Source organism: Frigoribacterium sp. Leaf44 (genome assembly GCF_001421865.1).
Taxonomy (GTDB): domain Bacteria; phylum Actinomycetota; class Actinomycetes; order Actinomycetales; family Microbacteriaceae; genus Frigoribacterium.
On record NZ_LMLG01000001.1, the window covers coordinates 441,993 to 499,384 of the forward strand.

At 71.6% G+C, this 57,392-nt stretch carries 52 protein-coding genes, 1 tRNA gene and 1 pseudogene (2 of these 54 cut by a window edge); 33 read left to right on the forward strand and 21 right to left on the reverse strand.

The window, feature by feature from the left end; translation table 11 throughout:
• From topA to ASE87_RS02125, 10 genes are all read left to right on the forward strand, one after another.
• Positions 1-1,892, forward strand: partial view of a type I DNA topoisomerase gene (gene topA, locus ASE87_RS02080; protein ID WP_056225563.1) — the 3' portion only. 1,060 nt of this gene lie to the left of the window's left edge; only the last 1,892 of its 2,952 coding nucleotides appear in the window; its start codon lies beyond the left edge, outside the window; it ends in the stop codon at positions 1,890-1,892.
• A gap of 40 nt (positions 1,893-1,932) precedes the next feature.
• The gene (locus ASE87_RS02085; RefSeq protein WP_056225566.1) at positions 1,933-3,081 is read left to right on the forward strand and encodes a DNA polymerase III subunit delta'; all 1,149 of its coding nucleotides are present in this window, start codon (positions 1,933-1,935) and stop codon (positions 3,079-3,081) included.
• A gap of 116 nt (positions 3,082-3,197) precedes the next feature.
• A complete protein-coding gene (locus ASE87_RS16445) occupies positions 3,198-3,860 on the forward strand; it encodes a TetR/AcrR family transcriptional regulator (protein WP_052505220.1) in 663 nt (220 codons plus the stop codon).
• 57 nt (positions 3,861-3,917) lie between these two features.
• Positions 3,918-3,993, forward strand: a tRNA-Thr gene (locus tag ASE87_RS02095).
• 209 nt (positions 3,994-4,202) lie between these two features.
• The gene (locus ASE87_RS02100; protein WP_157489644.1) at positions 4,203-4,931 is read left to right on the forward strand and encodes a hypothetical protein; all 729 of its coding nucleotides are present in this window, start codon (positions 4,203-4,205) and stop codon (positions 4,929-4,931) included.
• A 67-nt stretch (positions 4,932-4,998) separates the two neighbouring features.
• Positions 4,999-5,982, forward strand: a complete 984-nt coding sequence (locus tag ASE87_RS02105; protein ID WP_043594796.1) for a Gfo/Idh/MocA family protein — start codon at positions 4,999-5,001, stop codon at positions 5,980-5,982.
• 31 nt (positions 5,983-6,013) lie between these two features.
• Positions 6,014-7,549, forward strand: a complete 1,536-nt coding sequence (gene dacB, locus ASE87_RS02110) for a D-alanyl-D-alanine carboxypeptidase/D-alanyl-D-alanine-endopeptidase (RefSeq protein WP_235472165.1) — start codon at positions 6,014-6,016, stop codon at positions 7,547-7,549.
• Between the two features lie 38 nt (positions 7,550-7,587).
• A complete protein-coding gene (locus ASE87_RS02115) occupies positions 7,588-8,196 on the forward strand; it encodes an isochorismatase family protein (protein WP_043597501.1) in 609 nt (202 codons plus the stop codon).
• Entirely contained in the window at positions 8,193-9,686 is a 1,494-nt protein-coding gene (locus ASE87_RS02120) for an NAD-dependent succinate-semialdehyde dehydrogenase (protein WP_369813987.1), read from the forward strand. The genes ASE87_RS02115 and ASE87_RS02120 overlap by 4 nt, the downstream gene beginning before the upstream one ends.
• Positions 9,683-10,735, forward strand: coding sequence for a Gfo/Idh/MocA family oxidoreductase (locus ASE87_RS02125; RefSeq protein ID WP_056225571.1), 1,053 nt, complete (start codon positions 9,683-9,685; stop codon positions 10,733-10,735). The genes ASE87_RS02120 and ASE87_RS02125 overlap by 4 nt, the downstream gene beginning before the upstream one ends.
• Positions 10,736-10,782: 47 nt before the next feature.
• Here the strand turns inward: ASE87_RS02125 and ASE87_RS02130 are convergent, their stop codons facing one another.
• The 9 genes and pseudogenes from ASE87_RS02130 to ASE87_RS02170 all read right to left on the reverse strand — a co-directional run bounded on the left by ASE87_RS02130 (position 10,783) and on the right by ASE87_RS02170 (position 20,998).
• Positions 10,783-11,817 carry an enoyl-CoA hydratase/isomerase family protein gene (locus ASE87_RS02130; RefSeq protein ID WP_056225573.1) on the reverse strand — a complete coding sequence of 345 codons (1,035 nt, stop codon included), beginning with the start codon at positions 11,815-11,817 and terminating at the stop codon, positions 10,783-10,785.
• Between the two features lie 55 nt (positions 11,818-11,872).
• Positions 11,873-13,819, reverse strand: coding sequence for an ABC transporter ATP-binding protein (locus ASE87_RS02135; protein ID WP_056225576.1), 1,947 nt, complete (start codon positions 13,817-13,819; stop codon positions 11,873-11,875).
• A 174-nt stretch (positions 13,820-13,993) separates the two neighbouring features.
• Positions 13,994-15,340 carry an MFS transporter gene (locus ASE87_RS02140; protein ID WP_043596876.1) on the reverse strand — a complete coding sequence of 449 codons (1,347 nt, stop codon included), beginning with the start codon at positions 15,338-15,340 and terminating at the stop codon, positions 13,994-13,996.
• A 215-nt stretch (positions 15,341-15,555) separates the two neighbouring features.
• Positions 15,556-16,176, reverse strand: a pseudogene (gene ribA, locus ASE87_RS02145) (GTP cyclohydrolase II); the annotation flags it as partial.
• 17 nt (positions 16,177-16,193) lie between these two features.
• On the reverse strand, positions 16,194-17,195 hold the full coding sequence (gene ribD, locus ASE87_RS02150) for a bifunctional diaminohydroxyphosphoribosylaminopyrimidine deaminase/5-amino-6-(5-phosphoribosylamino)uracil reductase RibD (RefSeq protein ID WP_082452353.1): 1,002 nt from the start codon (positions 17,193-17,195) through the stop codon (positions 16,194-16,196).
• Between the two features lie 38 nt (positions 17,196-17,233).
• On the reverse strand, positions 17,234-17,938 hold the full coding sequence (locus ASE87_RS02155; RefSeq protein ID WP_056225583.1) for a GNAT family N-acetyltransferase: 705 nt from the start codon (positions 17,936-17,938) through the stop codon (positions 17,234-17,236).
• A 2-nt stretch (positions 17,939-17,940) separates the two neighbouring features.
• Entirely contained in the window at positions 17,941-18,945 is a 1,005-nt protein-coding gene (gene trpS / locus ASE87_RS02160) for a tryptophan--tRNA ligase (protein ID WP_082060174.1), read from the reverse strand.
• A 48-nt stretch (positions 18,946-18,993) separates the two neighbouring features.
• Positions 18,994-19,839 (reverse strand): exodeoxyribonuclease III, encoded by an 846-nt coding sequence (locus ASE87_RS02165; protein WP_056226780.1) that lies wholly within the window; start codon positions 19,837-19,839, stop codon positions 18,994-18,996.
• 10 nt (positions 19,840-19,849) lie between these two features.
• Positions 19,850-20,998, reverse strand: coding sequence for a YihY/virulence factor BrkB family protein (locus ASE87_RS02170; RefSeq protein WP_056225585.1), 1,149 nt, complete (start codon positions 20,996-20,998; stop codon positions 19,850-19,852).
• Positions 20,999-21,163: 165 nt separating this feature from the next.
• On the opposite strand from ASE87_RS02170, the gene ptsP reads away from it, so the two are divergent.
• Positions 21,164-22,813: a phosphoenolpyruvate--protein phosphotransferase gene (gene ptsP, locus ASE87_RS02175; protein WP_082452240.1), complete on the forward strand. Its 1,650-nt coding sequence runs from the start codon at positions 21,164-21,166 to the stop codon at positions 22,811-22,813.
• A gap of 42 nt (positions 22,814-22,855) precedes the next feature.
• Here ptsP and ASE87_RS02180 read toward each other — a convergent pair whose 3' ends face one another.
• Positions 22,856-23,599 (reverse strand): hypothetical protein, encoded by a 744-nt coding sequence (locus tag ASE87_RS02180; RefSeq protein WP_056225588.1) that lies wholly within the window; start codon positions 23,597-23,599, stop codon positions 22,856-22,858.
• Between the two features lie 189 nt (positions 23,600-23,788).
• Here ASE87_RS02180 and ASE87_RS02185 point away from each other — a divergent pair, with 189 nt between their 5' ends.
• Positions 23,789-24,922, forward strand: coding sequence for a DUF6177 family protein (locus ASE87_RS02185; RefSeq protein ID WP_157489645.1), 1,134 nt, complete (start codon positions 23,789-23,791; stop codon positions 24,920-24,922).
• Positions 24,922-25,269: a hypothetical protein gene (locus ASE87_RS02190; protein ID WP_056225594.1), complete on the forward strand. Its 348-nt coding sequence runs from the start codon at positions 24,922-24,924 to the stop codon at positions 25,267-25,269. Before ASE87_RS02185 ends, ASE87_RS02190 begins: the two co-directional genes overlap by 1 nt.
• A 97-nt stretch (positions 25,270-25,366) precedes the next feature.
• Here ASE87_RS02190 and ASE87_RS02195 read toward each other — a convergent pair whose 3' ends face one another.
• From ASE87_RS02195 to ASE87_RS02215, 5 genes are all read right to left on the reverse strand, one after another.
• Positions 25,367-26,122: a succinate dehydrogenase iron-sulfur subunit gene (locus ASE87_RS02195; protein ID WP_043594421.1), complete on the reverse strand. Its 756-nt coding sequence runs from the start codon at positions 26,120-26,122 to the stop codon at positions 25,367-25,369.
• Position 26,123: 1 nt separating this feature from the next.
• Entirely contained in the window at positions 26,124-27,932 is a 1,809-nt protein-coding gene (gene sdhA / locus ASE87_RS02200; RefSeq protein WP_043594419.1) for a succinate dehydrogenase flavoprotein subunit, read from the reverse strand.
• Between the two features lie 58 nt (positions 27,933-27,990).
• Positions 27,991-28,440 carry a succinate dehydrogenase, hydrophobic membrane anchor protein gene (gene sdhD / locus ASE87_RS02205; protein ID WP_055971558.1) on the reverse strand — a complete coding sequence of 150 codons (450 nt, stop codon included), beginning with the start codon at positions 28,438-28,440 and terminating at the stop codon, positions 27,991-27,993.
• Positions 28,441-28,444: 4 nt separating this feature from the next.
• The gene (gene sdhC / locus ASE87_RS02210) at positions 28,445-28,897 is read right to left on the reverse strand and encodes a succinate dehydrogenase, cytochrome b556 subunit (RefSeq protein WP_082059901.1); all 453 of its coding nucleotides are present in this window, start codon (positions 28,895-28,897) and stop codon (positions 28,445-28,447) included.
• Positions 28,898-29,082: 185 nt separating this feature from the next.
• Entirely contained in the window at positions 29,083-30,225 is a 1,143-nt protein-coding gene (locus ASE87_RS02215) for a glycosyltransferase family 1 protein (RefSeq protein ID WP_056225597.1), read from the reverse strand.
• A gap of 99 nt (positions 30,226-30,324) precedes the next feature.
• Between ASE87_RS02215 and ASE87_RS02220 the strand changes: the two genes are divergently transcribed.
• The 10 genes from ASE87_RS02220 (at position 30,325) to ASE87_RS02265 (ending at position 40,747) form a co-directional block, all read left to right on the forward strand.
• Positions 30,325-31,440: a mannose-1-phosphate guanylyltransferase gene (locus ASE87_RS02220; protein ID WP_157489706.1), complete on the forward strand. Its 1,116-nt coding sequence runs from the start codon at positions 30,325-30,327 to the stop codon at positions 31,438-31,440.
• Between the two features lie 167 nt (positions 31,441-31,607).
• Entirely contained in the window at positions 31,608-32,693 is a 1,086-nt protein-coding gene (locus ASE87_RS02225) for a BMP family protein (RefSeq protein WP_056226785.1), read from the forward strand.
• Positions 32,694-32,849: 156 nt separating this feature from the next.
• Positions 32,850-34,370 carry an ABC transporter ATP-binding protein gene (locus ASE87_RS02230; RefSeq protein WP_056225602.1) on the forward strand — a complete coding sequence of 507 codons (1,521 nt, stop codon included), beginning with the start codon at positions 32,850-32,852 and terminating at the stop codon, positions 34,368-34,370.
• Complete coding sequence (locus tag ASE87_RS02235) at positions 34,367-35,641, forward strand: ABC transporter permease (protein ID WP_043594409.1); 1,275 nt, start codon at positions 34,367-34,369, stop codon at positions 35,639-35,641. Before ASE87_RS02230 ends, ASE87_RS02235 begins: the two co-directional genes overlap by 4 nt.
• Complete coding sequence (locus tag ASE87_RS02240) at positions 35,638-36,927, forward strand: ABC transporter permease (protein WP_082452241.1); 1,290 nt, start codon at positions 35,638-35,640, stop codon at positions 36,925-36,927. Before ASE87_RS02235 ends, ASE87_RS02240 begins: the two co-directional genes overlap by 4 nt.
• The gene (locus tag ASE87_RS02245) at positions 36,924-37,361 is read left to right on the forward strand and encodes a cytidine deaminase (protein ID WP_082059899.1); all 438 of its coding nucleotides are present in this window, start codon (positions 36,924-36,926) and stop codon (positions 37,359-37,361) included. The genes ASE87_RS02240 and ASE87_RS02245 overlap by 4 nt, the downstream gene beginning before the upstream one ends.
• Before the next feature lie 83 nt (positions 37,362-37,444).
• On the forward strand, positions 37,445-38,740 hold the full coding sequence (locus ASE87_RS02250; RefSeq protein ID WP_056225604.1) for a thymidine phosphorylase: 1,296 nt from the start codon (positions 37,445-37,447) through the stop codon (positions 38,738-38,740).
• 135 nt (positions 38,741-38,875) lie between these two features.
• Positions 38,876-39,997, forward strand: coding sequence for an adenosine deaminase (locus tag ASE87_RS02255; protein ID WP_056225606.1), 1,122 nt, complete (start codon positions 38,876-38,878; stop codon positions 39,995-39,997).
• A 2-nt stretch (positions 39,998-39,999) separates the two neighbouring features.
• Positions 40,000-40,446: a PTS sugar transporter subunit IIA gene (locus ASE87_RS02260; protein WP_056225609.1), complete on the forward strand. Its 447-nt coding sequence runs from the start codon at positions 40,000-40,002 to the stop codon at positions 40,444-40,446.
• A gap of 28 nt (positions 40,447-40,474) precedes the next feature.
• A complete protein-coding gene (locus ASE87_RS02265) occupies positions 40,475-40,747 on the forward strand; it encodes a PTS sugar transporter subunit IIB (protein WP_043594402.1) in 273 nt (90 codons plus the stop codon).
• Positions 40,748-40,861: 114 nt separating this feature from the next.
• Here ASE87_RS02265 and ASE87_RS02270 read toward each other — a convergent pair whose 3' ends face one another.
• From ASE87_RS02270 to ASE87_RS02285, 4 genes are all read right to left on the reverse strand, one after another.
• Entirely contained in the window at positions 40,862-42,577 is a 1,716-nt protein-coding gene (locus ASE87_RS02270; RefSeq protein ID WP_235472166.1) for a phospho-sugar mutase, read from the reverse strand.
• Positions 42,574-43,407: a purine-nucleoside phosphorylase gene (locus tag ASE87_RS02275; RefSeq protein WP_056225611.1), complete on the reverse strand. Its 834-nt coding sequence runs from the start codon at positions 43,405-43,407 to the stop codon at positions 42,574-42,576. Before ASE87_RS02275 ends, ASE87_RS02270 begins: the two co-directional genes overlap by 4 nt.
• Before the next feature lie 60 nt (positions 43,408-43,467).
• Positions 43,468-45,225 carry a biotin carboxylase N-terminal domain-containing protein gene (locus ASE87_RS02280; RefSeq protein WP_056225614.1) on the reverse strand — a complete coding sequence of 586 codons (1,758 nt, stop codon included), beginning with the start codon at positions 45,223-45,225 and terminating at the stop codon, positions 43,468-43,470.
• A gap of 79 nt (positions 45,226-45,304) precedes the next feature.
• Positions 45,305-45,994: a nucleoside triphosphate pyrophosphatase gene (locus ASE87_RS02285; protein ID WP_043594398.1), complete on the reverse strand. Its 690-nt coding sequence runs from the start codon at positions 45,992-45,994 to the stop codon at positions 45,305-45,307.
• Between the two features lie 26 nt (positions 45,995-46,020).
• Between ASE87_RS02285 and ASE87_RS02290 the strand changes: the two genes are divergently transcribed.
• The 4 genes from ASE87_RS02290 to ASE87_RS02305 all read left to right on the forward strand — a co-directional run bounded on the left by ASE87_RS02290 (position 46,021) and on the right by ASE87_RS02305 (position 50,384).
• On the forward strand, positions 46,021-47,262 hold the full coding sequence (locus ASE87_RS02290; protein ID WP_056225617.1) for a class I SAM-dependent RNA methyltransferase: 1,242 nt from the start codon (positions 46,021-46,023) through the stop codon (positions 47,260-47,262).
• Between the two features lie 71 nt (positions 47,263-47,333).
• On the forward strand, positions 47,334-48,044 hold the full coding sequence (locus ASE87_RS02295; RefSeq protein ID WP_369700691.1) for a response regulator: 711 nt from the start codon (positions 47,334-47,336) through the stop codon (positions 48,042-48,044).
• On the forward strand, positions 48,034-49,341 hold the full coding sequence (locus ASE87_RS02300; RefSeq protein ID WP_056225620.1) for a sensor histidine kinase: 1,308 nt from the start codon (positions 48,034-48,036) through the stop codon (positions 49,339-49,341). Before ASE87_RS02295 ends, ASE87_RS02300 begins: the two co-directional genes overlap by 11 nt.
• An 8-nt stretch (positions 49,342-49,349) precedes the next feature.
• Positions 49,350-50,384 carry a hypothetical protein gene (locus tag ASE87_RS02305; protein ID WP_231567057.1) on the forward strand — a complete coding sequence of 345 codons (1,035 nt, stop codon included), beginning with the start codon at positions 49,350-49,352 and terminating at the stop codon, positions 50,382-50,384.
• Positions 50,385-50,661: 277 nt separating this feature from the next.
• On the opposite strand, the gene ASE87_RS02310 is transcribed toward ASE87_RS02305, so the two are convergent.
• Together ASE87_RS02310 and ASE87_RS02315 are read right to left on the reverse strand one after the other, a co-directional pair.
• On the reverse strand, positions 50,662-50,943 hold the full coding sequence (locus ASE87_RS02310) for an acyl-CoA carboxylase epsilon subunit (protein ID WP_082452242.1): 282 nt from the start codon (positions 50,941-50,943) through the stop codon (positions 50,662-50,664).
• Positions 50,940-52,553, reverse strand: coding sequence for an acyl-CoA carboxylase subunit beta (locus ASE87_RS02315; protein ID WP_043594391.1), 1,614 nt, complete (start codon positions 52,551-52,553; stop codon positions 50,940-50,942). The genes ASE87_RS02310 and ASE87_RS02315 overlap by 4 nt, the downstream gene beginning before the upstream one ends.
• Before the next feature lie 107 nt (positions 52,554-52,660).
• On the opposite strand from ASE87_RS02315, the gene ASE87_RS02320 reads away from it, so the two are divergent.
• The 6 genes from ASE87_RS02320 to purE form a co-directional block, all read left to right on the forward strand.
• Positions 52,661-53,440 (forward strand): biotin--[acetyl-CoA-carboxylase] ligase, encoded by a 780-nt coding sequence (locus ASE87_RS02320; protein WP_043594389.1) that lies wholly within the window; start codon positions 52,661-52,663, stop codon positions 53,438-53,440.
• A 4-nt stretch (positions 53,441-53,444) separates the two neighbouring features.
• Positions 53,445-53,993 (forward strand): PH domain-containing protein, encoded by a 549-nt coding sequence (locus ASE87_RS02325; protein WP_235472167.1) that lies wholly within the window; start codon positions 53,445-53,447, stop codon positions 53,991-53,993.
• Positions 53,994-54,021: 28 nt separating this feature from the next.
• Entirely contained in the window at positions 54,022-55,326 is a 1,305-nt protein-coding gene (locus ASE87_RS02330) for a UDP-glucose/GDP-mannose dehydrogenase family protein (RefSeq protein ID WP_043594386.1), read from the forward strand.
• Between the two features lie 98 nt (positions 55,327-55,424).
• A complete protein-coding gene (locus ASE87_RS02335; RefSeq protein WP_043594384.1) occupies positions 55,425-55,901 on the forward strand; it encodes a hypothetical protein in 477 nt (158 codons plus the stop codon).
• On the forward strand, positions 55,898-57,037 hold the full coding sequence (locus tag ASE87_RS02340; protein ID WP_056225626.1) for a 5-(carboxyamino)imidazole ribonucleotide synthase: 1,140 nt from the start codon (positions 55,898-55,900) through the stop codon (positions 57,035-57,037). The genes ASE87_RS02335 and ASE87_RS02340 overlap by 4 nt, the downstream gene beginning before the upstream one ends.
• Positions 57,038-57,054: 17 nt before the next feature.
• A protein-coding gene (gene purE, locus ASE87_RS02345; RefSeq protein ID WP_255350899.1) for a 5-(carboxyamino)imidazole ribonucleotide mutase crosses the window boundary here: on the forward strand, positions 57,055-57,392 show its 5' portion. Its footprint extends 199 nt past the window's final position; only the first 338 of its 537 coding nucleotides appear in the window; its start codon is at positions 57,055-57,057; the stop codon falls past the right edge of the window.

Sequence of the window (57,392 nt, forward strand, 5' to 3'; positions counted from 1 at the left end):
ACACGGTTCCCGACAAGCCGCGGCTGTACACGGGCAAGAGCAAGAACGCCCAAGAGGCCCACGAGGCCATCCGCCCGTCGGGTGACACCTTCAAGACCCCCTCCGAGATGCAGAACGTCCTGCGGGGCAACGACTGGAAGCTCTACGACCTCATCTGGAAGCGCACGGTCGCCTCGCAGATGGCGGACGCCAAGGGATCGACCGCCTCGGTCGTCGTGGCGGCGACCACCTCGGGGACGGTCGAGGGCATCGCCCCGCGTGCCGCCACCGGGACGCTCGCCGAGTTCGCCGCGTCCGGCACGGTGATCACGTTCCGCGGGTTCCTCAACGCCTACGAAGAGGGTCGCGACGAGGACCGCCACGGCGCGGCCGAACCCGCCGAGGCCAAGCTGCCCCCGCTGACCGCCGGTCAGGCACTCGGCCTCGACGAGGTCGAGGCGAAGGGGCACGACACGTCGGCCCCGCCGCGCTACACCGAGGCGAGCCTGGTCAAGACCCTCGAAGAGCTCGGCATCGGACGGCCCTCGACCTACGCCGCCATCATGTCGACCATCGTCGACCGCGGCTACGTGACGCCGCGCGGCACGGCCCTCGTCCCGAACTGGATCGCGTTCTCGGTGGTCCGTCTGCTCGAGGACTACTTCGCCGACCTGGTCGAATACGACTTCACGGCCAGCATGGAGGACGACCTCGACCTCATCGCCGGCGGCGACGCCGACCGCGTGGACTGGTTGAACGGTTTCTACTTCGGCAACGAGTCGCACCGTGGTCTCCGCAAGGTCATCGACAACCTGGGCGAGATCGACGCGCGCGACATCAACTCCATCGTGCTCGCCGACGGCGTGACCCTGCGCATCGGTCGCTACGGTCCCTACCTCGAGGCGCCGGGCGACGACCCCGAGACGCCCCGTCGGGTGAACGTGCCCGAAGACCTCGCTCCCGACGAGTTGACCGCCGAGAAGGCGCGCGAGCTGATCGACGCCCCCGTCGTCGGCGACCGTGTGCTGGGGCTCAACCCCGAGACGGGCAAGGAGGTCATCGCGAAGGACGGCCGCTTCGGCCCGTACGTCACCGAGCGGACCCCCGAGTCGCCGTCCGACGAGATCGTGGCCGACCCGGCGACGGGCGAGGTGACCGAGCCGGCGGCTACCACGACGACCACGACGGGGGCGAAGAAGGCTCCGGCGAAGAAGGCCCCCGCCAAGAAGGCCGCCGCTCCGAAAGAACGCACGGCGTCGCTCTTCAAGAGCATGGGGGTCGACACGGTCGACCTCGACACGGCGCTGCGACTGCTCGACCTGCCCCGCACCGTCGGCACCGACCCCGAGAGCGGCGACGAGATCCAGGCGCAGAACGGGCGCTACGGTCCCTATCTCAAGAAGGGGACCGACACCCGGTCGTTGACGAGCGAGGACCAGATCTTCGAGATCGACCTGCCCGGGGCGCTCGAGCTCTACGCCCAGCCGAAGTACGGCGCCCGCAAGGCCAGCAGTGCCCTGAAAGAGTTCGAGGCCGATCCGGTCAGCGGCAAGCCCATCAAGGTGAAGGACGGGCGGTTCGGCGCGTACGTCACCGACGGCGAGACGAACGCCACGATCCCGCGCGGTGAGACGGTGGAAGAGGTCGACTTCGATCGCGCCGTCCAGTTGCTCGCCGACAAGCGGGCCAAGGGGCCGGCCAAGCCCAAGACGGCTGCGAAGAAGGCACCGGCCAAGAAGGCGCCCGCCAAGAAGGCGAGCACCACCAAGGCGCCGGCCAAGAAGGCGACGACCGCGAAGGCGACCACCACGAAGGCGTCGACGACGGCTGTCAAGAAGACGCCGGCGAAGAAGGCTCCTGCCGCCAAGGCTCCTGCGGCGACGGCGACGGCGCCGGAGGCCACGGCCGAGTGAACGGCGCGGTCGGTCCCCGAGCCGAGGGTGCACGCTGACCATGCCCCTCTGGGAACACCTCACGGGTCAGCCCGATGCCATCGAGGCGTTGACCGCGGCGGCCTCCACGCAGCCCGGCAACGCCTCGATGACCCACTCGTGGCTCATCACCGGGCCGCCCGGCTCGGGCCGCTCGAACCTGGCCTACGCCTTCGCGGCCGCGCTGCTCTCACGAGAACCGGCCGACGAGGAGGCCACCCTCCGGCAGGTCGCCGCGAGGTCGCACCCCGACCTCGCGGTGCTCAGCACGGAACGCATCATCATCACGATCGACGAGGTCCGGTCGCTGGTCGCGGCGAGCCAGTTCTCGCCGTCGGTGGGTCGCTACCGGGTGGTCGTCATCGAGGACGCCGACCGCATGACCGAGCGCACCTCGAACCTCTTGCTGAAGGCGCTCGAAGAGCCGCCGCCCCGGACGGTCTGGCTGTTGTGCGCCCCGAGCGAGGCCGACCTCATCCCCACGATCCGCTCCCGCGTCCGCAGCGTGCGCCTCCGCATGCCCGCCGTGGGTGACGTCGCCGCGCTCCTCGAGAACCGCGACGGCGTCGACCCCGACATCGCGCTCGTGGCGGCCCGCGAGGCCCAGAGCCACATCGGCATGGCGCGGCGCCTGGCACTCGACGCCTCGGCGAGGTCGCGACGTCGTCAGACCCTCGAGACCGCCCTGGGCATCCGCAGCGTCTCGGACGCCGTCATCGCGGCGGCCACCCTGCTCGCGGTCGCGGGCGACGACGCGAAGGCGATCACGGAAGAGCGCGACGCCGAAGAACGGGCGAGTGCGTTGCGGTCGCTGGGCGTCGAGCCGGGCGGCACCGTGCCCCCGGCGCTGCGCAGCCAGCTGCGTGCCCTCGAGGACGACCAGAAGCGCCGGGCGACCCGGAGCCTCCGCGATGGGATCGACCGCATCATGGTCGACCTCCTCTCGCTGTACCGCGACGTCCTGTTGCTGCAGCTCGGGGTCGACGAGCAGCCCATCAACGAGGCCATCCGGGCGCAGCTCGACGCCGCGGCGGCCGCCTCCAGCCCGGCCGCTACCCTGGCCGTGCTCGACGCGATCGCCCTGGCCCGTCGCCGCATCGAGGCCAACGTGTCGCCGGCCATGGCTCTCGAGGCCATGCTGGTCGTCGTCAGTCGTCACGCCACCCGCTGACCGGCGCGCGCGGCACCGCCACGAGCACCCGTGGCGCGCGCGGCAGCCCCACGAGCACCGGGGCGGCGAGCGGGCCGTCCACCCCTTTCCCCGGGTGCATGCGCGATGATGGCCTGATGAGCGACCCGAACGCCGCCCCCGGCCTGCGCGAGCGCAAGCGTCTGGCCACCCGACGAGCGATCCAGGTCGCCGTCCTCGACCTCATCGTCGAACACGGGCTCGACGCGGTGACGGTCGACATGGTCAGCCGCCGGGCCGACGTCTCGCCGCGGACCTTCTTCAACTACTTCCCGTCCAAAGAAGAGGCCGTGGTCGGCGATCCGCCGGCGCTGCCCGACGGTCGCGACCTCGAGCGGTTCGTGGCCCAGCGCGACGAGCCCGTGTTGTCGAGCCTCATCCAGCTGTTGACGCACGCCGTCGAGTCGGCGACGGTCGATCGAGAACTGGTCGTGCTGCGCCGCCGGGTGCTCCGGGCGCACCCCGACCTGCTGGCCCGTCGCATCGCGTCGACGCGGGTCTTCGAGGAGCGCCTCACGACCGTCGTCGCTCAGCGCATGGCAGCCGACGCCGGGGTGGCGGACGACGCCGTCGACGCCTCGTTGCTCAGCCGCGCGCACCTGGTGTCGCTGGTCAGCATCGCCACCCTCCGCCACGCCTGGGCCGAGTGGATCGACGACGACGACGTGGACCACCTCAGCGACATGCGGTACAGCCTGCGCGCCCGCATGGAGGCCAGCTTCGTCGAGCTCGGTCGCCTCGTGACACGTGAGGTCCGCTGATCCTGTACAGTATCTAATCGTGCCGCGAGGCACGGGCAACCGGCCGAGGTCGGTCCCGCCGCTTTAGCTCAGTCGGTAGAGCGTCTCACTCGTAATGAGAAGGTCATCAGTTCGATTCTGATAAGCGGCTCCACCACAGCCCCGGGTCACGACGACCCGGGGCTGTTCGCATCCGTCGGCCGCGCCGAGGGCGTGCCGGCCTGAGGCCCCCGTCCCGCTCCCTGCGCCCCCAGTAGTGGTGAGCGCGTCGCCGGGTTGTACCCCGATCGGCCCACGGGCCTCGTCCCGTCGCCCTACGGTCGATCTGCGACGCCCACCGCTCGCCGGAAGGAGGTGGCCCGCATGCCCCTCCGAGTGATCTGCACCGCTCTGCTCGCCGCCGTCCTGGCGGGCATCCTCCTCGTGGTCTGGGCCGGAGGCGACTCCTCGGCCCTCGCGACGGCCGGCGTGGCCGACGGGCCGACGACGGTGGTCCTCGCGAGCGGCGACCCCGGACCCGAGGTCGGCCCCGCGGCCGAGGACGCAGGAGGCGCGGGGTGCGTCGACGACGCCACCAGCGCCTCCGTCCCCTCGCCCGCGCAGCCCGGCACCGACTCCCTGAGCGGCGCGACGGGGGCCCCCGACGCGGCGAGCGGCGCGACGGGCACGACCGCCGCCGACCTCGACGCGTTCCGAACGGCCTACGAGGAGCATCGTGAGGCGGCGTGCCTCGGGCTGCTGCCGGCCGCGAACGTGCGTCACGACGCGTGCCTCGAGCAGTACCTCTTCTGGGTCGCCGGCGACCCGAGCCCCGATCCGTTGAGCGCCTGGGGGCACAAGGGCGAGGTGGTCCGGAGTGACGGGGTGCCCCCGGTCGGCTGCGACGGCAACCTCGCGGGCGGCACCGCGACCACGGGCGACGTCGCCGCCGCCAAGTGGTGGGCCTCGGCCCCGCACCGCTCGGCCGTCTACCGACCGGACTTCCGCGGAGACCTCGCCCACGCCTGCGTCGGGTTCGCCGCGGTGCACGGGGGAGCGCCGGACGACAGTCCGGACTTCGTCCGCTCGGCCAGTCGCTGGTACGCCTGCTGACCGGAGAGGTGGCACGGGCCTCGAACCGGAGGGCCTCGCCGACGGCGGTGGCTGGTAGACAGTCCGCATGACACTTCGATGGGGAATCCTCGGCGCCGGCGGCATCGCCTCCACCTTCACCTCCGACCTGCAGGGTGCAGGGCTGACCGTCTCGGCCGTCGGGTCGCGCGACCTGGCCAAGGCGCGCGAGTTCGCCGACCGTGCCGGGGTCCCGGGGGCGCACGGCAGCTACGACGACCTGGTCGCCGACCCCGAGGTCGACGTGGTCTACGTCGCCACGCCGCACCCGTTCCACGCCGAGAACGCCCTGCTGGCCATCGCGGCCGGCAAGCACGTCCTCGTCGAGAAGGCCTTCACCGTGAACGCCGCCGAGGCCGAGCGGGTCCACGCGGCCGCTCGCGAGGCCGGCGTGGTCGTCCTCGAGGCGATGTGGACGCGGTACACGCCGCAGAGCGCGCGGCTGCGCGAGGTCGTGCGCTCCGGCGTCATCGGCGAGGTGCGCCTCCTGACGGCCGTGCACGTCCAGTCGCTGCCCACCGATCCCCGCCACCGCATCAACGACCCGGCGCTCGGTGGCGGGGCCCTGCTCGACCTCGGGGTGTACCCGGTGTCGTTCGCGGACGACCTGCTCGGGGCGCCCTCGACGGTCTCGGCCGCCGCCACGCTCAGCGACCAGGGCGTCGACGCCCGCGTCGCGATCCAGCTCGGTCACGCGTCGGGTGCGACGGCCCAGCTGTACGCCGCGCTCGACACCTCGGGCCGCAACACGGCGACGCTGCTCGGCACCGCCGGCCGCATCGACGTCGACGACACCTTCTACGCGCCGGGCGGCTTCACCGTGCGCGACTCGGACGACGCCGTGGTCGAGCGCTTCGACGCCGACGAGGGCGGTCTGCGCGGCATGCACCACCAGGCGCTCGAGCTCGAACGGGTCGTCGCGGCGGGCGAGCGTGAGAGTCCGTTGCTGACCGCTGCCGACGGTGTCGGTGTCATGCGCACGATGGACGAGGTCCGTCGACAGATCGGCGTGCGGTACCCCTCCGAGGGATGACGTCGGCGCGAGGCTCCGTATGATGTCCTCGATGAGCGATCAGGGTGAGCCACGTCACGACCGTCCCGAGGCGACCACGGGTGGTGACGGCGCCGGCCCCCGCGACGCGGCCACGGTGACGTCCGCCGGTTCGGGGTCGTCCGTGTGGCGATGGGTCTCGTCACGGCCGCGAGGGGTCCTCGTGGCGGCGGGCGTCCTCGTGTTCGCCCTGCTGGGCGGCGGCGCCGTCGCCGCCGGGGCCGCCACCGCGCCCGACGCCGCGACGGTGCGGGCCGCCTCCACTTCCCCCGAGCCGGCGGTCACCATCACACCGACGGTGACTCCCACGGTCGACCCCGCTCGGTCGGTACCGGGCGTCATCCCGGGGGCCACGCGCCTGCGGACCTGCTCGGTCGCCGGTGCCGCGTCCGACGCCCGTCTGGCCCAGTTCGAGGGCAGCGTGGTCAACGCCACCACGGGTGAGGTCCTCTTCGACCGCAACGGCTCGACCCCGGCGCGCACGGGCAGCGTGCTGAAGACCCTGACGAGCGCGGTCGCCCTGTCGGTCCTCGGGCCCGACGCCAGTCTCACCACCCGCGTGACCGGCGACGCCGGGACGGGTGCCGTGTCCCTGGTCGGCGGCGGCGACGCCACGCTCAGCGCCACGGGTTCGAGCGTCTACGCCGGGGCCCCCACGGTCGCCGACCTCGCGACCCAGGTGAAGGCGTCGCTCGGCGAGCAGCCCCTCACGCAGATCACGCTCGACGCCACCTACTGGAATCCCGCCGACAAGTGGGACCCGTCCTGGAAGCGCACCGAGCAGACCATCGGCTACCACTCCGAGGTCACCGCGCTCATGGTCGACGGTGACCGGGCGAACCCCGCCGCGCAGACGAGTCCGCGCAGCACCGACCCCGTCGCCCGTGCCGGCGACGCCTTCCGCTCGGCGCTCGTCACCGCGGGCGTGGTCGGTGCCGACTCCGCCACCATGACCCAGGGCACCGCCTCGAGCGGCACGGTGATCGCCCAGGTGACGTCCCAGCCGGTCAGCCGCCTCGTCTCGCAGCTGCTGCCGACCTCCGACAACACCCTCGCCGAGATGCTCGCGCGCGTCTCGTCGAAGGCGTCCGGTGCCGACGGGTCGGCCGCGTCGCTCACGGCGCTCTACAAGTCCGTGCTCTCGTCGACCTACGGTCTCGACACGTCGTCGCTCACGATCATCGACGGGTCCGGCCTGAGCGAGAACGACGCCGTGCCCTCGACCTTCGTCGCGCGGCTCATGATCCAGGTGCTGAACCGCGAGCACGGCCTCGGCGTCGTCTACGACGCCCTCCCGGTGTCGGGCAAGACGGGCACGCTCGCCTCCCGCTTCACGGGCTCGAACGCGGTGGCCCGAGGCGCCGTGCACGCCAAGACCGGCTGGATCGACACGGCCTACACGCTCGCGGGCACCGTCGACGCGGCGGACGGCACCAAGCTCACCTTCGCCTTCTACGCGATCGGCTCCGTGCAGGACAACGCCCGGGCCGCCCTCGACACCCTGACGACGGCCGTCTACAGCTGCGGCGACAACCTCGCCAACAGCTGAGGCGAGCCGCTGTCGGCGCGGCGCGCGAGAATGGTCGCATGACCAGAGCACTCTTCGTCATCGACGTCCAGAACGACTTCACCGAAGGAGGCGCGCTCGGGGTCACCGGCGGCGCCCACGTCGCGCAGGCGGTCACCGACCACCTCCGCGCCCACCGCGACCGGTACGACCTCGTCGTCGCCAGCCGCGACTGGCACGCGCCCGACGGCGACAACGGCGGCCACTTCAGCGCCGAGCCCGACTTCGTCGACTCGTGGCCGACGCACTGCGTGCAGGGTTCGACCGGTGCCGACTACCACCCCGACCTCGACACCGCCCTCGTCGACGTCCACGTGCTCAAGGGCGACGGTCGGCCGGCCTATTCGTTGTTCGACGGGCTCGTCGACGACGGGCGGCCGTTCGGTGACGTCCTCGCCGCGACGGGCGTCGACGAGGTCGATGTCGTCGGTCTGGCGACCGACCACTGCGTCCGGGCCTCGGCCCTCGACGCCGTCACCGCCGGGCTCGGGGTGACCGTGTTGACCGACCTCGTGGCAGGTGTGGCCCCGGCTCCGAGCGAGGCCGCCCTGGCCGAGCTCCGCGCGGCCGGCGTCCGCACGGTCCCGTCGTCCGACGTCGTCGACGGCTCGACCGGGGTCCCGGCGTGAGCCGCCCGGTCGTGACGGCCGCCGAGCGTCGTCGCGTGGTCGAGGCCGTGCCCACCGGTCTCTTCGTGGGGGGCTCGTGGGGCCCGTCGTCCTCGGGCGACACCATCGACGTCGTCGACCCCGCCACGGGCGAGGTCCTCGTCGCGGTGGCCGACGCGACTCCCGCCGACGGCCTGCGGGCCCTCGACGCCGCGGTCGCCGCGCAGGATGCCTGGGCGGCGACGTCTCCCCGTCACCGCAGCGAGGTGCTGCGCCGCGCCTTCGACCTGCTGATGCAGCGGCGCGACGACTTCGCCCTGCTGATGACGCTCGAGATGGGCAAGCCGCTGGACGAGTCGCTCGGCGAGGTCACCTACGGCGGCGAGTTCCTCCGCTGGTTCTCCGAAGAGGCCGTGCGCGTCTCGGGTCGCTACGGCACCAACCCCGAGGGCACCGGCCGGACGACGGTGCTGCACCGCCCGGTGGGCCCCTGCCTGCTGATCACCCCCTGGAACTTCCCCCTCGCCATGGCGACCCGCAAGATCGCGCCCGCCCTCGCCGCCGGCTGCACGGTGGTCGTCAAGCCGGCCGAGCTGACCCCGCTCACCACGCTCGCCTTCGCCGCCCTGCTCGCCGAGGCGGGTGTTCCCGACGGTGTGGTGAACGTCGTGACGACCCTGTCGGCGAACGACGTGTGCGAGCCCCTGATCCGCGACCCGCGCCTCCGGAAGCTCAGCTTCACGGGGTCGACGCCGGTCGGCTCGACCCTGTTGACCCAGGCCTCCGAACAGGTGCTGCGCACCTCGATGGAGCTCGGCGGCAACGCCCCCTTCGTGGTCTTCGACGACGCCGACCTCGACGCCGCGGTCGAGGGGGCGATGCAGGCGAAGTTCCGCAACGTGGGCCAGGCCTGCACGGCCGCCAACCGGTTCATCGTGCACGAGTCGGTCGCCGACGAGTTCACCGCCAGGGTGGTCGAGCGCGTGCGCGGGCTCCGGGTGGGCGCGGGGACCGACGACGGGGTCTCCGTGGGCCCGTTGATCGACGACCGGGCCGTCGACAAGGCGGACCGGCTCGTCCGCGACGCGGTCGGCCGCGGGGCGGTGGTCGAGACCGGCGGCCATCCCGTCGACGGGCCGGGCACCTTCTTCGAGCCGACCGTCGTGTCGGGCGTCGCCCCCGGCAGCGAGATCCTGACCACCGAGATCTTCGGCCCGGTCCTGGCGATCTCGACGTTCCACGACGAGGCCGAGGGCGTCCATCTCGCGAACGACACCGAGTTCGGGCTCGTGGCCTACGCCTTCACCCGCGACCTCGCCCGAGGGCAGCGGCTCGCCGAACGGCTGCAGACCGGCATGCTCGGTCTCAACGTCGGCGTGGTGTCGAACGCCTCGGCGCCGTTCGGCGGCATCAAGTCGTCGGGCCTCGGTCGCGAAGGCGGTGCCGAGGGCATCCACGAGTACCTCGAGACGGTGTACGTGCTGACCCCCGACCCGTTCGCCGGCTCATGAGCGCCGTCGAGCCGCTGCGCGTCGGCATCGTGGGCTACGGGCTCGCGGGGCGGGTGTTCCACGGCGCGCTGCTGGCCGCCGACCCGGCCTGGCAGGTCGACGCCGTCGTCACGCGAGACCCCGACCGTGCCGGGCAGGCCGCCGCGGCGCATCCCGGGGCCGAGGTCGTCGCCGACGTCGACGAGCTCTGGGGCCGTGGACTCGACCTGGTCGTCGTGGCCACCCCCAACGACACCCATGTCGAGACCGCGACGCGTGCCCTGCAGGCCGGGGCGGCCGTCGTCGTCGACAAGCCGCTCGCGACCTCGGCCGCCGACGCCCGCGGGCTCGTCGAGCTCGCCGAGTCTCTCGGCCGGCCGCTGAGCGTCTACCAGAACCGGCGGTGGGACGGCGACTTCCTGACGGCGACGCGCCTCGCGGCGTCGGGCGAGCTGGGCGACGTGCACACCGTCGAGTCGCGCTTCGAACCCTGGAAGCTCGAGAACCGCGCCGGCTGGAAGCGTCGGGCGACCCCGGCCGACGGCGGGGGCATCCTGTTCGACCTGGGCCCGCACCTCGTCGACCAGGTGGTTCGACTCCTGGGGCCGGCCCGGGCGGTCCACGCCGAGATCGCGACCCGCCGCCCGTCCGGGACGGCCGACGACGACGTGTTCCTGTCGCTCGAGCACGAGGGTGGTCGGCGGTCGCGGCTGGCGATGAGCCACGTGGCAGCCCTCCCCGGGCCGAGGTTCCGAGTGCTGGGGTCGGCGGGGGCGTACGAGGTGCACGGTCTCGACCCACAAGAGGCCCAGTTGTCGTCGGGACTCGCGCCGACCGACCCCGCCTACGGTGTCGACGCGGGCGATCGTCGGGGCGAGGTGTCCGAGGGCGGCACCCGCCGTGACGAGACGACCGATCCGGGCCGGTACCCCGCGTTCTACTCGCAGCTGGCCAGGGCCCTGGCCGGCGAAGGCGAGCTGCCGGTCGACCCCTGGGACGCCGTCCGCTCACTCGAGGTGATCGAGGCCGCGCGTCGTTCGGCGGCCGAGGGACGCGTGATCCGCCTCTGACCCGGCGGCCATCGGCGAGTGGCCCGTGGACGACGCTCGCCCCTCGGTCAGAGCCGCGTCGTCCAGTCGACCGTCGCGAGGGTCGCGGCGACGTCGACCTCGGCGAGCGTCGGAGGTGACCAGCGGGGTCGGCGGTCCTTGTCGATCACCCGTGCGCGGACGCCCTCGACGAGGTCCGGCGACGCGGCGAGCGAGGTGACGATGCCCAGCTCCTGCCCCAGCACCGCCTCGAGGTCGGGCAGACGGGCCGCCCGCCGCCGCGCCTCCAGGGTCAGCACCACCGACGTGGGCGAGGCTGCCTCGAGGTCGTCGGCCACGGCTCCGGCGTCGGCGAGACCCGACGCCGAGAGTTCGCGGAGGCGTCGCACGATCGTCCGGGCGTCGTCGCCTCGGTAGGCGTCGTCGATCCACTCGGCGGCCCCGGCGAGATCGGACGGTCCCGCGTCCGTGCCGAGTGCCCGCACGGCCTCGGGGCCCCCGTCGGCCAGTGCCGGCAGGACCCGCGTCAGCTCGGACGACGGGACGAACAGGTCGGCGAAGCCCGTGTGGAGGGCATCGGCAGCCGTCATCGCACGACCGGTCAGGGCGAGATGGGTGCCGAGCTCACCCGGGGCCCGCGACAGCAAGAAGCTGCCGCCCGCGTCGGGGGAGAGCCCGATGCGGGTCTCCGGCATGCCCACCGAGCTTCGTTCGGTGACGATGCGGAGCGTGACGTGACCGCCGAGCCCGATGCCCGCACCCATCGCGATGCCGTCCAGAAGCGACACGATCGGCTTCGACCAGCGTGCCAGGCGCAGCGTTCCCCGGTATTCGCGCCGCCACATGTCGATGCTGCGTCGCGGGTCCGTCGTGGCGGCGGCGTGGATCCACGCGATGTCGCCCCCGGCACAGAACCCCCGGGGCCCGGCACCCCGCAGCAGCACGGACGAGACCCCGGGGTCGTCCTCCCAGACGTCGAGCGCCTGCTCGACGAGCCCGAGCATCTCGATCGTCACCGCGTTGATCTTCTGCGGGCGGTTGAGGGTGATCACGCCGACCCCGCGGTCGACGTGGGTCAGGACGGTGGGGGCGACGTCGCTCATCGGGCCATCGTCGCACGGCGTCGCGGCCGTGCGCCGACACCCCCGCACCCCGGTCTCAGACGAGGAGTTGGTGCTTCGCCAGATCCTTATAGAGCGGCGTCGTCTGCACGAGTTCGGAATGGGTGCCCACGCCCACCACCCGGCCGGCTTCGACGACGACGATCTGGTCGGAGTCGACCACGGTCGAGAGCCGGTGGGCGATCACGATGAGCGTGCGGTTCTCGGCGACGGCGTCGATCGCCTCGCGGAGGCGCTGCTCGTTGAGACCGTCGAGACTCGAGGTCGACTCGTCGAGCAGCAGGATCGGCGGCGCGTTGAGCAGCGTGCGGGCGATGGCCAGGCGCTGACGTTCGCCGCCGGAGAGCATCACCCCGTCCTCGCCCACCTGGGCGTCGAGACCTTCGTCGCCGCGTTCGACCACCGCGGTCAGGTTCACGGCCTCGAGGACCCGACGGCAGTCGTCGTCCGTCGCCTCGGGCGCACCCAGGGTGAGGTTGTCGCGGATCGTCCCGGCGAGCACGGGTGCGTCCTGTTCGACGTAGCCGATGCGCGACCGCAGGTCGCGCCGGTCGAGGGTGCGGACGTCGGCCCCGCCCACGCGCACGGCACCCGAGGTCGGGTCGTAGAAGCGCTCGATGAGCGACAGGATCGTGCTCTTGCCCGCTCCCGAGGGGCCGACGAGGGCCGTGCGCTTGCCGACGGGCACCGAGAAGCTCACCCCTCGCAGCACCGTGAGGTCGTCGTCGGCGGGGCCCTCGCCCGAGTCGTGGGCCGGGGCACCGGACAGCTGCGGCCCACGCGTCGCCGGCCCGGTGGCGACCGGCGAGTCGGGGTACCGGAAGTGCACGTCGTCGAACCGGACGGCGATGCCGTCCTCGGCCGTGAGACCGGCGCCCGCCTCACGGGTCGCCACCTCGGCCGCGAGGCGTTCGTCGCCGTCGGTCTCGCTCGGCAGGTCGAGGATCTCCTGGATGCGTCCGAGCGCCCCCAGGGCCTGGTTGACGCTGAGCACGGCACCCAGGGCCTGACCGAGCGGCATGATCATGAGGAAGAGGAAGAGCACGAACGAGACGAGCGAGGCGATCTCGATGGCTCCGCTGGCCACCCGGTACCCCCCGACGCCGAGCACGACGAGGAACGAGGCCTGGAGGGCGACGGACGAGATCGGCACGACGAGTGCCGAGATGCGCGCCACCTGCAGCCCCCGTTGGTAGGCGCCCTCGGCGTCGCGTTCGACGGCGACGATCTCGCGTTCGGTGGCGCCCGAGGCGCGGATCGTGCGGACCGAGCTGATGGCGCGTTCGACGGCGGCCGTCAGGTCGCCCACCTTCTCCTGCGCCTGGCGGCTCGCCACGCGGATGCGACCGGACAACAGCACGACGACGACGACCGAGACGGCGACGACGAGCACGGTCAGTCCGAGCAGCACGGGGTCGATCAGGAACATGCCGACCAGGGCGCCGACGAAGGTGAGGCTGCCACCGATCGCCTCGACGAGCCCCTGCGTGAGCACGGCCCGCAGCAGGGTGGTGTCCGAGCCGACCCGCGACACGAGGTCGCCCGTCCGGCGCGTGTCGAACTGGCTGACGGGCAGCCGGAGCATGCGTCCGACGAGGCGACGACGGCTCGAGAGGACGACGCCCTCGCCGGTGCGCTGCAGGAGGTAGTGCTGGAACCCGCTGATCAGCCCGGCCACGACGACCAGCGCGACCAGCGCCCAGACGAGGGGTCCGAGCGTGACGCCCTGCTGCACGGCCGAGATGACCTGCTGCACGAGCAGCGGCTGACCGAGCGACGCGGCGGCACCCAGGACGCTGAGCACGATGATGAAGGCCATGACCTTCTTGTGCTCGAACAGGTAGGGCAGCAGCTGACGGAACGTGGCACGGGGACCCTCGGGCTGCGGGCGGCGACCCCACCGCGACCGAGGCGCGGCCGGTGGGTCGACCCGCGTCTCCTCGCCCTCGGACGTCGTCGTGCGCGCGCGTGTGTCGGAGCTCATGATGCCTCTCGTGCCAGGTGACCGGCGTCGCGGGGTGCGGCGGTCGGATGTCGCGGGCGGTGCCACCGCCGACTACGACCGTACTTCGTCCCGGTGACTTCCACCTGCGTCACGGAACCGGCCCGCGTCCCCGGTCACGAGGCGCGGGCCGGGCGGCAGGGCACGTCGCGTCGGTCAGCCGGCCGTGTCGTAGTCGACGTCGCGGGTCTCCCGGCTGAGCACGAGCGCGATCAGGGTCAACACCGCCATCGACGACAGGTAGAGGCCCACGAGCCAGGTGCTGCCGCCCGCCGCCGTCCAGAGTGCCACGGCGATGAAGGGGGCCACGGCGGCTCCCAGGATGCTGGCCACGTTGTAGCTGATCGCCGAACCGGTGTAGCGCACGCTCGTGGGGAACAGCTCGGGCAGCACGGCCCCCATCGGTCCGAAGGTCAGCCCCATGAGGACGAAGCCGATGATGAGCAGCGCCTGAGCCCCGAGGGCTCCGGCCGCGAACAGCGGGGCGAACGTGAAGCCGAAGACGAGGATGCCCGCCGTCACGCAGATGAGCATGGCGCGGCGCCCGTACTTCTCGGCGAGCGGCCCCGACACCAGGGTGAAGATGCCGAAGAACACCACGCCGAGGATCAGCATCCAGAGGAACTGCGTCCGGGGGATGCCCAGACCTGCCGGGTCACCCGCGGCGTCGGCCGTGCCGAACGTCAGCGTGAACGTCGTCATCAGGTAGAAGAGCGTGTAGGTCGCCAGCATGATGAACGTGCCGAGCAGCAGGGGGCGCCAGCTCGACCGGACGACGCGGGCGAGTGGCAGCGTGGCGACGTTGCCCGAGTCGACGACCTTCTGGAACGCCGGGGTCTCGATGAGCTTGAAGCGCACGTAGAGGCCGATGATCACCAGCACGGCACTCGCCAGGAACGGCAGGCGCCAACCCCAGGCCAGGAACTGCTCCTCGGTGAGGGTCGTGTTCAGCAGCACGAAGAGCAGGTTGGCGATGATGAAGCCGATGGGCGCACCCAGCTGGGGGAACGTGCCGTAGATCGCTCGGCGGTTCGCCGGGGCGTTCTCGGTCGCGAGCAGCGCGGCACCGCTCCATTCGCCGCCGAGGCCGAGGCCCTGGCAGAAGCGCAGCACGACGAGGCAGGCGGGGCCGGCGACCGCCCAGCCGGGCGTGGTGCCGGCCGGGATGCACCCGATCAGCACCGTCGCGATGCCCATCGTCAGCAGCGAGGCCACGAGGGTGCCCTTGCGACCGATGCGGTCGCCGAAGTGCCCGAAGACGATCGACCCGACGGGCCGGGCGATGAACGCGACGCCGAAGACCGCGAACGAGGCGAGGCGCGCCACGGCGGGGTCGTCGTTGGCGAAGAAGATCGTCGGGAAGACGAGCACCGCGGCGGTCGCGTAGACGTAGAAGTCGTAGAACTCGATCGAGGTGCCGATGAGGCTCGCGACGATGACGCGCGAGCGCTTGTTGGTGGTGGGGGCGGACGACGTCGACGGGTCGACGGTGGGTACGGACACGGGGCACTCCGGGGCAGGGGTCGAGGTCCCGGCGGACGTCGACGACCGGGCGCGTGATGCGGCGCAGCGGGTCGGACGGAGGCGCGGCGCAGGGATCTGCGGATCGCTCGGCCGGGTGAGACGGGGGCCGCTCGTGACAGCCGCGTCCATCGTACTCCGGCTCGTACCCCGGCGGGGACGCGCGTCAGGGCCGCAGGAGCGCCCCGGTCGCGGGCTCAGTCGTCGGAGCCGAGGTGGCCGGGCAACTCGTGACCCATGCGGTCACGCTTGGTGTCGAGGTAGCCCTCGTTGAACGCCCCCACGCCGACGACGAGCGGAACCAGTTCGGTGACCTCGATGCCGTGTTCGCCGAGCTGACGTCTCTTCTCGGGGTTGTTGCTGAGCAACCGGACGCGGGTGAGGCCCAGGTCGCGCAGCACGTCGGCAGCCGCGCCGTAGTCTCGGGCGTCCGCCGGCAGCCCGAGGGCGAGGTTGGCGTCGAGGGTGTCGAGGCCGTCCTCTTGCAGGCGGTAGGCCCGGAGCTTGTTGACGAGGCCGATGCCCCGACCCTCGTGGCCGCGCAGGTAGACGACCACACCGCCGTGGTCCCGGATGGTGTCGAGCGCGGCGTCGAGCTGCGGGCCGCACTCGCACTTGAGCGAGCCGAAGGCCTCGCCGGTCAGGCACTCGGAGTGGACGCGGACGAGGGCGTCGTCCGCCGGGGGGAGGCCCGTCGGGTCGCTCGCGATGATCGCCACGTGGTCGGCCCCGGTGACCGTGTCGCGGTAAGCCCTCATGCGGAAGGTGCCGTGGCTGGTGGGGACCGTGGTCTCGACCTCGAACGACACCTGGGACGATGCGGCGGGGGTGGTGGTCATGCGGGTCTCCTGGGGGTGTCGCGGGCGACGACCACCAGGTCGTCGCCGAGGGGGTGCGCGTCGGTGACGCGCAGTCGTCGTTGCCCGTCGATGTGGTCGACGCCGAGGTCGTCGAGGGCGGTCCGAGGGCCGCCGAGCAGCGTGGGCGCGAGGTAGACCACGTAGTCGTCGACGAGTCCGAGCCGGACGAACGCACTCGCCACGGTCGGCCCGCCCTCGACGAACACACTGCGGACCCCGCGGCGTCCGAGGTCGTCGAGCACGGCCTCGAGGTCGTGCGTGCCCGTCGCGACGAGCTCGCGGGGATGCCGGCGCAGGGCGGCGTCGGCGGGCACGGGGCGCGTGCCGACGACGACGGGCAGGGGCTGGTCGGGCAGCAGTTCGCCGCCGTCGCCCCGGGCGGTCAGGCTGGGGTCGTCGGCCAGCACGGTGCCCGTGCCCACCAGGATCGCGTCGTGGGCCGCCCGCTGCTCGTGGACGTGCTGCCGCGCCGCCGTGCCGGTGATCCACCGGCTGCTGCCGTCGGACGCGGCGGTGCGGCCGTCCAGGCTCGAGGCCCACTTGAGCGTCACGAAGGGTCGGCCCGTCCGGGCCGTCACCAACCAGCGGCGAGCCATCTCGGCGGCCTCGTCGGCGAGCACGCCGTCGACCACCTCGACACCCGCCCGCCGCAGCCGGTCGGCCCCGCCACCGGAGGACGCGCCGGGATCGGCGACGGCATGGACGACGCGGGAGACGCCCGCCTCGATCAGGGCGACGCTGCAGGGGCCGGTACGCCCCACGTGGTCGCAGGGTTCGAGCGTGACGACGGCGGTCAGGCCGCGGGCCTCGCCGGGGGGGAGGTGCGAGAGGGCGTCGACCTCGGCGTGCGGGGTGCCGGCACCCCGGTGCCACCCCTCGGCGGCCGTGCTGCCGTCGGGGCGCAGCAGGACGCAACCGACCTGGGGGTTGACCCCGCGGGCCGGCCCCCGGCGGGCGAGCGCGACAGCCCGTCTCATGGCGTGCTCCAGGAGCTCGTGGTCGATCGAGTCGATGCTCACGGGGCCTCCGGGACGGAACGGTCGCGCGCCGGGGCGTGCGCGGTGGGGGACGGGCGGACGACGCCGTCGACGGCATCGGTGAGGGAGTCAACGCCGTCGGCGACGGGGTATTCCGTCGAGCGGCCGGGGCGGGCCCCGGGACGTCCCAGGTCGGGCCAGCCCGGCCGCGCCACCCGCGCGTCGTCCGGTCGCAGGCGGGCCTTCCAGCAGAGGGGGTGGCCCCCGTCACGGTCGGGGTGGAGCCCCGGACCGACACCCTGGTACGTGAACCCCGTGCGGCGGGCGACGGCGGCCGAGGCGTCGTTGCCGACGTAGCCCTCCCAGAAGAGTTCGCGCAGCCCGCCGGCACCGAAGGCCCAGTCGGCCACGAGGCCGAGGGCCTCGGTCATCAGGCCGAGCCCACGCGAGGCCGGGGCCGTCCAGAAGCCGACGTCGGACGAGCGGAGTCGCACGCTGATGACGCCCTCGAGCAGGCCCGACCCCGGGCGGCGCAGCCCCCACGTGAACTCGCGTCCGGTTGCCCACCCGTCGTCCACGATGCGCCGCAGGAAGAACTCGGCGTCGGACCGTGCGTACGGGACGGGCACCGTGGTGAACCGCTGCAGCGTCTCGTCGCGGCAGGCGTCGACGATGGCCGGCACGTCGGCCGCGCTCGGCACCACCAACTCGAGGGTCGGTGACGCGAGCACGAACGGCAGCACGATCAGGCCTTGCGGACGAAGCCGATGCGGTCGTACACGGTGTCGATCGTGGCCTGGGCGATCTCGTTCGCCCGATCGGCGTTGACCGCGAGGATGCGGTCGAGCTCGGTCGGGTCGTCGAGCAGTTCGAGCGCCCGGGTGCGGACGGGTGCGAAGGTCTCGACGACGACCTCGGCCACGTCCTTCTTCAGGTCGCCGTAGCCGCGACCGGCGTAGCGCTCCTCGAGGTCGGCCACGCTGTCGCCCGAGAACGACGACAGGATGGTGAGCAGGTTCGACACACCCGCCTTGGCCCCGCGGTCGAAGCGGATCTCGCGCTCGGCGTCGGTGACCGCCGACTTGATCTTCTTGGCGGTGCGGCTCGGCTCGTCGAGCATCCACACGACACCCGAGTCGGTCGCGGCGGACTTGCTCATCTTCGACTCGGGCGACTGCAGGTCGTAGATGCGTGCGGACTCTTTCTGGATCGTCGCCTCGGGCACGACGAACGTCTCGCCGAAGCGGGAGTTGAACCGGGTGGCGAGGTCGCGGGTGAGTTCGACGTGCTGACGCTGGTCGTCACCCACCGGAACCGTCTCGGCCTGGTAGAGCAGGATGTCGGCGGCCATCAGCGTCGGGTAGGCGAACAGTCCGAGCGAGGCCGCGTCGGACCCCTGCTTCGCCGCCTTGTCCTTGAACTGCGTCATGCGGCTGGCCTCGCCGAACCCGGTCAGGGTGTTGAGCACCCAGGCCAGCTGCGTGTGCGCCGGCACGTGCGACTGGATGAACAGGGTCGACTGCGCCGGGTCGATGCCTGCGGCGATGTACTGCGCGGCGGTGCCACGGATCTGGGCCCGCAACGCCGCGGGGTCTTGTGGGACGGTGATGGCGTGCAGGTCGACGACGCAGAACAAGGCGTCGTGCGTCGTCTGCAGCGACTTCCACTGCTGCAGGGCGCCGATGTAGTTGCCGACGTGGAGCGAGTCGGCGGACGGCTGCATGCCGGAGAAGAGACGGGGCTTGGTCATGGGGTCCTCGGTCGGGGTGGTGCGAGAAGGGAGGGGCGGGACGCGGGGTCAGAGTCGGTAGTCGACGACGACCGGAGCGTGATCCGACCACCGCTGGTCGTAGGCGGCCGCCCGGTCGACCACGTAGTGCTCGACCTTGTCGGCCAACGCCGGGGTGGCCAACTGGTAGTCGATGCGCCAACCGGTGTCCTTGTCGAAGGCCTGACCGCGCCACGACCACCACGAGTAGGGCCCCTCGACCTCGCCCGCGAAGCGTCGGCCCACGTCGACCCACCCGAGGCCTTCGCCGCCGGTGCCGTCGACCGTCTCGACCTGCTGGCCCGCCGGCCCGAGGAAGCGGTCGAAGTACGACCGCTCACGGGGGAGGAAGCCGGCGCGCTTGACGTTGCCCTTCCAGTTCTTGATGTCGAGCTCGCGGTGCCCCACGTTGAGGTCGCCCGTGACCACCGAGAGCTCGTTGTGGGCGGCGAGCTCGGGGAGTCGCGCCGACATGGCGTCGAGGAACGTCCATTTCTCGTCCTGCTTGGGGGTGTCGACCTCGCCCGAGTGGACGTAGGTGCTGACCACGGTCACCACGGTGCCGTCGATCTCGTAGTCCGCCTCGAGCCAGCGGCCGGCGCTGTCGAAGTCGTCGGGCCCGAGCTCGACGCGGTGCACGTGAGCCGTGCCCCGACTGGCGATGGCGACCCCCGCCCGGCCCTTGGCGGTCGCCGGATCGTGGACGACGTTCCATTCGGGGCCGAGCAGGCCCTCGAGGTCGTCGGTCGAGGCGCGCACCTCTTGCAGCGTGAGGACGTCGACGTCGCGCGCCGAGAGCCACTCGCCCATGCCCTTGCGGAAGGCGGCACGGACGCCGTTGACGTTGACGGTGGCGAGACGGAGGCGCGTGGACATGGGCTCCAGACTAGCGGCGGGCACCGTCAGGAGGGCTCGTGGGCGGGACGTCGGGCGGGTCACCTCGACGGACGGCACGCATCGACCGCGAGAGCAGGCCGCGGGCGCCGTCGACGAAGCGACCACCGCGCGACCGGGCCCGCGCCTCCTGGGCTCGCCGTTCCTCCTCGAGGCGCCGCAGACGGGCCGCCTCTTCGTGCGGGTCGGCGAGGACGCCGAGGTCGTCCATGCCGACGGCGATCCAACCGGCGCTGAGCAGCAGCACCTGGCACAGCAGGTTGATCACGATCAGCAGTCCGACGATCGCCGCGAACGAGGCGACGAGGGGGTTCGAGCCCGTGGCGCGCAGCACGACGCCTCCGACCACGGTCAACGAGACGAACCCGGCCGCGCCGATCATGGCCCCCGCGAGGAGTCGACGGAAGGGGATGTGGAGTCCGGCCAGCACGCGGAAGAGCACCGCGAGCACCGCGGTCTCGAAGGCGAACACGAGCACGATGCCGACCACGCGCAGGGTCGCCTCGCCGACGATCGACCGGGTCGAGACGCCGACCCCGGACAACAGGCCCGAGACCGCCGTGGTGCTGAGCAGCGACAGCGTCGCCGAGACGACCACGGCGGCGCCGAAGCAGAGCGCCAGGCCGAGGTCGCGCACGATCAGGCGACCGAGCGGAGTGACGGGTTGGGGTGCCCGGAACACGATGCGGACGCAGTCGCGCATGCTGCCGAGCAGCGTGATGGACGACACGAGCAGGCCGAGCAGGGCGACGGCCCCGGTCCAGCCGAAGACCGACGCGTCGAGCAGCAGTTCCGGGTCGACCACGCCCGTGCCGTCGACGTCCTGGATCAGCCCGGGCACGGCCGACCGGATGAACACGATCAACTCGTCCCGCAGCAGCTGGTCGCCCGAGACGACGAACCCGGCGACCGAGAAGCCCACCCACAGGGCGGCGAACAACGCGAAGAGCGCCTGGTAGGTGAGCCCGGCCGCGAGCAGGGGTCCCTTCGCCGTGACGTGCCGTGCCAGCACCCGGGTCGGGCGCGACCCCGCGACGCGCGACCCGGCCCGCCGGGCACGTCCGGGTGGACCGCCCGCCGAGGAGGCGCGGGCCGCCTCGGCCGGGTCGGGCGTCGGTTCTCGGGTCCACGGCGCACGCATGCGTCCAGGGTAGGGGTGGCCGCGCGAGGCGGTCCGGAGCACCGGGATCGGCGCCGGCGACGGTGCAGACCGGACGTCCGGGCGTTCCGTCTACGATGGACCGACCGTGGGCGTGCTCGGCGTCGTGCCGTACGTCCCCATCATCGAGACTCGAAGAGGTTCACCGTGGCACTACAGGGCGTTGGCGTCGGACGTGGAGTGGCCGTCGGCCCCGTCAGGAAGATGCCCGATCCGCTGCCCGAGCCGGGCACCGACCCTCGTACGGCCGACGCGGCCCTCGAGTACGACGCCGTGCTCACGGCACTCTCCGCCGTCGCCGCCGACCTCACGGCCCGGGGCGAGAAAGCCGGTGGCGAGGCGAAGGACGTCCTCGACGCCCAGTCGCTGATGGCGCAGGACCCCACCCTCACCGACGACGTCAAGGCCCGCATCGACGACGGTCGCACCGGCGAACGCGCCGTGCACGAGGCGTTCTCCGCCTTCCAGGACCTTCTGATCGGCATGGGGGGCTACATGGCCGAGCGAGCCACCGACCTCGGCGACGTGGCGCAGCGCGTCATCGCCTCGCTGCGCGGCGTCCCGGCCCCGGGGGTGCCCGAGAGCGACACCCCGTTCGTCCTCGTCGCGCCCGACCTCGCGCCCGCCGACACCGCCCTGCTCGACCTCGACAAGGTGCTCGCGCTCGTCACGCGCGACGGCGGGCCCACGTCCCACACGGCCATCCTCGCCCGGTCGAAGTCGATCCCCGCGATCGTCGGCGTGACCGGCGCCCTCGACCTGGCCGACGGCACCGTCGTCGTGGCCGACGCCGCGACCGGCGTCGTGACGGTCGACCCCTCCGCCGACGAGGTCGCCGACGCCGAGAAGCGCATCGCCGACCGGGCCGCCGCGGCCGCCGCACCCCTGACCGACGGTGCCCTGGCCGACGGCCACGTCGTCCCGCTGCTCGCCAACCTCGGCGCGCCCGCCGAGGCCGCGGGGGCGATCGAGCTGGGTGCCGAGGGCGTCGGCCTGTTCCGCACCGAGTTCCTCTTCCTCGGCAACTCCTCCGCGCCCACCGTCGAGAGCCAGACCGCGAGCTACACCGCGCTGCTCGAGGCCTTCCCGGGCAAGAAGGTCGTCGTCCGCGCCCTCGACGCCGGCGCCGACAAGCCGCTCAGCTTCTTGAACGATGCCCACGAGGAGAACCCCGCCCTCGGCCTGCGGGGCCTCCGCGCCCTCCGCGTCAAAGAAGACATCCTCCGCGACCAGCTCACCGCCCTGGCGGCGGCGCAGGCCGCCACCACCGCCGACCTCTGGGTGATGGCACCCATGGTCAGCGACGCCGAAGAGACCGAGTACTTCGTCACCCTCGGACGCGAGCTCGGACTGAATACCGTGGGCGTCATGGCCGAGGTCCCTTCGCTCGCCGTGCTCGCCGACCAGATCTTCGCCACCGCCGACTTCGTCAGCGTCGGCACGAACGACCTGACCCAGTACACGATGGCGGCCGACCGCATGCTCGGCTCCGTCGCGGCCTACCAGGACCCCTGGCACCCGGCCGTTCTGCGCCTGGTCAAGTCGCTCGGAGACGCCGGCGCGGCCGCGGGCAAGCCCGTGGGCATCTGTGGCGAGGCCGCCGCCGACCCGCTGCTGGCCGTCGTGCTCGTCGGACTCGGGGCCACCACGCTCTCGATGACGCCGGCCGCACTGGCCGACGTGCGGCTGGAGCTCTCGCGCTACACCCTCGAGCAGGCTCGCACGCTCGCGACCGCCGCCGTCGCGGCGACCACCGCCGCGGGCGCGCGTCAGGCCGCCGAAGCCGTCACCGTCTGACCCGTTCCGGCGGTCGGCCCCGGGGTCGACCGCCGCCCGTCCTCAGCGCGAGTCGGTCTCGGCGTGACGTTCGTCGAGGTGGTCCGCGAGTTCGCCCCAGGCGACGACCACGTCGCGGAGCGCGCCGGCCGTGCTCTCGTCGAGCACCGAGACGAGTCCGCGAGGATCGTCGACGAGGACGAGTGCACTCGACCGCGAGAGCACGGCGTACGACGACGACCGGTCGCCGACGGGCGCGTTCGTGCCCCGCAGCTCGAGGTGCAACCGACCCGATGACCGCGTCAGGCGCGCCCGCACCGGGTCGCCGTCCGACGCGAAGAACTCGGCCAGCGCCTCCCGGTCGTCCGACAGGACGTCACGCTCCCACCCGTTCTCGGCGAGTCGCGAATCGGCGCCGGCCACGGACTGCCAGAGGACTACCGACCTCTCGGTGGGGGAAGCTCCGGGACGCAGGCCGAACCGCGCCTCCAGGTTGTCCGCGACGGCGGCGGCCACCGCGGCACGGTCGACCGACGGCGGCGGATCGAGCCGGTCCACCACGACCGTGACGACGGCGTCGAGTTCTCGCGGCCAGACCGACACACGGGTCTCGTCGAGCAGGCGGTCGTGGTCGCCCGAGAGCAGGGTCTTCTCGACGAGCTCGTCGAGGCGGGCGAGGGCCCGGCCGAGCTCGCGGTCGGCGGTGGGGCGCAGGGGCGGCCTCGTGCGGACGGCGGCGGCGAACGCGCGACGGCGTTCGCGCTGGTCGTCGGGGCGTTCGCCGTTGCGGTACGGGCGTCGCCTCACGAGATCGCTCGCGGATCGGACCGGCGGGGTCGTCGGTCGAGACGTCGGACGTCGTGCATGGCGTGCCTCTCGAGGGTCGGGGGCGATGACGGGGACCCAGCCTAGGCCGCGGCGGGCGTCACGGGCCGCGCTGATCCGAGTCCGCCGTGCATCCGGTCGCGGCCGTCCGGCACGGAGCAGAATCGACGAGTGGGCACCCCAATCCGACACCCGTTGGTCGACGCGATCACGTCGCGCGCCGTCCGGGTCGACAGCAGGGCCCGCGTCGTCCGACTCAGTCGTCCGCTCGCGGACCTCCTCGGTCGACCCGCGACGAGTCGACGGGTCGTGCTGGTCACCAGTGAGCGGTCGCGCCTCACGGTCGGACTCCGGGCAGCCCTGGTCGCCGCCGGTGGAGTCTGGGCGGTCCACGACGACCAGGACCTACTTCGCGACGGCCTCACGGGCGTCCCCTACGAGGACGTCGACGCCGCGGCCACCGAACCGGATGCCTCCGCCGTCGCCGTGCCCGCCGCCGAGCGGCTGCCGGTCATCGCCGACGCCGTCGACACCACCTGCCAGCTCAGCGTCGACCTCACGGTGCTGCACCGGGCGTCCCACGACACGAGCCTCGGAGGCGCGGTCGAGACCCTGGGAGCGGCCGTCTCGGGCTCCGTCCCGACCCGCTGGGGGACGACCGAGCCCCTCGGGCACGTCTGGGACCGGTGGGTCCTCACCCAGCATGCTCGTCACCAGGCGCCCGAGACCGTCCGGGTCGTCGTCGAGGGGCCGCACCTCTCGGCGACCATCACCGCGCGGGTCACCGACCACGGCATCGAAGAGACCACGGCGTTGACGGTCGACGTGACCGAGGGGTCGCTCGACGACGCGATCGCGCGATTGACCCACGCCCTCGACCACATCGCCCGGTCCTCGTTGCCGACGTTCGCCCTGGTCATCGCCCGCGAGGGGGAGTCCGACCGGTGCGTCCGGGCAGTCACCTATCCGCCGCCGAACCCGGTCGCCCTGCTGATCGGGGCGCCGTCCGTCCGACGACTCGGTCTCGAACGTTCCGCCCTCGACGCCGACCGGCCCGTCGTGGTGGTCGGCCGTCCTCGGTTGCCGGCCTTCGTCGTCCCGCTGGGTGACGCGGCCACCTCGGGTTGGAACGCCCTGCACCGCACCCTCGAGGCCGTCGGCCCCGAACGGCTCGCCCAACTCGTCGCCAGCCCGCTGCTCCAGGCGTGGGAGGAAGATCTGCACGAACTCGACCTGTTGCACGAGAGTTCGGCCGGGGCCGACGTCGAGGCCGCGACCGAGCCATCGGCCGAAGACGAGGTCTGATGCCCCGCGACATCACCATCCTGAGTCCGCACGTGTACGACCAGCTCGATCTCGCCGCCGCGGCCCATGCTGTGGACGGGTCTCTCGGCGTGCGTGAGATCGACGGCGGCGACGCCCTCCAGGTGTTCGGGGTGGGCGGGGTGCCCCTGCTCACCGTCTACCAGGCGGCCGAGTTGACCGAGGCGGGCGAGCTCGATCGGTTGCTGCCCGACCCTCCTTCGGTGCGCCTCCCGGTGTTCTGGATCGACGCCGTCGCCCCGATGGGCGACGAGGGCGAGACCGGTGTGTCGGTCGCGTTGCGCCTCGCTCTCGGCCTCGAGGCCGCCTGCATCGTCGAGGACGACTGACCGCGCATCGGGGTTCGCCCACGCGCCGCGACGACGCGTGAGACCAGGAGGGCCCGACCACCAGGTGGTCGGGCCCTCTCAGGTCGGTGCGTCGCCGTCAGGCGCGACCGCGCAACACGGCCTGCTTGACCTCGGCGATGGCCTGGGTCACCTGGATGCCACGTGGGCACGCCTCGGTGCAGTTGAACGTGGTGCGGCAACGCCACACGCCCTCTTTGTCGTTGAGGATGTCGAGGCGTACCTGGGCGCCCTCGTCGCGGGAGTCGAAGATGAAGCGGTGCGCGTTGACGATCGCCGCCGGGCCGAAGTACTGGCCGTCCGTCCAGAAGACGGGGCAGCTCGACGTGCACGCGGCGCAGAGGATGCACTTGGTCGTGTCGTCGAAGCGTTCGCGCTGGGTGGCACTCTGCAGGCGCTCCTTCTCGGGCTTCGACGAAGCCATCAGGAACGGCTGGATCTCACGGTACGACTGGAAGAAGGGCTCCATGTCGACGACGAGGTCCTTCTCGAGCGGCAGGCCCTTGATGGCCTCGACGTAGATCGGCTGCGAGATGTCGAGATCCTTGATCAGGGTCTTGCAGGCCAGCCGGTTGCGGCCGTTGATGCGCATCGCGTCCGAGCCGCAGACGCCGTGGGCGCACGAGCGGCGGAAGGTCAGCGAGCCGTCCTGTTCCCACTTGATCTGGTGCAGGGCGTCGAGCACACGGTCGGTCGGCAGCACCTGGACGTCGAAGTCCTGCCAGCGGGGCTCGTCGTCGACCTCGGGGTCGAAACGACGGATGATCAGGGTGGCCGTGAACGTGGGGACGGCGTCGGAGCCCTGGGGCTTGTTCTCGAGGACAGCGGTGCTCATGTCAGTACTTCCGTTCCATCGGCTGGTAGTTCGTGATCACGACGGGCTTGGTGTCGAGCCGGATGTGGTCGCCGGCCAACGACGAGTGGGCGTCGCCGGTCAGGTAGGCCATCGTGTGGACGAGCCAGTTCTCGTCGTCGCGGGTGGGGTAGTCCTCGCGGAAGTGTCCGCCACGGCTCTCCTGGCGGGAGCGTGCCGAGTAGACGACGACCTCGGCGAGGTCGAGCAGGAAGCCCAACTCGATCGCCTCGAGCAGGTCGGTGTTGAAGCGCTTGCCCTTGTCCTGCACCGAGATGTTCTTGAAGCGATCGCGCAGGTCGGCGATCACGTGGGTGACCTCGTCGAGCGTCTCCTCCGTGCGGAACACCTGGGCGTTGCGGTCCATGCTGTCTTGCAACTCTTTGCGCAGCGTCGCGATGCGCTCGGTGCCCGTGGCGTTGCGGACGTCCTCGACCAGACCGCGCACGAAGCCGGCGGGGTCCGCCGGAAGGGGCACGAACGGGGCGTCCTTCACGTACTCGACGGCGTTGTTGCCGGCCCGCTTGCCGAAGACGTTGATGTCGAGCAGCGAGTTGGTACCGAGACGGTTCGACCCGTGCACGCTGACGCAGGCGCACTCCCCGGCGGCGTAGAGGCCCGGCACGACCGTGGTGTTGTCTCGCAGCACCTCGGCCTTGACGTTCGTCGGGATGCCGCCCATGGCGTAGTGGGCGGTCGGCAGCACGGGCACGGGTTCGGTGTAGGGCTCGACGCCGAGGTAGGTACGGGCGAACTCGGTGATGTCGGGCAGCTTGGCGTCGATCACGGCCGGGTCGAGGTGGGTGATGTCGAGATAGACGTAGTCCTTGTGCGGCCCGGCGCCCCGGCCCTCGCGGATCTCGGTGGCCATGCAGCGCGCCACGATGTCGCGGGGTGCGAGGTCCTTGATGGTGGGGGCGTAGCGCTCCATGAACCGCTCGCCCTCGCTGTTGCGCAGGATGGCACCCTCACCGCGGGCGGCTTCGCTCAACAGGATGCCGAGGCCGGCGAGGCCGGTCGGGTGGAACTGGAAGAACTCCATGTCCTCGAGCGGCAGGCCCTTGCGCCAGATGATGCCCACGCCGTCGCCCGTGAGGGTGTGCGCGTTCGACGTCGTCTTGTAGATCTTGCCGAAGCCACCGGTGGCGAAGATGACGGCCTTGCCCTGGAACACGTGCAGGTCACCGGTCGAGAGCTCGTAGGCGATGACGCCGGCCGGACGTTCCTCGCCGTCGATCTCGCCCATGATGAGGTCGAGGACGTAGAACTCGTTGAAGAAGTTGATGCCGTGCTTGACGCAGTTCTGGTACAGCGTCTGCAGGATCATGTGCCCCGTGCGGTCGGCGGCGTAGCAGGCCCGGCGGACGGGGTTCTTGCCGTGCTCCGCCGTGTGGCCGCCGAATCGACGCTGGTCGATCTTGCCCTCGGGTGTGCGGTTGAACGGCAGGCCCATGTTCTCGAGGTCGAGGACGGCGTCGATCGCTTCTTTGGCGAGGATCTCGGCGGCGTCCTGGTCGACGAGGTAGTCACCGCCCTTGACGGTGTCGAAGGTGTGCCACTCCCAGTTGTCGTCCTCGACGTTGGCGAGGGCCGCAGCCATGCCGCCCTGCGCCGCCCCGGTGTGCGAACGGGTCGGGTACAGCTTCGAGATCACCGCGGTGCTGGCGTTCGGGCCTGCCTCGATGGCCGCCCTCATGCCCGCACCCCCGGCCCCGACGATGACGATGTCGTGCTGGTGGTAGTGGACGCCGTCGACGACGGTGCTGGCGGGGGCGGGGGAGGGTGTGGTCACGGTTCTTTCCGGTGGGGGACGTGCGGCCGGGGGCCGGAGTGGACGGTGGGCCGGGTGGCTAGCCGGCGGTGCAGAACGACGGCAGCAGGTCGGCCGGGGCGTTCGCGGGGCACGGGTCGAACGTGTAGATCACGAGCGTGCCGAGGACGAGCAGGACCACCGTCGACACGAGCAGCGTGACGAGCAGCACCTTGCGCACCGTGGGCTTCGACACGTAGTCGTTGACGATGGTGCGCATGCCGTTCGTGCCGTGGATCAGCGCGAGCCAGAGGAGGAGGGTGTCGTAGACCTGCCAGAAGGGGCTGGCCCACTTGCCGGCCACGAAGGCGAAGTCGATGGCCTTGACCCCGCCCTCGCTCGCGAGCAGGTTGATGAACAGGTGGCCGAACACGAGCACGACGAGCAGCAGGCCGCTGGCTCGCATGTAGATCCAGCCCCACTTCTCGTAGTTGGTGGAGCGCTGGGCGGCGCGGGCGGAGCGCGGGGCTTCGACGGTCTGGGTGGTCATGGCTCTACTCCGAGAAGACGTTCATCAGGTGGCGCGGCGCGAAACCGGCGAACAGGACCACGGCGAGGCCGATGACGATCCAGAACATGACGCGCTGGTACTTGGTGCCCGGGCCCCAGAAGTCGATCAGGATGATCCGCAACCCGTTGAGGGCGTGGAAGAGGATCGCCGCCACGAGGCCGGTCTCGCCGAGCCCCATGATCGGGTTCTTGTAGGTGCCGATGACCGCGTTGTAGGCCTCGGGACTGATCCGGACGAGGGCGGTGTCGAGGATGTGCACCAGCAAGAAGAAGTAGATGCTCACGCCGGTGATGCGGTGCAGCACCCACGACCACATGCCCTCACGGCCCCGGTAGAGGGTGCCGGCGATCTTCCCGGGCGCTTTGGGCGCACTGATCTTCGGTGCACCCGGTCTGCCTGCCGGTGATGCGACCGTTCCCGTCGACTGCTCGGCCATGAGCACTTCTCCTCGCGGATGGGGCGGACGACGCTCTCACTCGGTCGGTACGAGGGACAGCCGTGTCCGCTGGTGGCGTTCTCAGAACCTGTCCAGTCTATGTTCCCGCCGAGCGGGGCCGCCGCCCCGCCCCGCCGAAGTCGTTCGACGTCGAGACAAGACGGACCTGTCGGCCCGCGTCGCGATCAGCGGACGGAGGCGCGCTCGGCCCCGTCGCGGACGCTCGCCATCGCGCGTCGGTAGTGCTCGACGAGTTCGTCGCCGAGGGTCTCCCACGTGCGTCCGACGACCACGCGCCTCCCGGCCTCTCCGAAGCGGGCCCGCAGCTCGTCCGAGGAGACCAGGGTGCGGACGCTGCGGCGGAGCGAGTGGTCGTGCCGGGGGTCGAAGAGGAACCCGTCGACGCCGTGCCGCACCAGGTCGAGGGGGCCGCCCGCGGCCGGGGCCACGACCGGCAGTCCGCTGGCGTGGGCCTCCTGCACGGTCTGACCGAAGGTCTCGGTCGAGCCCGTGTGCACGAAGACGTCGAGAGCCGCGTAGGCGTCGGCGAGCTGCTCGCCGTGCAGCGGGCCGGTTAAGACCGGGTCGAGGCTCCGCAGCCGGCGGCGCAGGGCGGGCAGCGAGGGGCCGCCGCCGACGACCACGAGGCGCGCCTCCCGCAGGGGGCGCAGGGCGGCGAGCCGCTCGACCTGCTTCTCGGGGGCCAGACGGCCCACGTAGCCGACGAGCACGCGGTCGGGTGCGCCCCAGCTCTCGCGCAGGGCACGGACCGCGTCGCCCGACTTGCGGTTCGGGTGGAACAGGGCCGAGTCGACCCCCCGGCCCCAGGTCGCGAGCCGCCCCACGCCGGCGGTCTCGAGGTCGCGGAGGGAGGCGCGCGAGGGGACCAGCGTCGTCGTGGCCTGGTCGTGGATGCGGCGCACGAGCCGCCAGGCGACGGCCGAGCCGAGCCCGAGGCCGTTCGTCCCCGCGTACCGGGCGACGTCGGTCTGGAAGACGGCCACCGAGGGCACGCCCAGGCGGGCGGCCGCGGCGATGGCCTGGGCGCCGAGCAGGAACGGCGAGGCGACGTGCACGACGTCGGGTCGGAAGCCGGCGATGGCGGCCGCGACCTGCGGGTTGGGCAGGCCGACCGGGAACTGACGATAGGCGACCGACGGCACCCGGTGGACCGGGAAGCCGGCGTAGTTCGTGGTCCCGCGCCCGGCCGGGGCGATGACCAGGGCCTCGTGCCCGCGTCGGGCCAAGTGGTCGAGCACGCGCAGCACGCTCGTGGTGACCCCGTTGACGGTGGGCAGGAAGCTCTCGGTCACGATCACGACTCGCATCGGTCCTCCTCGGACTGCTCGTGCCACGAGCCTCACCGGCGACGGTGGCGGGAGGGGATCGGCGGCATGGAGGAGGGGCGTCGATAAGGTGAACGCATGATGATCCAGGAAAGCCTCGACCGGTTCTACAGCATCATCCCGGCGGGCGGCATCGGGTCGCGGCTCTGGCCCCTCAGCCGGGCCGACGCGCCGAAGTTCCTGCACGACCTCACGGGCAGCGGCTCGACCCTGCTGCGCGGCACCTGGGACCGTCTCGCCCCGCTCAACGGCGACCAGCGCATCATGGTCGTCACCGGGCGGGCGCACCGTGCGGCGGTCGAGTCGCAGCTGCCCGGGCTCGCCGACCACAACGTCGTCCTCGAGAGCGAGCCCAAGGACAGCACCGCGGCCATCGGTCTGGCCGCCGCCGTGCTCCGTCGGCGCGAGCCGGACGTCATCATCGGCTCGTTCGCCGCCGACCACGTCATCGCCGACACCCGCGGCTTCGGTCGCGCGGTCCGCGAGGCCATCGTCGCCGCCGACGAGGGATACATCGCCACGATCGGCATCACCCCCACCGAGCCCGCGATCGGGTTCGGCTACATCCACGTCGGGGCTCCCCTCGACATCGAGGGGGCACCGAGCGCCCGCACGGTCGAGTCCTTCGTCGAGAAGCCCGACCTCGAGACGGCCGAACGGTACGTCTCCGGAGGCGACTACCTCTGGAACGGCGGCATGTTCATCTCGCGCGCCGACCGGCTGCTCGAGCAGCTGGGCGAGACCCGGCCCGACCTGCTCGAGGGCATCGAAGAGCTCGCGGCCGCGTGGGACACCCCGAGACGCGGCGCCGTCGTCGACAAGGTGTGGCCCGGCCTCGAGAAGATCGCCATCGACTACACGGTCGCCGAACCGGCGGCTGCGGCGGGCCGGTTGGCCGTCGTGCCCGGGGACTTCGACTGGGACGACGTCGGCGACTTCGCGTCCATCGCCAAGCTGCACGCCGGCGGTCGCAAGAGCGACCTGGCCATCCTCGGCGAGAACGCCCGCGTCCTGGCCGACAGCTCGAGCGGCATCGTCGTCGGCAACAGCGGCCGGCTGATCTCGCTGATCGGCGTCAACGACATCATCGTGGTCGACACCCCCGACGCGCTGCTCGTCACGACGACGGCGAACGCGCAACGCGTCAAGAGCGTCGTCGACGCCCTCAAGCTGAGCGGGCGCAGCGACGTCCTCTGAGCTCGTCAGGAGTCGTGGACGTTTCGTGTTCGTTAAGTCGTGGTCGCGACTGTGTAACGCCTCGGCATCGCTACCACCCGAGGGTCGGCGACGCTCGTCACAGTAGGTAATCTGTCAGCCATACCCACCCGGCGCGCCTCGTGCCGGGCTGCACCCTGGAGGACAACTTGACTACAACTGCGCGCAAGGCCGTGCTCAGCGGCCTCGCCCTGGCGAGCACCGCCGTCATCCTGGCCGGCTGTGCCTCGGCCCCCGAGAGCGGCTCTGGCTCGACCAGCGGCGCCTCGAGCGACTTCGTCCCTTGCATGGTCTCCGACGCCGGCGGCTTCGACGACAAGTCGTTCAACCAGCTCGGCTACGAGGGCCTGACCGAGGCCGCGAATGCCATCGGGTCGACCCCCAAGACGGTCGAGTCGGCCGACGAGACGGTCTACGACGCGAACCTATCGAACCTCGCCGACCAGGGCTGCAACCTGATCGTCACGGTCGGCTTCGCACTCGCCGACGCGACCAAGTCGGCGGCCGAGGCGAACTCGGGCATCAACTACGCCACCATCGACGACGCGTCGATCACGGCCGACAACGTGCAGCCGATCACCTTCAACACCTCCGAGGCCGCGTTCCTCGCGGGCTACGCGGCGGCGAGCTACTCGAAGACGGGCGTCGTGGGCACCTTCGGCGGCATGCAGTTCCCGACCGTCACGATCTTCATGGACGGCTTCGCCGACGGCGTGAAGTACTACAACGAGCAGAAGAGCAAGGACGTCAAGGTCGTCGGCTGGGACGTCGACTCCCAGACCGGCAGCTTCACGGGCGGCTTCGAGGCCGGCACCACGGCCAAGCAGAGCGCCCAGACGCTGATCGACCAGAACGCCGACGTCATCCTGCCGGTCGGCGGCCCGATCTACCAGAGCGCCGCCGAGGCGATCCGCGACTCCGGCAAGGACGTCGTCCTGGTCGGTGCCGACAGCGACACCTACGAGACCGACAGCGCCAACAAGGACCTCTTCCTCACCTCGGTGCTGAAGGGCATCAAGCAGGCGACCGACGCGGTCGTCACGCAGGCCAGCGAGGACAAGTTCTCGAGCACGCCCTACGTGGGCACGCTCGAGAACGACGGCGTCGGCATCGCCCCGTTCCACGACTACGCCGACAAGGTCGACTCCGGTCTGCAGGACGAGCTCGACACCATCAAGGCCGGCATCATCGACGGTTCGATCGAGGTCGAGTCGCCGTCGGCGCTCACCAGCTGACGAAAGCACCTCCCGTCATCGATTAGCATCGACTGACCCAGGGCCGGGAGCGACGGTCACCCCGTCGCTCCCGGCCCTCTCAACGCCCATGGGCGGGCCGCCGACCCGGTGCCGTCCGACCGACCCGAATGCCTAGACCCGAGGTAGCCACCTGAGATGAAGCTCGAACTGCGGGGCATCACCAAGCGATTCGGCGCACTGACCGCCAACGACCACATCAGCCTGACCGTCGAGCCGGGCGAGATCCACTGCCTGCTCGGCGAGAACGGTGCCGGCAAGTCCACGCTGATGAACGTCCTCTACGGCCTGTACCAGGCCGACGAGGGCGAGATCCTGCTCGACGACGCCGTCCAGCACTTCTCGGGCCCGGGCGACGCCATGGGCGCCGGCATCGGCATGGTCCACCAGCACTTCATGCTCGTCCCCGTGTTCACCGTCGCCGAGAACGTCATGCTCGGCCACGAAGAGACCAAGTCCGGTGGACGGCTCGACCTCGCCGCGGCCCGCGCCAAGGTGCGTGAGATCAGCAGCCGGTTCGGGTTCGACATCGACCCCGACGCCCTGGTCGAAGAGCTGCCCGTCGGTGTGCAGCAGCGCGTCGAGATCATCAAGGCCCTGTCCCGCGACGCGAAGGTGCTCGTGTTCGACGAGCCCACCGCCGTCCTGACGCCGCAAGAGACCGACGAGCTCATGGTGATCATGCGTCAGCTGCGCGACGCCGGCACCGCCATCGTCTTCATCACCCACAAGCTCCGCGAGGTGCGCGAGGTCGCCACCCGCATCACGGTGATCCGCCTGGGCAAGGTCGTCGGCGAGGCCGAGCCGTCCGCCTCGAACGCCGAGCTCGCCTCGCTCATGGTCGGTCGCGCCGTCGAGCTCACCGTCCAGAAGGCACCGGCCCGAGCCGGCGAGCCCGCCCTGGTGGTCCAGCACCTCCGGGTGGTCGATCCCATCGGGCAGGTCGTCGTGGACGACGTGTCGTTCGAGGTACGCCGGGGCGAGATCCTCGCCATCGCCGGCGTCCAGGGCAACGGCCAGACCGAGCTGACCGAGGCCATCCTCGGCCTGCAGCCACGGGTCGAGGGCCGCGTCTCGCTCGACGGACGCGACATCACCGGTCGCAGCGTCCGCCAGGTGCTCGACGCCGGTGTCGGCTTCGTCCCCGAGGACCGCAACCAGGACGGACTCGTGGGCGAGTTCACCGTCGCCGAGAACCTCATGCTCGACCGCTCGCAGTCCGGCCCCTTCGTGAAGCGTGGCTCGTTGAAGCTCGCCGACCTCGCGGCGTTCGCCGTGGCCAAGGTGAAGGAGTTCGACATCCGCACCCAGGGCATCACGACTCCCGCGGGCCGCCTCTCGGGCGGCAACCAGCAGAAGGTCGTGCTGGCGCGCGAGCTGAGCCGCGACCTGCGGCTCTTCGTGGCGGCCCAGCCCACCCGGGGCATCGACGTCGGCTCGATCGAGTTCGTGCACAAGCGCATCGTCGAGACACGCGACCAGGGCGTGCCCGTCATCGTCGTCTCGACCGAGCTCGACGAGGTCGCCGCCCTGGCGGACCGCATCGCCGTGATGTACCGCGGCACCATCGTCGGCATCGTGCCGGCGGACACCCCTCGCGACGTGCTGGGGCTCATGATGGCCGGCGAGATGCCGCAGGGAACGGAGCAGGCAGCGTGAGCGACGCCACGACCACCACGCAGGGCCAGGGCACACCACCCGCCCCGTCGTCACCGGAGTCGGCCGAGGGACGCGGCTCGCGCCTCCTGCGAGAGATCACGACGGGCAACGCGGCCATCTCGGTGCTCGCCGTCGTGCTGGCCCTCGTCGTCTCCGGCCTGTTGATCGGGTTCACCGACACCACTGTCCAGGGCACCCTGGGGTACTTCTTCTCACGCCCGGCCGACTTCTTCCAGGCGTTCTGGGCCGCGGTCGGCGGGTCGTACTCGTCGCTCTTCCAGGGCGCGATCTACAACTTCCGGGTCGACGGCTTCGCGGCGGGCATCCGTCCGCTGACCGAGACGCTCAACTACGCCGTGCCGCTCATCGCCGCGGGCCTCGGCGTCGCGGTGGCGTTCCGCGTGGGCCTGTTCAACATCGGTGCCCGTGGGCAGATGCTGATGGCCTCGGCCGCCGCCGGGTGGGTGGGGTTCTCGTTCCACCTGCCGCTCGCCGTGCACCTCCCGCTCGCCCTCGCCGCCGGCATCGCGGCCGGTGCGCTCTGGGGCGGCATCGTGGGTCTGCTCAAGGCCCGCACCGGCGCCCACGAGGTGATCCTCACGATCATGCTCAACTACATCGCCTTCTACCTGCTCGCCTTCATGCTGCGCACGCAGGGCCTGCTGCAGGCCCCGGGCAGTGCGAACCCGAAGTCGCCCGCCACGCTCGACACCGCGATCCTGCCCGACCTGTTTGGGGCCCGGTACAACCTCAACTGGGGCTTCGTGCTGGTCATCGTCATCACGGCCGTCGTCTGGTGGCTGATCAACCGGTCGACGCTCGGCTTCCGGTTCCGTGCCGTGGGCGAGAACCCGCACGCGGCCCGCACGGCCGGCATGAACGTCAAGAACATCTACCTCTACGCGATGCTCATCTCGGGTGCGCTCGCGGGTGTCGCCGGGTCGACGCAGGTGCTCGGCACGCTCACCAGCGGCTTCACCTCGGGCATCGACGCCGGCATCGGCTTCGACGCGATCACGGTCGCGCTGCTCGGTCGCTCGCGGCCGTGGGGCGTCTTCGGTGCCGGTGTCCTCTTCGGGGCGCTCAAGGCCGGCGGGTACTCGATGCAGGCCGCCAACGGCGTGCCGATCGACATCGTCCTCGTCGTGCAGTCCCTCATCGTGTTGTTCGTGGCCGCGCCCCCGCTGGTCCGAGCGATCTTCCGTCTGCCGGCCCCGGGCCTCCGCCCGGTGCGCAAGGCCTCGAACAAGGAGGCGGTGGTCACCAAGTGAGCACGCTCACCCCCGACACGGCGGTCCCCGCCGCACCGTCGCCCGACCTGGCCCGGACCACGACCCGCAGCCTCAAGGCCCCGATCGCGTTCGCGATCTTCACCGTCGTCGCCGCCGTGCTCTTCCTCGGCCTGGCGAGAGACGGCGAGAGCACCTTCCGCCTGTCGACCGCGACCGACTTCTTCGCCTTGCCCGACGCGGTCCTGCCGGCGGCGGGCACGGGCATCGTGCTCACGGTGCTCCTGGCCGTCATCACCGTCGTCGCCGTGCTGCGTGCCGTCCGTTTCGAGAAGGTGCCGATCTGGCTGATCGCCGTGTTCGGCGTCCTCTTCCTGCTCGGCTTCCTCACGTGGGCGAGCGCCGGTCAGACCATCCCGGTGCCCGGTCTGCTCCTCGGCGCGCTCGCGCTCAGCACCCCGCTGATCTTCGGTGCCCTCGGCGGCGTGATCAGCGAGCGGGTCGGCGTCGTCAACGTCGCCATCGAGGGGCAGCTGCTCGCCGGGGCCTTCGTCTCGGCGATGGTCGCCTCGGCGACCGGGTCGGCCTACGTCGGCCTGGTCGGGGCGATGATCGCGGGCGTGCTCGTGTCGATGGTGCTCGCCGTCTTCAGCATCCGGTACATCGTCGACCAGGTCATCGTCGGCGTCGTGCTCAACGTGCTCGTCACGGGCCTGACCAGCTTCCTGTACTCGCAGGTGCTGTCGAAGTCGGAATCGCTGAACCGCGGGGTGCGCTTCCCGCAGCTCGACATCCCGGTGCTGAGCCAGATCCCGATCGTCGGGCCGGTCTTCTTCCGTCAGACGATCATCGTCTACCTGATGTACATCGCGATCGCGGTCGTCTTCTACGGTCTCTTCCGCACGCGGTGGGGGCTGCGCCTCCGTTCGGTGGGCGAGCACCCGCAGGCGGCCGACACCGTGGGCATCAAGGTCAACGCCACCCGCTTCTGGAACGTCTCCCTCGCGGGGGCCATCGCCGGCCTCGGCGGGGCGTACTTCACGCTCGGCTCGCTCGGCAACTTCCAGAAAGAGATGACGGCGGGGGCCGGCTTCATCGCCCTGGCCGCGGTCATCTTCGGTCGGTGGGACCCGATCCGGGCCACGCTCGCCGCATTGCTCTTCGGCTTCGCGAGCAACCTGCAGAACGTGCTCGGGGCCATCGGTTCGCCGGTGCCCAGCGAGTTCATGCTCATGTTGCCGTACGTCGTGACGATCTTCGCGGTCGCCGGCCTGGTCGGGCAGTCCCGGGGCCCCGCGGCCTCGGGCAAGCCCTACATCAAGTCGTGACCGCCCGCAGCAGCGAGTCGGTCGTCGCCGAGACCGACTGGGACGCCCTCCGCGGGGCCGCCCGCGACGCCATGCGCAAGGCGTACGTTCCCTACTCGAACTTCCCCGTGGGGGCCGCGGCCGTCACGGACGACGGTCGGATCGTCTCGGGCTGCAACGTCGAGAACGCCTCGTACGGCATCACCCTCTGCGCCGAGTGCTCACTGGTGTCCGACCTCGTCATGTCGGGAGGTGGCCGTCTGGTCGCCTTCGCGTGCGTCGACGGCAACGGCGGGGTCTTGATGCCCTGCGGGCGGTGCCGTCAGCTGCTCTACGAACACTCCGACGAAGCCATGGTCCTCGACACCGTCTCGGGCTTCAAGACCATCGACGAGGTGATCCCCGACGCGTTCGGGCCGCGGCAGCTCGAGGCGTACCGCGCCTCGCAGGGCTGACCCGCACCTCCTCGTCCCTCCCGGTCGCGACCCCGTGGTCGCGCCCTCGCACCACCCACCGCACCACCGCTAGGAGCCCCGCCGTGACCCAGAACGCCGTCGAACCGTTCGACACCGTCGACCTCATCCGCGTCAAGCGGGGCGGCGACGCCCTCAGCACCGCGCAGATCGACTGGCTGATCGACGCGTACACGCGCGGCTACGTGGCGGACGAGCAGATGTCGGCACTCACCATGGCGATCTTCCTGAACGGCATGGAGCGCCGCGAGATCCGCGACATGACGATGGCCATGATCCGGTCCGGCGAGACCATGGACTTCGCCGGTCTCGGCAAGACGACCGTCGACAAGCACTCGACCGGCGGCGTCGGCGACAAGATCACCCTGCCCCTGGCCCCGCTGGTCGCCTCGTTCGGCGTGGCCGTGCCCCAGCTCTCGGGCCGGGGCCTCGGGCACACCGGCGGCACACTCGACAAGCTCGAGTCCATCCCGGGCTGGCAGGCGTCGATCTCGAACGACCGCATGCGCGAGATCATGGCCGACAGCGGCGCCGTCGTCTGCGCCGCCGGGTCGGGCCTCGCCCCCGCCGACGGCAAGCTCTACGCCCTGCGCGACATCACGGGCACGGTCGAGGCCATCCCGTTGATCGCGTCGTCGATCATGAGCAAGAAGATCGCCGAGGGCACCGCGGCGCTCGTCCTCGACGTCAAGTTCGGATCGGGCGCGTTCATCCAGGACATCGAGCGGTCGCGCGAGCTGGCCCGCACGATGGTCGACCTCGGCACCGACGCCGGCGTCGCGACGACGGCCCTGCTCACCGACATGAACGTGCCCCTCGGCCTGACCATCGGCAACGCCCTCGAGGTACGCGAGTCGGTCGAGACCCTCGCCGGCGGCGGCCCGGCCGACATCCGCGAACTCACCGTCGCCCTCGCCCGCGAGATGCTGACCCTGGCGGGTCGACCCGACGCCGACGTCGAGGCCGCCCTCGACGACGGCCGCGCGATGGACGCCTGGAAGCGCATGATCCGCGCCCAGGGCGGCGACCCGGACGCGGCGCTGCCGACGGCCCGAGAGACGCACGTCGTCACCGCCGAGCGCACCGGCTACCTGACCGAGCAGCACGCGTTGCCGTTCGGCATCGGTGCCTGGCGTCTCGGTGCCGGTCGTGCCCGCAAGCAGGACCCGGTGCAGGCGGCCGCGGGCATCGAGCTGCACGCGAAGCCGGGCGACCGGGTCACCGAGGGCCAGCCCCTGTTCACGCTGCACACGGACGAGCCCGGCCGCTTCGAGCGCGCCCTCGAGGCCGTCGACGGGGCGTGGGCGATCGGCGACGAGGCGCCGGCGGCGCGCTCCATCGTCGCCGAGCGGATCGGCTGACCGGGCTCGTCCGACGGACGACCCTCCGGCACCGCGCCTCCGTCCAGGAGGCGCGGTGCCGGTTCTCGTGGTGCGCGCACCTCTCTCGTGGCGCGCGTCCAGAGTCGTCGGCCGGACCGCTAGTAGATTGAGGGCATGAGCGCTCCCGACAAGGACTACCGGCTGCCGAACGGGGGCCCGCGGCTCGCGGCCCTGCCCAAGGTCTCGCTGCACGACCACCTCGACGGGGGCCTCCGACCCGAGACCGTCGTCGACCTCGCGGTCGAGGCCGGCGTCGACCTCCCCGCCTCCGAACCCGAGGCGTTGCGTCGCTGGTTCGTCGAGAACGCCGACTCCGGCACCCTCGTCGACTACCTCGCCACCTTCGAGCTCACGGTCGCGGTCATGCAGACCGCCGACCAGTTGACCCGGGTCGCCCACGAGTTCGTCCTCGACCTGGCCGCCGACGGTGTCGTCCACGCCGAGGTCCGCTGGGCCCCCGAGCAGCACCAGCGGCAGGGGCTCACCCTCGACCAGGCGGTCGAGGCGGTGCAGGCGGGCTTCGCGTCGGCTGTGCGCTCGCTCGCCGCCGACGGGTACGAGATCTCGGTCGGGCAGATCCTCAGTGCGTTGCGCCAGGGCGAGCGATCGCTCGAGATCGCCCAGCTCGCGGTCCGCCATCGCGAGAACGGCGTGCTGGCCTTCGACATCGCCGGTCCCGAGGCCGGGTACCCGGCCGCCGACCACAAGGTCGCCTTCGACCTGCTGGCCCGCGAGTTCATGCCCGTCACGGTGCACGCGGGCGAGGCCGACGGCCTCGACAGCATCCGTGGCGCGCTGATCGACGGGCGGGCCCTCCGACTCGGCCACGGTGTCCGCATCGCCGAGGACATCCGCGTCGTCGCGAGCAAGGGGTCGACCTCCACGGTCGAGATCGGGCCCATCGCCTCGTGGGTGCGCGACCGCGAGATCCCGCTCGAGCTGTCACCGCAGTCCAACCTGCAGACCGGTGCCATCGCCGCCTGGGGCACGGACCTCGACGACCACCCCTTCGACCTGCTCTACCAGCTCGGTTACGGCGTGACGGTCAACACCGACAACCGCCTGATGAGCGACACGAGCCTCTGCAAAGAGCTCGCCCTCCTCAGCCAGGCCTTCGACTACGACCTCGACGACCACGAGACCTTCCAGCTCAACGCCGCCGCGTCGTGCTTCCTGCCCCTCGAAGACCGCGAAGCGCTGGCCGACCGCATCACCGCCGGCTTCGAGGGGGTCTGAGCATGGCTCTCCCTCCGCTGCCCGACGAGGCGGTCGTCATCGGTGCCCGGGTCGCCGACTGGCGCGAGGCCGTCCGTGTCGCGGGGCACGCGTTGGTCGACTCCGGCGCCGCCCGCGAGGGCTACGGCGACGAGATGGTCCGCATGATCGACGAGCACGGCCCCTACGTGGTCATCGCGCCGGGCCTCGCGTTGGCCCATGCCCGTCCGGGCGACGACGTGGTGCGCGACGGCCTCGCGGTGGTCACGTTGGCCGAGCCCGTGCCCTTCGGCCACCCGCACAACGATCCCGTCAGCGTGGTCCTCGGCCTCGCGATCGTCACGGTCGGCGGCCACCTCGAATCGATCGCCGACCTCGCGAACGTCTTCAACGAGGCCTCCGTCATCCCCGCCCTCGCGGCCGCCACCTCGGTCGACGAGGTGCGTCGGCTGATGGGCGTCCCCGCCTGACCCTCCCACGACGGATCGAGACAGCCCCATGAAGATCGTCACCATCTGCGGCGCCGGCATCGGCAGCAGCGGAATCCTCAAGGTCAACGCCGAGCGCGTCCTGGCCAAGCTCGACATCGAGGCCGACGTCGTCGCCGCCGACATCGGCTCGATCGCCTCGGTCGGTGACGACGCACAGGTCATCCTCACGTCGGCCGAGTTCGTCGAGGCGATCGGCTCCACATTCGCCGACGTCATCGTCATCCAGAACCACTTCGACCAGGCGGAGCTTACCGAGAAGCTGCAGAAGTCGCTGGGCTGACCTCGGCGTGCGGCATCGGGGCGAACCGCACCGGCCACGACGAGGGAGACCCCGGAGGCGCAGCTCGCGCCTCCGGGGTCTCGCTCGTCGTGCGGGCGGTCACCGCCCCGACCGTCAGGCCAGGAGGTCGCGCATGCCGGCGTCGAGATCGGCCACGGCCGCCTCGGCGGCGGCTCGACGGGCGACGGCGTCGCCCTCGGTGCTCGACGCGTCGATGTAGACCTTGAGCTTCGGCTCGGTGCCGCTCGGGCGGACGATGACGCGTGAGCCGTCGGTGAGCCAGTAGCGCAGGATGTCGCCCGCGGGGAAGGCCCCGAATCCGTCGCGGAAGTCGTCGACGCGGTCGACGCGGTGCGAGCCGATCGTCGACGGCGGGCGCCGGCGGAGACCGTCGGTGAGGGCCGTGATGGTGGCGAGGTCCTCGACCCGGATCGAGATCTGCGACGAGGCGTAGGCGCCGAACCGCTCGTCGAAGGCGACGAGGTGCTCGGCCAGGTTCGACCCGGCCGTGTGCAACTCGGTCGCGAGGGCCAACAGGTCGACGGCGGCCGAGATGCCGTCCTTGTCGCGGACGACGTCCGGGTCGACGAGGTAGCCGAGGGCCTCCTCGTAGCCGTAGAGCAGTCCTCCGACGCGGGAGACCCACTTGAAGCCGGTGAGGGTGTCGACGTAGTCGAGCCCGTGCACGCGGGCGATCTCGCGCAGGGCGGGGGACGAGACGATGCTCGCGGCCAGGGTGCCGTCGCGGTCGTCCCGACGCGCGCGCTCGGCGGCGCGCCAGCCGAGCAGCGAGCCGACCTCGTTGCCGCTGAGTCGACGCCACCCACCGTCGACGGGGATCGCGACCGCGAGCCGGTCGGCGTCGGGATCGTTGGCGATGACCAGGTCGGCCTCGACGCGGCCGGCCGTGGCGTACGCGAGGTCCAGGGCGCCGGGCTCTTCCGGGTTGGGGAAGGCCACGGTCGGGAACGCCGGGTCGGGGGCGCTCTGCTCACCGACGGGGATCGGCTCGGCGAAGCCCGCGGTCGCGAACACGCGTCGCGCGACCTCCCACCCGACGCCGTGCATCGCGGTGTAGACGACGCGCGGCTGACGACCGGTCGCAGCCGTCCCGGCCACGGAGGCGGTGCGTCGGACGTACTCCATGACGAGGTCGTCGCCGGCCTCGCGGTAGTCGTCGGAACGCGCCAGGTGGGTGACGGGAGACTGCGCCGCCTTCTCGATCTCGGTCGCGATCTCGCCGTCGACCGGCGAGACGATCTGCGATCCGGCGTCGACGCCCCCGAGATAGACCTTGTAGCCGTTGTCCTGCGCCGGGTTGTGACTCGCGGTGACCATGACGCCCGCACTGACGTCGAGGTGGCGCACGGCGAAGGCCAGCACCGGTGTCGGCAGGGCCCGCGGCAGGATCGTCGCGGACACGCCGGCCGCCGCCATGATCTCGGCGGTGTCGCGCGCGAAGACGTCGGAGTTCTTGCGCCCGTCGTAGCCGATGACGATCGAGGGATGCGCCTCGCGGCCCCGCAGGAAGGCCGCGAAGCCGGCCGCGGCCTGCGCCACGAGCACGCGGTTCATGCGGTTCGAGCCCGAGCCCAGGGCACCGCGCAGGCCGGCGGTGCCGAACTGCAGGCGACCGGCGAAGCGGTCGGCGAGGTCGGCGGCGGCGTCGGCGTCGTGGGCACCGGCACGGCTCAGCAGCCGGCCGAGCTCGTCACGCGTCTCGTCGTCGGGGTCCTGGTCGCGCCAGGCCGTGGCCGTCGCGATGAGCTGCTCGAGGTCGGACGAGACCGCGGAGTCGTCGTTGCGGGCCCCCGCCACGTCGCCGCTCACAGGGCCGCCACGATGCGGGCGAGCAGGTCGCTGATCTTGGCCTCGGCGTCGCGCCCGGCCTCGAGCACCTCGGCGTGGCTGAGGGGGGTCTTCTGGATGCCCGCGGCGAGGTTCGTGATCAGCGACATGCCGAGCACCTCCATGCCGGACTGGCGGGCGGCGATGGCTTCGAGGGCCGTCGACATGCCGACGATGTGGCCGCCGATCGCCTTCGCCATCTGCACCTCGGCCGGCGTCTCGTAGTGCGGGCCGCGGAACTGCGTGTAGACGCCCTCGTCGAGGTCGGGGTCGATCCCGCGCGCGACGTCGCGCAGTCGCGTCGAGTAGAGGTCGGTCAGGTCGATGAAGGTCGCGCCCTCGAGGGGCGAGTCCGCCGTGAGGTTGATGTGGTCGCTGATCAGCACGGGTGTGCCGGGCTTCCAGGTCTCTCGGATGCCGCCGGCACCGTTCGTCAGGATCATCGTGGTCGCGCCCGTGGCGGCGGCCGTGCGCACGCCGTGCACGACCCGACGCACGCCGTGGCCCTCGTAGTAATGCGTGCGGGCACCCATGACGAGGGCGTGCTTGCCCGAAGGCAGGACGATGCTGCGGATCGAGCTCGTGTGGCCGACCACGGCCGACGCGGCGAACCCGGTGATCTCGGTGGCCGGGACCTCGGCCACGGTCTCGCCGATCAGGTCGGCGGCCTTGGCCCAACCGCTGCCCAGCGTCAGGGCGATGTCGTGTCGGGCGACGCCGGTCTTCTCGGCGATCTCGGCGGCGGCGGTGCGGGCGACCTCGAAGGGGTCGGCGGCGCGGTCGTCGAGTGGGTGCGTGGTGGTCTCAGACATGGCGTCCACTCTAGGGTCTGCCGACCCGCGTCCCCGGTCGCCGCGGGGCCCGGCGCGGGCTCAGTCGATGCTGAGCAGGACGTGGCCCGACGAGACGGTCTCGCCGACGACGGCCGCGATGCCCGAGACGGTGCCGTCACGGTGGGCGGCGACGGGCTGTTCCATCTTCATCGCCTCGAGCACGAGCACCAGGTCGCCCTTGACGACCTGCTGACCGGCCTCGACGGCGAGCTTCACGACGGTGGCCTGCATCGGCGCCTTGACCTCGGCGCCGGTCGCGGTCACGACCGACGAACGGGGCGCACCGCGGCGTTTGGGGGCGACCGCAGGAGGTGCGGTGCGCGACCCGAGACCGGCCGGCAGCGAGACCTCGAGTCGCTTCCCGCCCACCTCGACCACGACGGTGTCGCGTGCGTCCGTCGGGCGCGGGGCCTCGGCCTCGCCGCTCCAGGCGGGGATGGTGTTGTCGAACTCGGTCTCGATCCAGCGGGTGTAGATCGAGAACGGGGCGCCGTCGGCGGGCGCGAAGGCGGGGTCGTCGACGATCGCGCGGTGGAACGGCAGCACCGTCGGCAGGCCGGCGACCTCGAACTCGGCCAGGGCCCGGCGCGAGCGCTCGAGGGCGTCCTCACGCGACGAGCCGGTGACGATCAGCTTGGCGAGGAGCGAGTCGAACGAACCGCTGATCTCGTCACCCGCCTGGACGCCGCTGTCGACGCGGACGCCGGGGCCTCCCGGGGCCTTGAAGACGTGGATCGGACCGGGGGCGGGCATGAATCCACGGCCGGCGTCCTCGCCGTTGATTCGGAACTCGAACGAGTGGCCGCGGGCCTCGGGGTCGTCGTAGTCGAGCACGCCGCCCTCGGCGAGACGGAACTGCTCGCGGACGAGGTCGATGCCGGTGACCTCTTCGGACACGGGGTGCTCGACCTGCAGGCGCGTGTTGACCTCGAGGAACGAGACGGTGCCGTCCTTGCCGATCAAGAACTCGCAGGTGCCCGCGCCGACGTAGCCGACCTCGCGCAGGATGGCCTTGGACGACTCGTACAACTTCGTGGTCTGCTCGTCGGTGAGGAACGGCGCGGGGGCCTCCTCCACGAGCTTCTGGTGGCGGCGCTGCAGCGAGCAGTCGCGGGTCGACACGACGACGACGTTGCCGTGCGAGTCGGCCAGGCACTGCGTCTCGACGTGGCGCGGCTGGTCGAGGTACTTCTCGACGAAGCACTCGCCGCGGCCGAAGGCGGCCACGGCCTCGCGGGTGGCCGAGTCGAACAGCTCGGGGACCTCGTCGCGGGTGCGGGCCACCTTGAGGCCGCGCCCACCGCCGCCGAAGGCGGCCTTGATCGCGACGGGCAGGCCGTGCTGGTCGACGAACTCGAGGACCTCGTCGGCGCCCGAGACGGGGTTCAGGGTGCCGGGGGCGAGCGGCGCCCCGACGCGCTCGGCGATGTGACGAGCCGAGACCTTGTCACCGAGCTGCTCGATGGCCTCGGGCGACGGGCCGATCCAGACGAGGCCCGCGGCCTGGACGGCTCGGGCGAAGTCGGCGTTCTCGGCGAGGAAGCCGTAGCCGGGGTGGACGGCGTCCGCACCCGAGCGGCGGGCGACCGAGAGGATCTTGTCGATGACGAGGTAGGTCTCGGCGCTCGTGGTGCCACCCAGGGCGTAGGCCTCGTCGGCGAGGCGGGCGTGCTGGGCGTCGCGGTCCTGGTCGGCGTAGACCGCCACCGAGCCGATTCCGGCGTCACGCGCGGCCCGGATCACGCGGACGGCGATCTCTCCACGGTTGGCGATGAGGACCTTGCTGATACGCGGCATAGTTCCCCACCCTATTGCGCGGTCCGCGCCTGCCTTTGGCTGACGTGCACAAAAAGGACCAGGAGGCGCGAGGCAGAACCTACAAGGACCCGGCGGTCGCCGAGGTCCACAGCTCGTGCCACGGCACGCCGAAGCCCCGGACGAGCGACCGCAACACGGGCACCGAGAGACCCACGACGGCGCTCGGGGTGCCCTCGATGTGCGTGATGAACGCGGACGCACGACCGTCGATCGTGAAGGCACCCGCGACCTCGAGCGGCTCGCCCGTCTCGACGTAGGCCGAGAGTTCGTGCGGGTCGAGGTCGTCGGCGAAGGTGAGGGACGCGCTCGCGACCCGGCCCGCGCCTCCTGACGGGGCGTCGGCGGTGACTCGGGGAGCGCCGCCGCGGTGGTCCACCAGCCAGTGGCCCGACCAGAGGGTGCCGTGGCCGATCTCGGCCATGCGACGCCACCGGTCGAGCGCCAGCGCGGGCTCGTGCGGTTTGCCGTGCACCTCGCCGTCGAACTCGAAGGCGCTGTCGCCCCCGAGCACCAACCCGTCCAGGGGGCGGCCGTCGACCACGGTGTCGAGCACGGCCTCGGCCTTGAGCCGGGCGAGGTGCTGCACCGTCTCGGCCGCCGTGAGGTCTCGGCCGAGACGTGCCGACTCGGCGGCGACCGCGGCCTCCTCGTCGACGCCGGGGCTGATCAGCACCGGCTCGATGCCGGCGGCGCGCAACAGTGCGAGACGGGCGGGGGAGGTGCTGGCCAGGTAGAGCGGGACGGTCATGCCGCCCAGCCTGTCAGACTCGACGCATGGGAGACATGCTGGGCCGCGAGGTCGAACTGGACGTGACGGGCATCGCACACGGGGGCATCTCGGTGGCCCGCCTCGACGGGCGGGTGGTGTTCGTGACAGACACCCTGCCCGGCGAGAAGGTCGTGGCGCGCATCGCCGACGACCGCAAGAAGGCCTTCTGGCGGGCCGACACGGTGAGGGTCCTCGAGGCGAGCGAGCACCGCCGACCACACGTGTGGGGAGCGGCCGCCCTCGAGGTCGATCCGGCCGACCGCGCCGGAGGGGCCGAGTTCGGGCACATCGAGCTCGCCCACCAGCGCGAGCTGAAGCGGCGCGTGGTGGTCGACGCACTCACCCGGATGGGCGGGGTCGCCGACGCCGACGGACGGGTCTCGGTCGAGGCACTGCCCGGCGACGACGACCGCGGCGGCACGGGGTGGCGCACACGCCTGCGCCTGCACCTCGACGCCGAGGGGCGTCCCGGTCAGTACGCCGCGCGCTCGCACCGGGTCGTGCACGTGCCCGACCTGCCGCTCGCGTCCCCGGAGGTCGCCGAGGTGGCGCCGCTGGGCGATGCCTTCCCCGGCGAGGAACACGTCGACGTCGTCGCCCCGAGCGTGGGAGGCGCGCGCCTGATCATCGGACGTCAGGCCCGCTCGACCATCACCGAAGTGGTCGGTGACCGCGAGTTCCGCCTCGACGACGGGGGGTTCTGGCAGGTCCACCGCGAGGCCGCCGCCACGCTCACCGCCGCCGTGCAGACCATGATCGACCCCGAGCGCTTCGACCCGAAGGGTGCCAACCTCGACCTCTACGGCGGGGTCGGACTGCTCGCGGCCGCCGTGGGGGACCGGTTCGGTGCGGGGACCCGCATCACGAGCGTCGAGAGCGACGAGCGGGCCACCGAGCACGCCTCCGAGAACCTGGCCGAGTGGATCGGTGCGTCGGCCGTGACCGGACGGGTGGAGCGCTGGTTGCGGCAGACCGCGTCACAGGCCGGCGACGCCGAGCGCGAGCGCCTCGCGGCCGCGACGGTCGTCCTCGACCCGCCCCGCTCGGGTGCGGGACGCGACGTCGTGTCCGAGATCGCGGCCCTGCGCCCCGCCCAGGTCGTCTACGTCGCGTGCGACCCGGTCGCCCTCGCCCGCGACGTCGCCCTCTTCGCCGAGCGCGGCTACGAACTCGACGCCCTGCAGGCCTACGACCTCTTCCCGAACACGCACCACGTCGAGACGGTGGTGAGCCTGCTGCCGGCCTGAGCCGCGATCCCGTTACGATGTACCCCGTGCACGCCCGGGATTCAGGGACCAGGGCACACGCCGACAGAAGGATCACCGTGTCAGACCTCACGACCGAGACCCCCACCGCCACCCGCGAGACCGTACCCGTGCGGGTCGCGGTCGTCGACGACCACGAGTCGGTGCGTCTCGGCATCCAGGCCGCCTGCCAGAACGAGGGCTTCGAGGTGATCCTCACCGCGGCCGGCGTCCAGGAGTTCGTCGAGAACCTCGCGGGTCGCGAGGTCGACGTCGTCGTCCTCGACCTGTCGCTCGGCGACGGCTCGACCGTCACCGAGAACGTCAAGCGGGTCCAGGCCACGGGCTCCGCCGTCCTCGTCCACAGCATCGCCGACCGGGTCGCCTCGGTGCGCGAGGCGCTCGCCGCGGGGGCGGCCGGGGTCATCCCGAAGTCCTCCGCGACGAAGACCGTCATGGCCGCCGTCGCGACGGTCGCCCGGGGTGACGTGCTGAACAACCTCGAATGGGCGAGCGCGATCGACGCCGACCGCGATTTCGCCAAGGCCCAGCTCGGCCGTCGCGAGCGCGAGATCCTGCACCTCTACGCCTCGGGCCTGCCGCTGAAGCTCGCCGCCCAGCAGCTCGGCATCGGCTATTCGACGGCCCGCGAGTACCTCGACCGCATCCGGGTCAAGTACGTCGAGGTCGGCCGACCGGCGCCCACCAAGGTCGACCTGCTCCGTCGCGCCGTCGAGGACGGCATCCTGCCGGGGCTCGACGCAGACGGCGGCGATGGCCGTTGAGGGTCGACTGAGCGCCCCGATCCCGCTCGGAGCTCTCCGGCCCCCGCGCAATCCGATCAGCCGCGCCCTGCTCGACAAGGTGCTGGGGCGCATCATCGCCGCGGCCGGACTCGTGTTCGGCCTGCAAGCACTGCCCGGCATGATCGGTCAGGTCGACAGCATGCAACTCGCGTGGGCCTGGGTCATCGGCTTGGCGATGTTCGGCGGGTTCTTCGCGCTGGTCGTGGCGAGCCTCGTCCAGCGCGGCGTCACGACGGTGGAGGCCTTCGTCGCCATCGCCTACCTGATCGCCCTGGTCACCTGGCCCCTCGCCGTCGACGACCCCAGCGAGGTCCAGTCGAGCGTGCCGTGGCTCTGGTACCTCTGCACCGTCGCGACGGCCTCGGCCGCCTCGGCGTTCTCGACCTGGATCGCCACCGGCTACCTCTTCGTCGCCCCCGCCGTCTACGGCTTCATCCGCCTCACGCCGTCGGGCGGCGCGGTCTCCCCGCAGCGGGCGACCCTCGACTCCGTCTACGCGATCCTGCTCGGCGGCGCCGTGCTGATCCTCGTGGTGATCCTGCGCCAGGCGGCAGCGAACGTCGACCAGGCCCAGGCGACCGCCGTCGCGCGGTACTCCGAGGCCATCCGCGAGCACGCCACCGAGCTCGAGCGGGTGCAGGTCGACGCCATCGTCCACGACAGCGTCCTCACGACCTTCATCCAGGCGGCCAGGGCGTGGTCGCCGGACGAGCGCGAGTTGTCGACCAACATGGCCCGGAACGCGATGTCCCACCTCTCGGCCGCGGCGAGCACCACGCCGTTCGACGAGTCCGACACCACGATCGCCGACATGGTGGACCGCATCGAGGCCGCCGTGGCCGACCTGGGTGTCGAGGTCGAGCTGCGCCGGGGCCCGATCGAGGGCGACGGCATCCCGTCCACGGCCGCCGAGGCGCTCTACTCGGCCGCCGTCCAGGCCCTCGTCAACAGCTCACAGCACGCCGGCGACGGGCCCGGTGTAGAGCGCTGGGTGCGCGTGACCCGTGACCAGGCCGGCCTGACGACCGTCGAGGTCGGCGACACGGGCAAGGGCTTCGAACCGACGACGGTGCCGACGGAGCGTCTCGGAGTCCGCGTCTCGATCCACGAGAGGCTCAACAACGCCGGCGGGCTCGCGACCATCGACTCGGCACCGGGTCGGGGGACCCTCGTGCGCCTGCGGTGGCCGGTCGACGCTCTCCTCGACGGCGGCCGGACCCCCGACCGTTCGGCCGACCCCACCGACGCGGCGGGCGCCTCGGGCGGCACCGCGTGAGGGTCTCCGTGCCGCGGTGGCTGATCGTGTCGCTGGCCGCGGTCTTCTCGGCCTACCACCTGGTCCTGGCCGCGGTGTCACTGGACCGGTTCACCGATCCGCTGCCCGTCGTCGCGTGCATGGCGTTGTACGCCGCGGCGACCGTGGCGGTGCTGTGGCCCAGCAAGCACGTCATCATGCCCGTGTGGATGGCCTCGTTCTGCTTGGCCGTGAGCATCGTCCTGCCGCTCGTCGTGACCTCCGGGCTCGACAGCTCGGTGAAGAACGGCTACGCCACCTGGTACGTGGCCGCCGTGGGCACGCTCATGGTGATCGTGTCCACGAGGCGTCGACAGGGCTTCGCCTGGCTCGGGGTCGGTTTCATGGCGGTGCACGGCGTGCTGTGGGCCGGGCTCGAACAGATCGCCGACCTCGGCATCGTCGGCAGCGTGGTCTGGGTCGCCTTCAGCCATGCGATGTCGAGCACGCTCACCCGCGCGGGGCGCGAGACGCGCGAGTTCATCCTGGCCGAGCACGAAGCGGCGGACTGGCAGGCCGCGCAGGAAGCCCACGTGAACGAGCGCCAGTACCGGTTGCTCCAGACGGGTCGGACGGCGCGGCCGATGCTCCAGACCATCGTCAGCCGACACGGCGACCTGACCGCGGCCGAGCGACAGGAGTGCCTCAACCTCGAGGGAGCGATCCGGGACGAGATCCGGGGCCGGCGCCTCCTCGACGACGACGTCCGTCACGAGGTCATGGCGGCGCGCCGCCGCGGAGCCGTCGTCAGTCTCCTCGACGAAGGAGGCATCGACGACCTCGGACCGACGGATCTGCGACGGGTGCATGGCGTGCTCGCCGGGGCCCTGCGCGAATCCGTCGCCGATCGCATCATCGTCCGGACCGTTCAGGGCGGGGGAGACGACGCGGTCACGGTCGTCGGGCTCGGCTCGGCAGACCTGTCGTCGAGCGCGCTGGGCCGCGGGGTCTCGGCCGACGCGGACGAGGACGACGACGGCGACGAAGTCCAGCTCTGGCTGCAGATCCCTCGCTCGGCCCCCTGATCGTCCGGCGGCTCTCGGCGCGGCCGACACCCACGACGTGAAGAAGGGCCGGACGATCGTCCGGCCCTTCCGAGACCTCGAGTCAGGGCGGCAACCCGAATGCCGCCCTGACTCCCCCCCCGACAGTGACCCGTTCACCCTGGTCGGCCCCTGCTCGGTGGTGTGACTCGACGAGACACCCGGCACCAGCAAGCATGGTCGTTCCGGGACGCGTGTGCAGTCGTCATTTAGGAGGACAGATGGGTGAGGGGCCGTGCCCATCGCCGTTCCCGGGGCGTCAACCCGCGAAACCCCGCCAACGGCCCTCGCCGGACACGATGGACGGACGGGGAGCACGGGCCGAACGCGTCCAGGCCGACGTCGCGGTTCGCGAGGACGTCGTCGCCGCCGCCTCGGCCCGGCCTGCCTCGACGGCGGCCAGCAGTGCCGTCACCGCCGCGAGCTCGTCGGGCGTCGGATCTCCGGCGACGATCCTGAGCAGGGGTGTCGACTGCTGCTCGACCGCGGCGGTGGGGCGGTCCGTCGCGTCGGGGGACGCGGCTGCGTGGCGCCCGCTCACAGGGGGATGTTCCCGTGCTTCTTCGGCGGCAAGGTCGCCCGTTTGGTCTTGAGTGCTCGCAGCGCCTTGATCACGGCGACCCGGGTCGCCGCCGGTTCGACGACGCCGTCGAGTTCGCCCCGCTCGGCGGCGAGGAAGGGGCTCGCGACGTTGTAGGTGTACTCGTTCGCGAGCCGCGTGCGCACGGCTGCGACGTCCTCGCCGGCCTCGGCCGCCGCCTTGATCTCGTTGCGGTACAGGATGTTGACGGCACCCTGCCCGCCCATCACGGCGATCTCTGCCGTCGGCCAGGCGAGGTTGATGTCCGCGCCCAACTGTTTCGAGCCCATGACGATGTAGGCGCCGCCGTAGGCCTTGCGGGTGATCACCGTCACGAGCGGGACCGTGGCCTCGGCGTAGGCGTAGAGCAGCTTGGCTCCGCGACGGATCACGCCCGTCCACTCCTGGTCGGTGCCGGGCAGGTATCCGGGCACGTCGACGAGGGTGAGGATCGGGATGTTGAACGCGTCGCAGAAGCGCACGAAACGGCTGGCCTTCTCACCCGCCTCGATGTTGAGGGTGCCGGCCATGGCGGACGGCTGGTTGGCGATGACACCCACCGGGCGGCCCTCCACCCGGCCGAAGCCCACGACGATGTTCGGCGCGAAGAGCGGCTGGACCTCGAGGAACTCGCCGTCGTCGACGACGTGCTCGATCACCGTCATCACGTCGTAGGGCTGGTTCGGGCTGTCCGGGATCAGGGTGTTCAGCTGTCGATCGTGGTCCGTGGTCTCGAGTTCGACCGGTACGTCGAAGACGTGCGGGTCGGCCAGGTTGTTGTCGGGGAGGTACGACAGCAGGGCCCGGGCGTAGTCGAGGGCGTCGTCCTCGTCGCTCGCGAGGTAGTGCGAGACGCCCGAGACCTTGTTGTGGGTCAGGGCTCCGCCGAGTTCCTCGAAGCCGACGTCCTCGCCCGTCACGGTCTTGATGACGTCAGGCCCGGTGACGAACATGTGGCTCGTCTTGTCGACCATGATCACGAAGTCGGTCAGCGCGGGGGAGTACACCGCGCCTCCGGCCGCCGGGCCCATGATCAGCGAGATCTGGGGGATGACGCCCGAGGCGGCCGTGTTCAGCCGGAAGATCTCGCCGTACTTGCCGAGGGCGACGACGCCTTCCTGGATCCGCGCCCCGCCCGAGTCGAGGATGCCGATGATGGGCACCCCGGTCTTGAGGGCCAGCTGCATGACCTTGATGATCTTCTCGCCCGCGACCTCGCCGAGCGAGCCGCCGAAGATGGTGAAGTCCTGCGAGTAGACCGCGACCTGGCGGCCGTGGATCGTGCCCGTGCCCGTGACGACCGCGTCACCGTAGGGTCGCTTGGCCTCCATGCCGAAGGCGTGGGTGCGGTGCCGGACGAACTCGTCGAGCTCGACGAACGAGCCCGGGTCGAGCAGTTCGTCGATGCGCTCTCGGGCCGTCTTCTTGCCCTTGGCGTGCTGCTTGGCGATCGCGGCCTCGCCGCTGGCCGTCACGGCCTCGTGATAGCGGGCCTTGAGGTCGGCGAGCTTGCCCGCGGTGGTGTGCAGGTCGGGCGCGGCGTCGGTGAGGGGCGCGGAGTCAGGAGTCACGCGCCTCACTCTACTGACCGACCCGCAGCCATCCGTTGGAGGTTTCCACGCGTGGACGCCCCCGGACGTCGTAGGAGTCGTCAACGGCGGCCCCCTAGGCTGAGTTGATGGCCTTCCCCCTCAGCACGTCCGTCAGTCCCCGACTCGTGGTGCTCGAGTCCACCGGGTCGACCAACGCCGACCTGCTCGCAGCCGTCGACGAGCCGCACCTGGCGACCTGGCTGACGCTCGACCAGTCCGCGGGGCGGGGCCGGCTCGACCGACGGTGGGAGACCGCGCCCGGTCGTTCCCTCGCGGTCAGCGTGCTGCTGCACCGGGGCGACCTGCCGGTCGACTCGCTCGGCTGGGTGCCGCTCCTCGCCGGGGTGGCCATGCGCGCCTCCGTCCGGGGTGTGGTCGAGAGCGGCGACGTCACGCTGAAGTGGCCCAACGACGTGCAGGTCGACGGTGACAAGGTCAGTGGCCTGCTCGCCGAGCTGCGGTCCGACGCGAGCGCCGTGGTCGTGGGTGCCGGGGTCAACCTCACGGTGCCCGCCGGCGACCTGCCCACCCCGACCTCGACGTCGCTCGGTCTGCACGGAGCGCGGGGCACCGCCCTCGAACTCGCGGACGCCGTGACGTCGTCGTGGGTCTCGGGCCTGGCACGACTCGTCGGCGACCTCGCCGCGGCCCGGGGCGACGCGGTCGCGAGCGGCGCCCTGGCGTCGGTCCGCGCGAACTGCGCGACCCTGGGACGCGGAGTCCGCGTCGAACTCCCCGGAGGCGCGGCGCTGGTCGGCGAGGCGGTGGACGTCGACGAGGCGGGCCGGTTGGTCGTGCGTTCCGCCTCGACCGGCGCGCTGACGGCCGTCGCTTCGGGTGACGTCACGCATCTGCGGTATGAATGAGCCTGTGAGCACCGACGGACCGCAGCCGACCGAGTACGTCGTCGCGCGGCTGCGGCCCCACGCCCGCGTGCTGTTCTGGCCGTCGCTCGCGCTCGTCGGCATCTGCGCCGCGACCGGTTTCTTCGGTGGTCGCTTCGACGTCGAGTGGCAGAACTACGTCGTGTTGGGCGCCGCCGTCGCCCTGATCGTGCTGCTCTGGCTGGTGCCCGTGCTCATCTGGCTCGGTAAGCGCTACGTCATCACCTCGCGGCGCCTCGTCGTGCGCAAGGGACTGTTCGTGCGCACCCGTCAAGAGCTGCTGCACAGTCGCGGGTACGACCTCACGGTGCGCAAGAACTCGGTGCAGAGCGCGTTCCGCAGCGGAGACGTCCTGATCAACACCGGCCTCGACCGTCCGCTCGTCCTCTGGGACGTGCCGTCGGCCGACCTCGTCCAATCGACCCTGCACGACCTGATGGAGTCGAACCTCAACAGCGTCGCCCAGCGTCGCCAGCACGAGCAGTCCGTCGGACACGCCGACACCACCTCGTGGGGCGACGACCGGGTCGTCTGACCCGACGCGCGTGACATAGGATATTACAATGCGAATCTCAGTCATCGGTTGCGGTTACCTCGGAGCCGTGCACGCCGCGTGCATGGCCGACCTCGGGCACGACGTGGTCGGCATCGACGTCGACCCGGGCAAGATCGCCCTGCTGTCGTCGGGTCACGCCCCGTTCTTCGAGCCCGGTCTGCCCGAGGCCCTCCGCCGGGCCATCGACTCGGGGCGACTCCGGTTCTCGACCGACCCCGCCGACGCCGCGGGCTCCCAGGTCCACTTCGTCGCCGTCGGCACCCCGCAGACCGCGGGCAGCGACGCCGCCGACCTGACCTACGTCGACGCCGCGGTCCAGGGGCTGTTGCCCCACCTCGCCGACGGCGACCTCGTGGTGGGCAAATCCACCGTTCCCGTCGGCACCGCGAGCCGACTCGCCGACCTGGTCCGCGCCTCCTCGGGGGCCGACCTGGCCTGGAACCCCGAGTTCCTCCGAGAGGGGTTCGCCGTGGCCGACACCGTCGCACCCGACCGCTTCGTCTACGGGGTGCCCTCCGGCGACGCCGGCGAGCGTGCGACGGCCGTGCTCGACGAGGTCTACGCGACGGCTCTGGCGACGGGCACGCCCCGGCTCGTGACCGGGTACGCGACGGCCGAGCTGGTCAAGGTCTCGGCCAACGCGTTCCTCGCCACGAAGATCTCGTTCATCAACGCGATGGCCGAGATCGCCGAGGCCACCGGCGCCGACGTGACGCAACTGGCCGACGCGATCGGGCACGACGCCCGCATCGGTCGCCGGTTCCTCAATGCCGGCCTCGGCTTCGGCGGCGGGTGCCTGCCGAAGGACATCCGGGCCTTCCGCGCCCGTTCGCGCGAACTGGGGCTCGAGTCCCTCGACTTCCTCGCCGACGTGGACGCCGTCAACCTGCGCCGCCGCGACCGCGTCGTCGACCTCGCGGGCGAGCTGCTCGGCGAGGTGCGTGGTGCGCGCGTCGCCGTGCTGGGCGTGGCGTTCAAGCCCGACAGTGACGACGTCCGCGATTCGCCCGCCCTCGACGTCGCCCGCCGACTGCACGCCGCCGGTGCCGACGTGGTCGTCCACGACCCCGAGGCCAACGAGACCGCCGCCCGGCTGGCTCCCGACCTCACCTACGTCGATGACGTCCCGACCGCTCTCCGTGACGCCGACATCGTCCTGGTCCTCACCGAATGGAAGCAGTTCAAGGCACTGCGTCCGGCCGAGGTCGCCGCCCTGGTCTCCGGCCGACGCATCGTCGACGCCCGCAACGTGTTCGACCCCGCCGAGTGGCGCGAGGCCGGCTTCGAGTTCCGAGGACTCGGGCGCCCGTAGCCGAGTGCCGGTCAGAGGGCGCCCGGTCCCGTGCCGGTGTCCGGCCCCCTCCGGCAGGTCGACGCCGTCCGACGAGGTGCCACCGATACGATGACCGCATGACGAACCGGGCCCTCATCGCCGTGCTGACCGCCGGGGCCCTGGCCCTCACCCTTTCCGCGTGCACGAGCGGCGGCGACGACCCGACGCCGACCATGTCGAGCTTCAGCCCCACGTCGACAGCATCGCCCTCGGCGCCCGACACGGGGGCCGAGACGGCCGCCCCCACGGCGCCGGCCGACGACCCGACCGGCACCGTCGAGACGCCCGTCCCCGTACCGTCCGACGAGGCGGACGGCTGGACCGACGCCCGCGCCTACGATGCCTGCCGGAACGAGGCCACGAGGTCGCAGGGTGCCGACTACACCTGGAACGACCGTTCGTCGCAGATCCTCGTGCAGGGCTCCGGGGGGCGGAGCATCGACGTCGCCGGCCTCTACTCGGGCGGTGACGTCGGCGTCGCCAACGTCACCTACCGGTGCACGGTCGGAGGCACTCCGGACTCGCCGCAGCTGAGCGGGACGGTCGTCCGATGACGGCTCTCCGTGTCGGCGTCATCGGCGGCGGCCAGCTGGCCCGCATGATGATCCCGCCCGCCGTCCACCTCGGCATCGAGATCAGCGTCCTCGCCGAGACCGAGGGCAGTTCGGCCCGGTTGGCAGCGACCCGGGTGGGCGATTACCACGACGTCAACGTCGTCCTCGATTTCGCGCGCACGGTCGACGTGGTCACCTTCGACCACGAGCACGTCCCCCAACACGTCCTCGCCGCCCTCGTCGACGCGGGCGTGCGGGTGCACCCCGGGCCGTCCGCACTGGCCGTCGCGCAGGACAAGATCGTCATGCGTCGACGGCTCTCCGAGCTCGGCTTGCCCGTTCCCGACTGGGCGGCCGTCCGTGACGCCACCGAGCTCGAGGCGTTCCTCGCCGACCACGGTGGCCGGGCGGTCGTCAAGACCGCGCGGGGTGGTTACGACGGCAAGGGCGTTCGCGTGGTCTCGGCGGCCCACGACGCCGACGACTGGTTCGGCGCCCTGGCCGAGGACGGCAACGGAGGTGCGCTCCTGGTCGAAGAGCTCGTCTCGTTCCGGCGCGAACTGTCACAGCTCGTGGCCCGTCGGCCGAGCGGTGACATCGCCCTCTGGCCTCTCGTCGAGACCGTCCAACGCGACGGGGTGTGCTCCGAGGTCTTCGCCCCGGCACCCTCGAGCGCCGGTCGCTTGGCCGACGCCGCCGACGAGATCGCGCGGACGGTCGCCGAACGGCTCGACGTCACCGGCGTCCTGGCCGTCGAGCTCTTCGAGACGACCGACGAGCGCCTCCTGATCAACGAACTCGCCATGCGGCCGCACAACACGGGGCACTGGACGATCGACGGGTCGACCACGAGCCAGTTCGAACAGCACCTCCGGGCCGTGCTCGACCTGCCGCTCGGCGACACGGACTGCCACCGTCCCTGGAGCGTCATGCTGAACGTGCTCGGCGGGCCGGCGACGGGGTCGATGGCCGACCGTCTACCTGCCCTCATGACCGACCAGCCGGCGGTCAAGGTGCACGACTACGGCAAAGACCCCCGGCCCGGGCGCAAGGTCGGGCACGTCACCGTGGTCGGCGACGACCTCGACGAGGCCGTCTTCCGGGCGCGTGCCGCTGTCGAGTTCTTCACCGACTGACGGCTATCCTCTAGTCCGTGTCCGACCCGAAGAGCACCGACGTGCGCCCGAACGACCCCGCCGTACCCGCGAAGGTCGCCATCGTCATGGGCTCCGACAGTGACTGGCCCACCATGCAGGGGGCCTCGACCGTCCTGTCCGAGCTGGGAATCCCGCACGAGGTCGAGGTCGTCTCGGCCCACCGCACGCCCGACAAGATGATCGCCTTCGGTCGCGACGCGGCAGGTCGCGGACTCTCCGTCATCGTCGCCGGGGCCGGGGGAGCAGCGCACCTGCCCGGCATGATCGCGTCGGTCACGACCCTCCCCGTGGTCGGTGTGCCCGTCGCGCTGGCCAAACTCGACGGCCTGGACTC

Coding starts and splice junctions, on each gene's coding strand:
- ASE87_RS02085 (WP_056225566.1), top strand. CDS start 1,933: ATGCCCCTCTGGGAACACCTCACGGGTCAGCCCGATGCCATCGAGGCG.
- ASE87_RS16445 (WP_052505220.1), top strand. CDS start 3,198: ATGAGCGACCCGAACGCCGCCCCCGGCCTGCGCGAGCGCAAGCGTCTG.
- ASE87_RS02100 (WP_157489644.1), top strand. CDS start 4,203: ATGCCCCTCCGAGTGATCTGCACCGCTCTGCTCGCCGCCGTCCTGGCG.
- ASE87_RS02105 (WP_043594796.1), top strand. CDS start 4,999: ATGACACTTCGATGGGGAATCCTCGGCGCCGGCGGCATCGCCTCCACC.
- dacB (WP_235472165.1), top strand. CDS start 6,014: ATGAGCGATCAGGGTGAGCCACGTCACGACCGTCCCGAGGCGACCACG.
- ASE87_RS02115 (WP_043597501.1), top strand. CDS start 7,588: ATGACCAGAGCACTCTTCGTCATCGACGTCCAGAACGACTTCACCGAA.
- ASE87_RS02125 (WP_056225571.1), top strand. CDS start 9,683: ATGAGCGCCGTCGAGCCGCTGCGCGTCGGCATCGTGGGCTACGGGCTC.
- ASE87_RS02130 (WP_056225573.1), bottom strand. CDS start 11,817: ATGAGCGACGTCGCCCCCACCGTCCTGACCCACGTCGACCGCGGGGTC.
- ASE87_RS02135 (WP_056225576.1), bottom strand. CDS start 13,819: ATGAGCTCCGACACACGCGCGCGCACGACGACGTCCGAGGGCGAGGAG.
- ribD (WP_082452353.1), bottom strand. CDS start 17,195: ATGAGACGGGCTGTCGCGCTCGCCCGCCGGGGGCCGGCCCGCGGGGTC.
- trpS (WP_082060174.1), bottom strand. CDS start 18,945: ATGACCAAGCCCCGTCTCTTCTCCGGCATGCAGCCGTCCGCCGACTCG.
- ASE87_RS02165 (WP_056226780.1), bottom strand. CDS start 19,839: ATGTCCACGCGCCTCCGTCTCGCCACCGTCAACGTCAACGGCGTCCGT.
- ASE87_RS02170 (WP_056225585.1), bottom strand. CDS start 20,998: ATGCGTGCGCCGTGGACCCGAGAACCGACGCCCGACCCGGCCGAGGCG.
- ASE87_RS02190 (WP_056225594.1), top strand. CDS start 24,922: ATGCCCCGCGACATCACCATCCTGAGTCCGCACGTGTACGACCAGCTC.
- ASE87_RS02195 (WP_043594421.1), bottom strand. CDS start 26,122: ATGAGCACCGCTGTCCTCGAGAACAAGCCCCAGGGCTCCGACGCCGTC.
- sdhD (WP_055971558.1), bottom strand. CDS start 28,440: ATGACCACCCAGACCGTCGAAGCCCCGCGCTCCGCCCGCGCCGCCCAG.
- sdhC (WP_082059901.1), bottom strand. CDS start 28,897: ATGGCCGAGCAGTCGACGGGAACGGTCGCATCACCGGCAGGCAGACCG.
- ASE87_RS02215 (WP_056225597.1), bottom strand. CDS start 30,225: ATGCGAGTCGTGATCGTGACCGAGAGCTTCCTGCCCACCGTCAACGGG.
- ASE87_RS02220 (WP_157489706.1), top strand. CDS start 30,325: ATGATCCAGGAAAGCCTCGACCGGTTCTACAGCATCATCCCGGCGGGC.
- ASE87_RS02230 (WP_056225602.1), top strand. CDS start 32,850: ATGAAGCTCGAACTGCGGGGCATCACCAAGCGATTCGGCGCACTGACC.
- ASE87_RS02255 (WP_056225606.1), top strand. CDS start 38,876: ATGAGCGCTCCCGACAAGGACTACCGGCTGCCGAACGGGGGCCCGCGG.
- ASE87_RS02260 (WP_056225609.1), top strand. CDS start 40,000: ATGGCTCTCCCTCCGCTGCCCGACGAGGCGGTCGTCATCGGTGCCCGG.
- ASE87_RS02265 (WP_043594402.1), top strand. CDS start 40,475: ATGAAGATCGTCACCATCTGCGGCGCCGGCATCGGCAGCAGCGGAATC.
- ASE87_RS02275 (WP_056225611.1), bottom strand. CDS start 43,407: ATGTCTGAGACCACCACGCACCCACTCGACGACCGCGCCGCCGACCCC.
- ASE87_RS02280 (WP_056225614.1), bottom strand. CDS start 45,225: ATGCCGCGTATCAGCAAGGTCCTCATCGCCAACCGTGGAGAGATCGCC.
- ASE87_RS02285 (WP_043594398.1), bottom strand. CDS start 45,994: ATGACCGTCCCGCTCTACCTGGCCAGCACCTCCCCCGCCCGTCTCGCA.
- ASE87_RS02290 (WP_056225617.1), top strand. CDS start 46,021: ATGGGAGACATGCTGGGCCGCGAGGTCGAACTGGACGTGACGGGCATC.
- ASE87_RS02300 (WP_056225620.1), top strand. CDS start 48,034: ATGGCCGTTGAGGGTCGACTGAGCGCCCCGATCCCGCTCGGAGCTCTC.
- ASE87_RS02320 (WP_043594389.1), top strand. CDS start 52,661: ATGGCCTTCCCCCTCAGCACGTCCGTCAGTCCCCGACTCGTGGTGCTC.
- ASE87_RS02330 (WP_043594386.1), top strand. CDS start 54,022: ATGCGAATCTCAGTCATCGGTTGCGGTTACCTCGGAGCCGTGCACGCC.
- ASE87_RS02335 (WP_043594384.1), top strand. CDS start 55,425: ATGACGAACCGGGCCCTCATCGCCGTGCTGACCGCCGGGGCCCTGGCC.
- ASE87_RS02340 (WP_056225626.1), top strand. CDS start 55,898: ATGACGGCTCTCCGTGTCGGCGTCATCGGCGGCGGCCAGCTGGCCCGC.